This is a genomic window from Streptomyces sp. NPDC090083 (genome assembly GCF_044747445.1).
In the GTDB taxonomy this organism is placed as follows: Bacteria; Actinomycetota; Actinomycetes; order Streptomycetales; family Streptomycetaceae; genus Streptomyces.
The window spans coordinates 286,467-344,137 of the sequence record NZ_JBIVED010000010.1 but is presented as its reverse complement, the minus strand read 5'-3'; the positions used below and the strand labels follow the sequence as shown (position 1 = coordinate 344,137).

The 57,671-nt window shown below is 71.1% G+C and carries 47 protein-coding genes (2 of these 47 cut by a window edge); 11 read left to right on the top strand and 36 right to left on the bottom strand.

Annotated elements, in window-relative coordinates:
• The 8 genes from ACIPTO_RS31910 to rimP form a co-directional block, all read right to left on the bottom strand.
• On the bottom strand, positions 1–564 hold the start of the coding sequence (locus ACIPTO_RS31910) for a trypsin-like peptidase domain-containing protein (protein WP_401197883.1). It extends 2,988 nt beyond the left edge of the window; the window shows 564 of its 3,552 coding nt (coding positions 1–564); its start codon is at positions 562–564; its stop codon lies off the left edge, out of view.
• Positions 565–836: 272 nt separating this feature from the next.
• Positions 837–1,742, bottom strand: a complete 906-nt coding sequence (gene truB / locus ACIPTO_RS31905) for a tRNA pseudouridine(55) synthase TruB (protein WP_401197881.1) — start codon at positions 1,740–1,742, stop codon at positions 837–839.
• Positions 1,739–2,188, bottom strand: a complete 450-nt coding sequence (gene rbfA / locus ACIPTO_RS31900; RefSeq protein WP_366321099.1) for a 30S ribosome-binding factor RbfA — start codon at positions 2,186–2,188, stop codon at positions 1,739–1,741. The genes truB and rbfA overlap by 4 nt, the downstream gene beginning before the upstream one ends.
• A gap of 54 nt (positions 2,189–2,242) precedes the next feature.
• Entirely contained in the window at positions 2,243–2,536 is a 294-nt protein-coding gene (locus ACIPTO_RS31895) for a DUF503 domain-containing protein (RefSeq protein ID WP_366321097.1), read from the bottom strand.
• Between the two features lie 136 nt (positions 2,537–2,672).
• A complete protein-coding gene (infB, locus tag ACIPTO_RS31890; protein WP_401197878.1) occupies positions 2,673–5,822 on the bottom strand; it encodes a translation initiation factor IF-2 in 3,150 nt (1,049 codons plus the stop codon).
• A 146-nt stretch (positions 5,823–5,968) separates the two neighbouring features.
• On the bottom strand, positions 5,969–6,247 hold the full coding sequence (locus ACIPTO_RS31885) for a YlxR family protein (RefSeq protein WP_266773092.1): 279 nt from the start codon (positions 6,245–6,247) through the stop codon (positions 5,969–5,971).
• A gap of 90 nt (positions 6,248–6,337) precedes the next feature.
• Entirely contained in the window at positions 6,338–7,336 is a 999-nt protein-coding gene (nusA, locus tag ACIPTO_RS31880) for a transcription termination factor NusA (protein ID WP_266773091.1), read from the bottom strand.
• A gap of 2 nt (positions 7,337–7,338) precedes the next feature.
• Positions 7,339–7,899 (bottom strand): ribosome maturation factor RimP, encoded by a 561-nt coding sequence (gene rimP / locus ACIPTO_RS31875; RefSeq protein ID WP_366321092.1) that lies wholly within the window; start codon positions 7,897–7,899, stop codon positions 7,339–7,341.
• Positions 7,900–8,206: 307 nt separating this feature from the next.
• Between rimP and ACIPTO_RS31870 the strand changes: the two genes are divergently transcribed.
• From ACIPTO_RS31870 to ACIPTO_RS31860, 3 genes are read left to right on the top strand one after another with little or no spacing between them, the layout of a single operon-like run.
• Complete coding sequence (locus ACIPTO_RS31870) at positions 8,207–8,731, top strand: hypothetical protein (RefSeq protein WP_401197874.1); 525 nt, start codon at positions 8,207–8,209, stop codon at positions 8,729–8,731.
• A complete protein-coding gene (locus ACIPTO_RS31865; RefSeq protein ID WP_366321088.1) occupies positions 8,728–9,192 on the top strand; it encodes a ferritin-like domain-containing protein in 465 nt (154 codons plus the stop codon). Before ACIPTO_RS31870 ends, ACIPTO_RS31865 begins: the two co-directional genes overlap by 4 nt.
• 51 nt (positions 9,193–9,243) lie before the next feature.
• A complete protein-coding gene (locus tag ACIPTO_RS31860) occupies positions 9,244–10,134 on the top strand; it encodes an aminoglycoside phosphotransferase family protein (protein ID WP_401197872.1) in 891 nt (296 codons plus the stop codon).
• A gap of 77 nt (positions 10,135–10,211) precedes the next feature.
• On the opposite strand, the gene ACIPTO_RS31855 is transcribed toward ACIPTO_RS31860, so the two are convergent.
• From ACIPTO_RS31855 to ACIPTO_RS31840, 4 genes are read right to left on the bottom strand one after another with little or no spacing between them, the layout of a single operon-like run.
• Positions 10,212–10,427 carry a ferredoxin gene (locus tag ACIPTO_RS31855; RefSeq protein WP_401197869.1) on the bottom strand — a complete coding sequence of 72 codons (216 nt, stop codon included), beginning with the start codon at positions 10,425–10,427 and terminating at the stop codon, positions 10,212–10,214.
• Between the two features lie 2 nt (positions 10,428–10,429).
• Complete coding sequence (locus ACIPTO_RS31850) at positions 10,430–11,647, bottom strand: NADH-ubiquinone oxidoreductase-F iron-sulfur binding region domain-containing protein (RefSeq protein ID WP_401197867.1); 1,218 nt, start codon at positions 11,645–11,647, stop codon at positions 10,430–10,432.
• Positions 11,644–12,225, bottom strand: coding sequence for a ferric reductase-like transmembrane domain-containing protein (locus ACIPTO_RS31845; RefSeq protein ID WP_401197865.1), 582 nt, complete (start codon positions 12,223–12,225; stop codon positions 11,644–11,646). Before ACIPTO_RS31845 ends, ACIPTO_RS31850 begins: the two co-directional genes overlap by 4 nt.
• Positions 12,222–13,181, bottom strand: coding sequence for an FAD:protein FMN transferase (locus ACIPTO_RS31840; protein WP_401197862.1), 960 nt, complete (start codon positions 13,179–13,181; stop codon positions 12,222–12,224). The genes ACIPTO_RS31845 and ACIPTO_RS31840 overlap by 4 nt, the downstream gene beginning before the upstream one ends.
• 15 nt (positions 13,182–13,196) lie before the next feature.
• Here ACIPTO_RS31840 and ACIPTO_RS31835 point away from each other — a divergent pair, with 15 nt between their 5' ends.
• Entirely contained in the window at positions 13,197–13,613 is a 417-nt protein-coding gene (locus tag ACIPTO_RS31835) for a hypothetical protein (protein WP_401197860.1), read from the top strand.
• 84 nt (positions 13,614–13,697) lie between these two features.
• On the opposite strand, the gene ACIPTO_RS31830 is transcribed toward ACIPTO_RS31835, so the two are convergent.
• The 6 genes from ACIPTO_RS31830 to dxr all read right to left on the bottom strand — a co-directional run bounded on the left by ACIPTO_RS31830 (position 13,698) and on the right by dxr (position 21,165).
• Entirely contained in the window at positions 13,698–15,401 is a 1,704-nt protein-coding gene (locus ACIPTO_RS31830; RefSeq protein WP_366321076.1) for a proline--tRNA ligase, read from the bottom strand.
• Between the two features lie 73 nt (positions 15,402–15,474).
• Positions 15,475–16,038, bottom strand: coding sequence for a GNAT family N-acetyltransferase (locus tag ACIPTO_RS31825; RefSeq protein WP_366321074.1), 564 nt, complete (start codon positions 16,036–16,038; stop codon positions 15,475–15,477).
• 125 nt (positions 16,039–16,163) lie between these two features.
• The gene (locus ACIPTO_RS31820) at positions 16,164–17,012 is read right to left on the bottom strand and encodes a GNAT family N-acetyltransferase (protein WP_366321072.1); all 849 of its coding nucleotides are present in this window, start codon (positions 17,010–17,012) and stop codon (positions 16,164–16,166) included.
• Positions 17,013–17,260: 248 nt separating this feature from the next.
• On the bottom strand, positions 17,261–18,418 hold the full coding sequence (gene ispG / locus ACIPTO_RS31815) for a flavodoxin-dependent (E)-4-hydroxy-3-methylbut-2-enyl-diphosphate synthase (protein WP_366321070.1): 1,158 nt from the start codon (positions 18,416–18,418) through the stop codon (positions 17,261–17,263).
• A gap of 168 nt (positions 18,419–18,586) precedes the next feature.
• Complete coding sequence (locus ACIPTO_RS31810) at positions 18,587–19,879, bottom strand: site-2 protease family protein (RefSeq protein WP_366321172.1); 1,293 nt, start codon at positions 19,877–19,879, stop codon at positions 18,587–18,589.
• 8 nt (positions 19,880–19,887) lie between these two features.
• Positions 19,888–21,165, bottom strand: a complete 1,278-nt coding sequence (dxr, locus tag ACIPTO_RS31805; protein WP_366321068.1) for a 1-deoxy-D-xylulose-5-phosphate reductoisomerase — start codon at positions 21,163–21,165, stop codon at positions 19,888–19,890.
• A gap of 188 nt (positions 21,166–21,353) precedes the next feature.
• Here dxr and ACIPTO_RS31800 point away from each other — a divergent pair, with 188 nt between their 5' ends.
• Positions 21,354–21,803 carry a lamin tail domain-containing protein gene (locus ACIPTO_RS31800; protein ID WP_401197854.1) on the top strand — a complete coding sequence of 150 codons (450 nt, stop codon included), beginning with the start codon at positions 21,354–21,356 and terminating at the stop codon, positions 21,801–21,803.
• Between the two features lie 46 nt (positions 21,804–21,849).
• Here the strand turns inward: ACIPTO_RS31800 and ACIPTO_RS31795 are convergent, their stop codons facing one another.
• Positions 21,850–23,781, bottom strand: a complete 1,932-nt coding sequence (locus tag ACIPTO_RS31795) for an acyl-CoA dehydrogenase family protein (RefSeq protein ID WP_366321064.1) — start codon at positions 23,779–23,781, stop codon at positions 21,850–21,852.
• A 405-nt stretch (positions 23,782–24,186) separates the two neighbouring features.
• On the opposite strand from ACIPTO_RS31795, the gene ACIPTO_RS31790 reads away from it, so the two are divergent.
• The 3 genes from ACIPTO_RS31790 to ACIPTO_RS31780 all read left to right on the top strand — a co-directional run bounded on the left by ACIPTO_RS31790 (position 24,187) and on the right by ACIPTO_RS31780 (position 27,802).
• Complete coding sequence (locus ACIPTO_RS31790; RefSeq protein WP_366321062.1) at positions 24,187–25,200, top strand: LacI family DNA-binding transcriptional regulator; 1,014 nt, start codon at positions 24,187–24,189, stop codon at positions 25,198–25,200.
• A 63-nt stretch (positions 25,201–25,263) separates the two neighbouring features.
• The gene (locus ACIPTO_RS31785) at positions 25,264–27,312 is read left to right on the top strand and encodes a TIM-barrel domain-containing protein (protein WP_401197852.1); all 2,049 of its coding nucleotides are present in this window, start codon (positions 25,264–25,266) and stop codon (positions 27,310–27,312) included.
• Between the two features lie 103 nt (positions 27,313–27,415).
• Entirely contained in the window at positions 27,416–27,802 is a 387-nt protein-coding gene (locus ACIPTO_RS31780) for a hypothetical protein (protein WP_401197850.1), read from the top strand.
• A 16-nt stretch (positions 27,803–27,818) separates the two neighbouring features.
• Here the strand turns inward: ACIPTO_RS31780 and ACIPTO_RS31775 are convergent, their stop codons facing one another.
• The 6 genes from ACIPTO_RS31775 to ACIPTO_RS31750 form a co-directional block, all read right to left on the bottom strand.
• Positions 27,819–28,532 carry a GH12 family glycosyl hydrolase domain-containing protein gene (locus tag ACIPTO_RS31775; RefSeq protein ID WP_366321056.1) on the bottom strand — a complete coding sequence of 238 codons (714 nt, stop codon included), beginning with the start codon at positions 28,530–28,532 and terminating at the stop codon, positions 27,819–27,821.
• A gap of 40 nt (positions 28,533–28,572) precedes the next feature.
• The gene (locus tag ACIPTO_RS31770; RefSeq protein ID WP_401197847.1) at positions 28,573–30,828 is read right to left on the bottom strand and encodes a glycosyl hydrolase family 95 catalytic domain-containing protein; all 2,256 of its coding nucleotides are present in this window, start codon (positions 30,826–30,828) and stop codon (positions 28,573–28,575) included.
• Positions 30,825–32,798: a beta-galactosidase gene (locus tag ACIPTO_RS31765; protein WP_401197844.1), complete on the bottom strand. Its 1,974-nt coding sequence runs from the start codon at positions 32,796–32,798 to the stop codon at positions 30,825–30,827. The genes ACIPTO_RS31770 and ACIPTO_RS31765 overlap by 4 nt, the downstream gene beginning before the upstream one ends.
• Positions 32,799–32,952: 154 nt before the next feature.
• Positions 32,953–33,915: a carbohydrate ABC transporter permease gene (locus ACIPTO_RS31760; RefSeq protein ID WP_401197841.1), complete on the bottom strand. Its 963-nt coding sequence runs from the start codon at positions 33,913–33,915 to the stop codon at positions 32,953–32,955.
• Positions 33,912–34,946 (bottom strand): ABC transporter permease, encoded by a 1,035-nt coding sequence (locus tag ACIPTO_RS31755; protein WP_401197839.1) that lies wholly within the window; start codon positions 34,944–34,946, stop codon positions 33,912–33,914. Before ACIPTO_RS31755 ends, ACIPTO_RS31760 begins: the two co-directional genes overlap by 4 nt.
• A gap of 27 nt (positions 34,947–34,973) precedes the next feature.
• Entirely contained in the window at positions 34,974–36,665 is a 1,692-nt protein-coding gene (locus tag ACIPTO_RS31750) for an extracellular solute-binding protein (protein WP_401197836.1), read from the bottom strand.
• Positions 36,666–36,956: 291 nt separating this feature from the next.
• Here ACIPTO_RS31750 and ACIPTO_RS31745 point away from each other — a divergent pair, with 291 nt between their 5' ends.
• The gene (locus ACIPTO_RS31745) at positions 36,957–39,791 is read left to right on the top strand and encodes a glycoside hydrolase family 3 C-terminal domain-containing protein (protein WP_401197834.1); all 2,835 of its coding nucleotides are present in this window, start codon (positions 36,957–36,959) and stop codon (positions 39,789–39,791) included.
• Positions 39,792–39,941: 150 nt separating this feature from the next.
• Here the strand turns inward: ACIPTO_RS31745 and ACIPTO_RS31740 are convergent, their stop codons facing one another.
• From ACIPTO_RS31740 to ACIPTO_RS31730, 3 genes are all read right to left on the bottom strand, one after another.
• Positions 39,942–41,387: an aldehyde dehydrogenase family protein gene (locus ACIPTO_RS31740; RefSeq protein ID WP_366321170.1), complete on the bottom strand. Its 1,446-nt coding sequence runs from the start codon at positions 41,385–41,387 to the stop codon at positions 39,942–39,944.
• 152 nt (positions 41,388–41,539) lie between these two features.
• Positions 41,540–43,120, bottom strand: coding sequence for a PucR family transcriptional regulator (locus tag ACIPTO_RS31735; RefSeq protein WP_401197831.1), 1,581 nt, complete (start codon positions 43,118–43,120; stop codon positions 41,540–41,542).
• Between the two features lie 124 nt (positions 43,121–43,244).
• Entirely contained in the window at positions 43,245–45,650 is a 2,406-nt protein-coding gene (locus ACIPTO_RS31730) for an ATP/GTP-binding protein (RefSeq protein WP_401197829.1), read from the bottom strand.
• Between the two features lie 244 nt (positions 45,651–45,894).
• On the opposite strand from ACIPTO_RS31730, the gene gabT reads away from it, so the two are divergent.
• Together gabT and ACIPTO_RS31720 are read left to right on the top strand one after the other, a co-directional pair.
• Positions 45,895–47,229, top strand: a complete 1,335-nt coding sequence (gabT, locus tag ACIPTO_RS31725; RefSeq protein WP_401197827.1) for a 4-aminobutyrate--2-oxoglutarate transaminase — start codon at positions 45,895–45,897, stop codon at positions 47,227–47,229.
• 214 nt (positions 47,230–47,443) lie between these two features.
• The gene (locus ACIPTO_RS31720; RefSeq protein WP_401197825.1) at positions 47,444–48,283 is read left to right on the top strand and encodes a phosphatase PAP2 family protein; all 840 of its coding nucleotides are present in this window, start codon (positions 47,444–47,446) and stop codon (positions 48,281–48,283) included.
• On the opposite strand, the gene ACIPTO_RS31715 is transcribed toward ACIPTO_RS31720, so the two are convergent.
• From ACIPTO_RS31715 to ACIPTO_RS31680, 8 genes are all read right to left on the bottom strand, one after another.
• The gene (locus tag ACIPTO_RS31715; protein WP_401197823.1) at positions 48,271–50,070 is read right to left on the bottom strand and encodes a chitinase; all 1,800 of its coding nucleotides are present in this window, start codon (positions 50,068–50,070) and stop codon (positions 48,271–48,273) included. The two genes, ACIPTO_RS31720 and ACIPTO_RS31715, sit on opposite strands and share 13 nt — an antisense overlap.
• 116 nt (positions 50,071–50,186) lie before the next feature.
• Complete coding sequence (locus ACIPTO_RS31710; protein WP_401197820.1) at positions 50,187–50,642, bottom strand: hypothetical protein; 456 nt, start codon at positions 50,640–50,642, stop codon at positions 50,187–50,189.
• Between the two features lie 129 nt (positions 50,643–50,771).
• Entirely contained in the window at positions 50,772–52,190 is a 1,419-nt protein-coding gene (locus ACIPTO_RS31705) for an NAD(P)/FAD-dependent oxidoreductase (RefSeq protein WP_401197818.1), read from the bottom strand.
• 47 nt (positions 52,191–52,237) lie between these two features.
• Positions 52,238–53,038, bottom strand: coding sequence for an ABC transporter permease (locus ACIPTO_RS31700; RefSeq protein WP_401197816.1), 801 nt, complete (start codon positions 53,036–53,038; stop codon positions 52,238–52,240).
• Positions 53,039–53,965, bottom strand: a complete 927-nt coding sequence (locus tag ACIPTO_RS31695) for an ABC transporter permease (protein WP_366321028.1) — start codon at positions 53,963–53,965, stop codon at positions 53,039–53,041. It abuts the gene before it with no gap.
• Positions 53,965–55,125 carry an ABC transporter ATP-binding protein gene (locus tag ACIPTO_RS31690; RefSeq protein ID WP_366321026.1) on the bottom strand — a complete coding sequence of 387 codons (1,161 nt, stop codon included), beginning with the start codon at positions 55,123–55,125 and terminating at the stop codon, positions 53,965–53,967. Before ACIPTO_RS31690 ends, ACIPTO_RS31695 begins: the two co-directional genes overlap by 1 nt.
• A complete protein-coding gene (locus ACIPTO_RS31685; RefSeq protein ID WP_401197813.1) occupies positions 55,122–56,369 on the bottom strand; it encodes a PotD/PotF family extracellular solute-binding protein in 1,248 nt (415 codons plus the stop codon). The genes ACIPTO_RS31690 and ACIPTO_RS31685 overlap by 4 nt, the downstream gene beginning before the upstream one ends.
• Before the next feature lie 56 nt (positions 56,370–56,425).
• On the bottom strand, positions 56,426–57,671 hold the 3' portion of the coding sequence (locus ACIPTO_RS31680) for a gamma-aminobutyraldehyde dehydrogenase (RefSeq protein WP_366321022.1). The gene runs 290 nt beyond the window's last position; only the last 1,246 of its 1,536 coding nucleotides appear in the window; the start codon falls outside the window, past its right edge; the stop codon is at positions 56,426–56,428.

Here is a 57,671-nt window from a genome sequence, read left to right as displayed (position 1 = left end):
GCCCCCGGCCGCTCCCCCGCCCAGCCGCAGCGCGTCCCGGCCCGCCGTGCCGATCGCCAGCTCCAGGGCGTCGTCGAGGAGATGGAAGCGGTCGGTGGCCGTGTAGGTGACGGAGACCGCGCCGAGGACGCGGGCCTCGCGCCAACAGCCCGCGGCGACGCGCACGTAGGTACCGGTCCCGACGCGGTCCCGGACGGTGACGGGGAGCGGGGCGACGCCCAGGCCCTCCGTGCGGACGAGGGCGAGATCGAGGGCGGGCAGCGGGGTCACGGCGTCGGCGGTCACCAGGCAGGTGCGGTCGCCGGAGGCGTGCAGGAGGAGGCGGGGCAGTCCGTCGACCGCCTCGTGGCTGGTGACGACCGTGCCGTGGTGGTCGGCGACGAAGCCGGTGCCGCGCGGGCGTCCGGCGAGGTCGCGGATGCGCACCAGGGACACGTCGGCGGTGGTGGGGACGGTATCCGTCGCGTCGGCCGGTGCGGACGCGGCACCCCGCGCCGGCCTCTCCCCCCGCGTGCTCTCCCGCGTCCGACGGGCGCCGCCCGTCCGCGGGCCACGTCCCGCCATGGTCGGACCTCCCGCCGTACCCGTGCCCTGTGTTCGACGGTAGGCGTGGCGTGATCGGCGGGACAGATCGCGTGGTGAACGCGCCCCCTTCCGCTCCCTCGGTTCACTCCGAGCGCCTGCCCGGACGGGTGAATAGAGGCGGAGGGTTGGATACACCCTAGGGGTGGGGGAACCGAGGGGGACCGTGGAGCGGCGGGAACGCAGACCCCGTGACCGCCGCTCCACGGGCGGGACCTGAGACCCCGCCCGTGCTCCGGCTCCGGCGGGGACCGTCAGGCGAAGACCGCCAGGCTCTTCGCCTTGCCCTTGTGCTCCTCCACGAGCGCCAGGAAGCGGCCCCCGGGATCGAAGACGCCGACCGCGCCGACCCCCGCGTACTCCTCGGGGATCTCCAGCCGGACGCCGTTGAGCAGCAGCTTCGCCCGCCGGGCGTCCACCGACCAGCGCGGGAACGCGGCCTCGGCCGCCTCCGCGATCGGCATCACCGTCAGCTCCTCCTGGAGCTGCTCCAGGGTCTTCGCCGTGTCCAGCTTGTACGGGCCGACGCGGGTGCGGCGGAGGGCCGTGAGGTGGCCGCCGACGCCGAGGTCCTCGCCCAGGTCGCGGGCCAGGGCCCGGATGTAGGTGCCGGACGAGCAGACCACCGAGACCACCAGGTCCAGCACGGGGGTGCCGTCCTCGGCGACGGCGTCCCGGACGTCGTAGACCGTGAAGGAGGAGATGGTGACCGGGCGGGCGGGGATCTCGAAGTCCTCGCCGTCGCGGGCCCGTTTGTACGAGCGGACGCCGTCGATCTTGATGGCGCTGACCTTGGACGGGACCTGCATGATCGCGCCGCGGAGCTTGGCGATCCCGGCGTCGACGGCGTCCTGGGTGACCTTCGAGGCGTCTGACGACCCCGTGATCTCGCCCTCGGCGTCGTCGGTCAGGGTGCTCTGCCCCAGGCGGATCGTGCCCAGGTACTCCTTCTCCGTGAGGGCGAGGTGCCCGAGGAGCTTGGTCGCCTTCTCCACTCCCAGGACGAGGACGCCCGTGGCCATGGGATCGAGCGTTCCCGCGTGGCCGACGCGGCGGGTGCGGGCGATGCCTCGCATCTTGGCGACGACGTCGTGCGAGGTGAAGCCCGACGGCTTGTCCACGATGACAAGGCCGTCGGGCGTCCGGGTTTTCTCGGTCATTCGGCGGTGTCGTCCTCGTCGTCCTCGCCGGGCTTCTTGTACGGGTCGGCGTCGCCCGCGTAGGTGGCGCCGGCCGAGACCTCGCGGACCTTCTCGTCGGACTGCCGGGCCTTGTCGAGGAGGTCCTCGATGGTCCTGGCGGTGTCCGGGAGGGCGTCCGCGACGAAGGTGAGGGTCGGGGTGAACTTCACGCCGGCCGCCGCGCCCACGGCGGAGCGCAGGACGCCCCGGGCGCTCTCGAGTCCCGCCGCCGCCTCGGCCCGCGTCTCGTCGTCGCCGTAGACCGTGTAGAAGACGGTCGCCTCCCGGAGGTCACCCGTGACGCGGGTGTCCGTGATGGTGACGTGGGTGCCGAGCCGGGGGTCCTTGATGCCGCGCTGCAGCTTCTGGGCCACCACCTCTCGGATGAGGTCCGCCAGCCTCTTGGCACGCGCGTTGTCGGCCACTGGTCCGTCTCCTTAGTAACTACGTCGTGCTGCAACTACGTCTTGCCGCTTGCTTCAGTCTTCGTCGCTGTGGAGTCTGCGTCGAACGGAGAGCAGTTCCACCTCGGGCCGCGCGGCGACGAGTCGCTCGCAGCGGTCCAGTACGTCGGTGAGGTGTCCCGTGTCCCCGGAGACCACCGCGAGCCCGATCTCGGCCCTGCGATGGAGGTCCTGACTGCCCGTCTCGGCCGCGCTCACCGCGAACTTGCGCTGGAGTTCGGCCACGATCGGACGGACGAGAGAGCGTTTCTCCTTCAGCGAGTGGACGTCGCCGAGGAGCAGATCGAAGGACAGAGTCCCCACATACATGCGTGTCCGGATGTCCCGCCGGTTCGGGGTACGGGCGCCGGTCTCGGACGCCGATACAGGAACCGTACACGCAACGGCCGGGGCCGATCGACGGAAATACTCTCCGCCGACCGGCCCCGATCGCGTGCTGTGACGATCAGCCGCGAGGCTTCTCGCGCATCTCGTACGTCGCGATGACGTCGTCGACCTTGATGTCGTTGAAGTTGCCGAGGTTGATACCGCCCTCGAACCCTTCGCGGATCTCGGTGACGTCGTCCTTGAAGCGACGCAGACCGGAGATGGTGAGGCTCTCCGCGATGACCTTGCCGTCGCGGACGAGGCGCGCCTTGGTGTTGCGCTTGACCTCGCCCGAGCGGACCAGGACACCGGCGATGTTGCCCAGCTTGGACGACTTGAAGACCTCGCGGATCTCCGCCGTGCCGAGCTCGACCTCCTCGTACTCCGGCTTGAGCATGCCCTTGAGCGCTGCCTCGATCTCCTCGATGGCCTGGTAGATCACCGAGTAGTACCGGACGTCGACGCCCTCGCGCTCCGCCATCTGCGCCGCGCGGCCCGCAGCGCGGACGTTGAAGCCGATGACGATCGCGTCGGAGCCGGTCGCCAGGTCGATGTCCGACTCGGTGACCGCACCCACGCCGCGGTGCAGGACGCGGATGTCGACCTCGTCGCCGACGTCGAGCTGGAGCAGCGAGGACTCGAGAGCCTCCACCGAACCGGACGCGTCGCCCTTGATGATGAGGTTGAGTTCCTGCACCAGACCGGCCTTGAGGGCCTCGTCCAGGTTCTCCAGGGAGAACCGGACTCCGCGCCGGGCGAAGTTGGCGTTGCGCTCGCGCGCCGCGCGCTTCTCGGCGATCTGACGTGCCGTGCGGTCCTCGTCGACGACGAGGAAGTTGTCGCCGGCGCCCGGGACGTTGGTGAGACCGAGGACGAGGACCGGGGTCGAGGGACCCGCCTCCTCCACGTTGTCGCCCTTGTCGTCGAGCATCGCGCGGACACGGCCGTAGGCGTCGCCGACCACCATGGTGTCGCCGACCCGCAGGGTGCCTCGCTGGACCAGGACGGTCGCGACGGCGCCGCGGCCGCGGTCGAGGTGGGACTCGATCGCGATGCCCTGCGCGTCCTGCTCCGGGTTGGCCCGCAGGTCGAGCGAGGCGTCCGCGGTGAGGACCACGGCCTCCAGCAGGGCGTCGATGTTCAGACCCTGCTTGGCGGAGATGTCGACGAACATGGTGTCGCCGCCGTACTCCTCGGCCACCAGACCGAACTCGGTGAGCTGACCGCGCACCTTGGTCGGGTCGGCGCCCTCGACGTCGATCTTGTTGACCGCGACCACGATCGGCACGTCGGCCGCCTTGGCGTGGTTCAACGCCTCGATCGTCTGGGGCATCACACCGTCGTTGGCCGCCACCACGAGGATCGCGATGTCGGTCGACTTGGCACCACGGGCACGCATGGCGGTGAACGCCTCGTGACCCGGGGTGTCGATGAAGGTGATCTTGCGCTCTTCGTCGTTGACCTCGGTCGTGACCTGGTACGCGCCGATGTGCTGCGTGATACCGCCGGCCTCGCCCGCGACGACGTTCGTCTTGCGGATGGTGTCGAGGAGTCGGGTCTTACCGTGGTCGACGTGACCCATGACGGTCACGACCGGCGGACGCGCGACGAGGAACTCCTCGCCACCCTCGTCCTCGCCGAACTCGATGTCGAAGGACTCGAGCAGCTCGCGGTCCTCCTCCTCGGGGCTGACGATCTCGAGGACGAAGTTCATCTCGTCCGCGAGGAGCTTCAGCGTCTCGTCGGAGACGGACTGCGTGGCAGTGACCATCTCGCCGAGGTTCATCATCACGCCGACGAGCGACGCCGGGTTGGCGTTGATCTTCTCGGCGAAGTCGGTGAGCGAGGCACCGCGCGACAGACGGACGGACTGTCCGTTGCCACGAGGCAGCATCACACCGCCGACCGACGGGGCCTGCATGGCCTCGTACTCCTGGCGCCTCTGCCGCTTCGACTTGCGACCGCGACGCGCGGGACCACCGGGACGGCCGAAGGCGCCCTGTGTGCCACCGCGGCCACCCGGACCACCGGGACGGCCACCGAAGCCGGGACGGCCACCGCCGCCACCGGCGGGAGCACCCGGACGGCCGGCGAAACCGCCGCCACCGCCACCGGGACCCGCGGGACGGCCGGCGAAACCGCCACCGCCGCCACCCGGACGACCGGCGAAGCCGCCGCCGGGACGACCGCCGCCGCCACCCGGACCACCCGGACGACCGCCGCCGCCACCGGGACCACGGCCACCGGGGCCGCCACCGGGACGGGGGCTGCCGGCAGCGGGACGCTGCGGCATCATGCCGGGGTTCGGACGGTTGCCGCCGGGGCCGCCACCGGGACGCGGAGCGCCGCCCTGCGGGCGGGGCATGCCGCCCGGGGTCGGACGCGCGCCGCCCGGAGCGCCGGGACGGGGACCGCCCGCGGCACCCTGGGGACGGGGACCGCCCTGACCGGCACCCTGCGGACGCGGGGCGCCGCCGGGAGCACCGCCCGGACGGTCCTGGCCGCCGGGACGCGGGGCGCCGGGACGCGGCGCACCGGGGCGCGCCATGCCGGTGGAGCCGCCGGAGGTGAACGGGTTGTTGCCCGGACGGGGACCGGCCGGACGAGCACCGGGACGCGCGCCCTGGCCACCCGGACGGGGTGCGCCGGGACGGTCGCCGCGCTCGGGACGGTCGCCACGACCCTGACCGCCCTGGCCGGGACCGGCCGGACGGGCGCCGCCCGGACGGGGGGCCTGGCCTGCCGGACGCGGGGCGCCGGGACGCGGGGCCGAGCCGCCGTTGGAGGCAGGGGCGGCGGGCGCCGCCGGAGCCGCCGGAGGGGCGGTGAACTCGGGCGTGGTGGGCGCCGGCGAGGCCGGGGCCGGACGCGGCGCGGGGCGCGGGCCCGGACGGGGACCACCGGTGGAGGCCGGAGCGGCGGGAGCCGCGGGGGCGCTCTCGGCGACGGCCGGCTTCGGGGCCGACGGGCGCGGGGCGGCCGGACCCGGACGGGCGGCCTGCGCGGGAGAGGGGGCCGCCGGACGAGCCGGGGCAGCCTTGCGGGCGGGGGCGGGCTTGCCGCCTCCGCTGCCCTGCTGGAGGGCGTCTGTCAGCTTGCGTACAACGGGCGCCTCGATCGTCGAGGACGCCGAACGGACGAATTCACCGAGTTCTTGGAGCTTGGCCATGACGACCTTGCTCTCCACCCCGAACTCCTTGGCGAGTTCGTATACCCGGACCTTAGCCACTTCGCTCCTTTTAGGTCCGGGTGCGTCCGGACCGTCGCTACTTCATGGGCGTACTCATCGCGTGCTCATCGAGTGCTCATCGCAATCTCGACCTACTTCCAACTCGCGGAATACCGGGCCGCACGGAGGTTCCGTACGACTCGCTCTTACGGTGTTGCCTGCTCGACGTAGAGGCGCAACGCCTTTGTGTCGAGCGCTCCCTGGGCACGCAGCGCCCGTGGGAACGCCCGGCGGCGGACCGCCAGGTCCAGACAGACCAGGGCGGGATGCAGATATGCACCCCGGCCGGGCAGCGTACCGCGATCATCGGGGACGCATTCGCCCTCGATCGCCACGGTGCGCAGCAAGTCCTTCTTGGCCGCTCGCTCCCGACACCCCACACAGGTGCGCTCAGGGCATGCGCGGGCTCGCGTCCGGCCAGACACTGTTAAGTCTACCTCCCCGCACCGACCTCACCCTTTGGGGGCAAGAATCGAACGGCTGTTGTCGTGATCTGAGCCACGAGAGGCCGAGATCTATTCCCCGGGCTGGTCGGACGGCTGTTCGGTGTCGGGGCGGATGTCGATCCGCCAGCCGGTCAGACGGGCGGCGAGCCGGGCATTCTGCCCTTCCTTGCCGATCGCGAGCGACAGCTGGTAGTCCGGCACTGTCACGCGCGCGGAGCGGGCCGCGAGGTCGACCACCTCGACGCGGGAGACCCGGGCCGGGGACAGCGCGTTGGCCACCATGTCGGCCGGGTCGTCCGACCAGTCGACGATGTCGATCTTCTCGCCGTTCAGCTCGCCCATCACCGCGCGCACCCGGCCGCCCATGGGGCCGATGCAGGCGCCCTTTGCGTTCAGACCGCTGCGGGTCGAGCGGACGGCGATCTTCGTGCGGTGGCCGGCCTCGCGCGCGATGGCGGCGATCTCCACCGACCCGTCGGCGATCTCCGGCACCTCCATGGCGAACAGCTTCTTCACCAGGTTGGGATGCGTGCGGGACAGCGTCACGGACGGGCCGCGCACGCCCTTCGCCACCCGGACGACGTACGACCTCAGGCGCATGCCGTGCGGGTACGTCTCGCCGGGGACCTGCTCCTGCACCGGGAGGATGGCCTCCAGCTTGCCGATGTCGACGAGCACGTTCTTCGGGTCGCGGCCCTGCTGGACCACTCCGGTGACGATGTCGCCCTCGCGGCCCGCGTACTCGCCGAGCGTCGCGTCGTCCTCGGCGTCGCGCAGCCGCTGCAGGATGACCTGCTTGGCGGTGGTGGCGGCGATCCGGCCGAAGTCGGACGGGGTGTCGTCGAACTCGCGCGCCTCCTGCCCCTCCTCCAGGTCCTCGGGGTCCTCCTTCGCCCACACCGTCACGTGGCCGGTCTCCCGGTTGAGCTCCACGCGCGCGTGGCGGCGGCTTCCTTCGGTGCGGTGGTAGGCGATGAGGAGGGCCGACTCGATCGCCTCGACCAACAGGCTGAAGGAGATCTCCTTCTCCCGCACCAAGCCCCGCAGGGCACTCATGTCGATGTCCACGGCTACGCCTCCTCTGCGTTCTCTTCGTTGTCTTCGTTGTCGCCGATGCCGCCGGCACCGTCGGTGTCCTGGACGTCGTCGCTCTTGTTCTTGCGGTTGAACTCGACCTGGACGCGGGCCTTGACGACATCGGCGAGGGCGAGCCGCTTGGCGGTGGGCTTGCGCCCCTTCACGCCGGGCACCTCGACGTCGATGCCGTCCTCGTCCACCGCGATGATCCGGGCGACCAGCTCACCGCTGTCGGCCAGCTGGAACTTGACCAGCCGGTCGGTGGCGCGTACGTAGTGGCGGTGTTCGGTGAGCTCGCGCTCGGCACCGGGGGTCCCGACTTCGAGGGTGTACTCCCCCGCACCCATCGCGTCGGTCTCGTCGAGCTTCGCCGAGAGCGCGCGGCTGACATCCGCGACCCGGTCCAGATCGGCACCCGAGTCGGAGTCGACGACCACGCGCAGCACCCGCTTGCGTCCGACCGAGTCCACCGCGACCTCTTCGAGGTCGAGTCCCTGGGAGCTGACGAGCGGTTCCAGCAGTTCTCGCAGCCTCTCGCTCTGGGTCGTGCTCATCCGGGTGACTCCTCGGCCGCGTGTGCTGTTGTGGGTAGGGCGCGTGTCTGCACAAAGGGTATCCGGTCGCGGGGTGTGTTGCCGTCCACCTGTGCCTCCGGCGGTGGAGCGGGGCGCTGTTGGGCACGGGTGGGTGCGGTGGTGGGGCGCGCACCGGTCGGGGTGGGCCGGTCGCGCGGTTCCCCGCGCCCGTCGGGCCGGTGCACGAGCCGGTGACATGAGTCGGGGGTGTGCGCGGGTACCGTGATCACGGGCCGCGCCGCCCTTCTCGCCTTTTCGTTCGTACGAGCCCCCGAGGACGTCTGCCGTGCCGTTCCCCTCATCTCCGCGCACCCTCGCCGGGCCGCGCAGAAGGAGCCTGCTCGTCTCGGCCGCCGGGGCCGCCCTCCTCGCGGGCTGTTCCTCCGGTGCCGACGACTCCGGGACCACGGGCGGCAGCGCGTCCGCGGCCGAACACGCCCGCGCGCGTGCGGCCTCCGACAGCGAGACCCTCGTGCGCCACTACGACACGGTCCTCGCCGCCTACCCGGCCCTCGCGCCCCGCCTGGACCCGCTGCGCGCGGAGGTCGTCCGGCACACGACGGCCTTCGGCGGCACCCGCTCGACCCCGTCGGCCACGGCGAGCGCCTCGCCGTCGCCGACCCCGTCCGCTCCGGCCGCCGCCGCGACCGAGGGCGACGCCCTCGCCGGACTCGCGGCGGCCGAGCGCGCTCTCGCCGACCGGCGGGCCAAGGCGCTGCTCGACCTGCCCGGTGAACTGGCCCGTCTGCTGGCCTCGGTGGCCGCCGCCGGAGCCGTCCACGCGTATCTGCTGACGGAGGGTGCCAAGTGAGCGAGGAGAAGGCCGCGGAACTGACCGCGGTGCAGGCGGCCCTGGCCGCGGAACACGCGGCGGTGTACGGCTACGGCGTCGTCGGCGGCCGCATCCGCGAGGGCCGCCGCCAGGAGGCGAAGACGGCCTACGACGCCCACCGGGCCCGGCGCGACGCGCTGGTCCGTGAGGTGCGGGACCTGGGCGGCACGCCGGTGGCCGCGTCCGCCGGGTACGCGCTGCCGTTCCCGGTGCCGGACTCGGCGTCGGCCGTGCGGCTCGCCGCGGAGCTGGAGGACCGGGTGGCCGGGGTCTACTCCGACCTCGTAAGGGCGGCGACGGGCGGCCTGCGGGGCACGGCCGCGGAGGCGCTGCGCGAAGCGGCGGTCCGCGCGGTGCGCTGGCGCGGCGGGAGCGTACCCTTCCCTGGTCTCGCCGAGCGGGCCGCGACACCCACGGCCACGGCGACACCCACGGCGTGATCCGCACGGGGACGCAGGACGGCAGTACCGCAGGAAGGGAACGACTCGCGCATGGCTTTCGAACCGCCGCAGCGTCTGGTGAGGGCGCTCGGTGAGACGGCACCGAGCGGTGACGACTGGTTGGAGAAGCTGCCCGAGGTGGCCCGACAGGCCGTCGATCTACGCGAGTTGACGGTCGAGCGCGTGCAGGTGCCCGGTGGGCGGAGCAGTCTGGTCGTGCTGGTACGGCGGGCCGACGGCACCCCTGCGGTGTTGAAACTGGCCCCTGGCCGGGCTCGTCCCGAGAGCGAGCGGGCCGCGCTCGCGCGGTGGGGCGGGCTGGGTGCGGTGCAGCTCGTCGAGCCGTTCGCGGCCGAGGGTGTGCTGGTGCTGGAGCGGTTGCATCCGGATGTGTCGGTGCGGTCGCTGCCGGAGGCCAAGGCGTTGCTGGAGGCCGCGGGAACGTTGCGGCGGCTGTGGGTCGAGCCGCCCGGTGACCACGCGTTCGAGACCGTGACGGAGCGGACGGGACGGCAGGCCGTCGCCATGCGGGGTGCGGAGGGCGATGTCTCCGCGCTCGTCTCCGCCGCGCTGGACGCCCGCGAGGAGCTGTTGGCCGCGCCGCCCGAGGTGCGGTTGCTGCACGGGACGTTCCGGCAGAGCAAGGTGCTGGCGGCCGAGCGGATGCCGTGGCTCGCGGTGGGGCCGGATCCCGTGGTGGGTGAGTGTGCGTTCGATCTCGCCCGGCTGGTGCGGGACCGGGTGGAGGATCTGATCGCCACGCCGTCAGGTGCCGCGACGACCCGGCGGCGGGTCAAGCGGCTTGCCGAGTCCTTGGAGGTGGATCAGGAGCGGTTGCGGGGGTGGACGTTGTTCCGGGCCGTGGAGTCCGGGGTGCGGGCCCTGCGCGTGGGGCGGCCCCGGGATGCCGAGTTGCTGCTGGAGTTCGCCGGGTGGCTTTAGGCAGTCTTCCGGGTGCGGGTGCGCTGTGGCTGGTCGCGCCCACGCGGCGGAGCCGCACATGTCACAGCCCCGCGCCCCTAGCGGGGCGCTTCGGTGGGGCGGAGCCTCAGGGCCAGCACGGGGCAGTCCGAGGCCGCTCTGCGGGCTCGCTTCAGGGCTCGCGGCGGGATGGGGGAACCGTCCGTCAGCGGGTAGCCCCACTCGTCCAACGTGATGTGGTCGGGGAGGAGTTCCGCGCAGAGGCCGTGGGCCCGGCAGGACGTCCAGTCGATGTCGAGGTGTCGGTGGTCCATGGTCAGTGGGCCTCGTTCGGGATCGGGAGCAGGGGGGTGGTGTCGGTCGCCGTGCACACACCCCGCGCGTGGGCGTCGAGTTCGGGGGCGAACACGGTCAGCGCGCTGCGCACCAGGCGGGTCGTGCCGTCGGGGTGGTGGCAGGCGCCCCGGCCCTCCACCAGGCCCGACCAACGGGCCACGTCCTGGCGGGTGTTGCCCTGCGGGCCGGGGGTGGCCAGGGCCTGGAAGGCGGAGGCGATGCGCGGGAGGCCGTTGAGGCAGGGGCCGCACTGGCCGGCCGACTGGAGGGCCAGGTAGCGCAGGACGCGGGCGGTTTCGGCGACTCCGCAGCGGCCGGCCGGGAGCGCGGCCAGCACGCCTGCTCCCAAGTCGCTTGCGTCCAGGGCGCGTCGGGAGGCTTCGGCGGCCGTGATCCAGGTGCCGTGGTAGCCGCCGACCAACACCGCGGAGGCTGCCTCCAGAGGGAGCAGTCGGTTCAGCGGGAGGCCGAACGGGGCTTCCACGACCCGGACTTCGCGGCCCGGCGCGTGCAGGGTGCAGAGCGCGCTGCCGGGCTGGGCGGGGGTGCCGGCGCTGCGGAACCAGTCGGCGCCGTAGCGGGCGACCAGGGCGAGGTGGGCCAGGGTCTCCACGTTCTGGACGAGGGTGGGTGCCTTGCGCACCCCGCGTTCGCGGACCGGTGGGTGCTGGTGGCGGGGCAGCGGGGCGCTGCCGGAGACGTACTGCGCGAGCGCCGAGGCCTGGCCGGACAGGAAGCGTCTGGGCAGGCGGACGATCCGGACGGGCAGCGGGTCGTGGCGCCGGGCCAGGGCCGATTCCAGGTAGGAGGCGCCGTCCTCCACCGCCAGGTGAGCTTCCCCGGCGCCTACCGCCCTGGCCGCCAACTGCAGCCCGTCCAGGACGAGATGGGGTGACAGGCGCAGGAGGGTCCTGTCCTTCCGGCTGGCCGGTTCGCCTTCCGCGCCGTTCGCCACGACCACCGGCGCACGGCCCGTACGACGGCCCGCGTCGGCCACCGCGACCAGCTTGCGGTACGTCGGGAACGCGGCGCCTCCGCGGCCGGTGAGGCCGGACTCGGCGACCGTTCTCAGGACGCCGTCGGGATCTCCGTACGACAGGGGGCCGTAGCGGAGTTCGTGGGTGGAGAGGTCGGCCGCGGTACCGCCGGGGGCGAGGAGGCGGGGGGACATGTGGACGTCGGTGGAGGTGGCGGTCATGAGCGGGCTCCTTCGGCGGTGCGGAGCAGAGCGGCGGGGGTGCGGCGGGAGGCGCGGGCGGAGTGGGCCAGGCGGATGCCGAAGGCGGCGACCACGGCGGCCACGCAGGACACGGTCAGCCAGGTCATCCAGTCGGTGCCGGTGTCCGTGCCGATGCCGATGCCGTGGATCAGGGCGACCGGCCAGGAGGCGTACGCGAGCCAGTGCAGCGCCCGCCAGGTGCGGTGTCCGATGTGGTCCCTCAGGAAGCTGGTGACCAGGACCGCGAGCATCAGGTCGAGGGCGACCGTGCCGAGGCCGAGCCAGAGGGGTTCGTAGGCGGAGACGAACGGGACGACCGCGTCCAGGACGGTGATGTCCACATAGCCGTCGATCACCGCCATGGCGATGTGCACGGCCAGGAACGCCGTCGCGGAGAGGGAGAGGCCGCGGTGCAGGGCGACCGTGCCGAAGCGGGGCAGGCCGGGGAGGCGGGTGCGCAGGCGGACCGCGATGCCGAGCAGGACCACGACCGTGAACAGGACGAGGCAGACGGCTCCGGTGGCGCGGTTGGCGTACCAGAGGATCTCGGAGTTCACGCGGCGACCGCCCGGTGGGTGGGCCAGCCCGGGGTCGTGACGACCGTGCCGTCCTGGGCGACCAGGCGGGCGGGGAGGCCCAGGCGGGTCAGCCAGCGTTCCGCGCCCGCTCCCTTGACCAGGGACGCGGTGCTCGCCGCGTTCGCGTCGGCGCTCGTCGCGGCGGCGACCGCGACCGTGCGCCAGGGGCTGCGGACGGGGAGGCCGGTGCGCGGGTCGACGATGTGGTGCAGTTCGTAGCCGTTGCGGCGCCAGCGGCGGGCGGCGGTTCCCGAGGTGGCGAGGCCGCCGGAGCGCAGGGCGACCGTGGCGTACGTACCGTGCGCGGGCGTCTCGTCGACGGAACCGGTGACGTCCTGGACGCGGATGTTCCAGCCGCCGGCCGGGGGCTCCCCCGCGACGGCCGTGTCGCCGCCCAGGCTCACCAGGACGCCGCAGCCCGCGACTTGGGCGAGCATCGCCGCCGCCTTGTCGGCCGCCCATGCCTTGGCGGTGGCGCCGAGGTCCAGGCGGACGCCGGCCGGGACGGTGACCGTGCCCGTCGCCGGGTCCAGGTCGATCGCGCGCCAGCTCGGGGCGCGCTTCACGGTGAGGCGGACCGGGCGGTCGTCCTCGCGGACGAGGGTGAAGTCGCGGTCGTAGCCGAGGGAGTTCATGGCCGAGCCGACCGTCGGGTCGACCGCGCCGTCCGTCGCCTCCGCGGCGCGCAGGGCGACCGCCAACGCCTCGGCGAGCAGCGGGCTGACGGTGACCGGACGGCCCGACGCGGCTTCCAGGGCGGTCAGTTCGGAGTCGGTACGGAACCGGCTGCAGGCGGCGTCGACCTCGGCGAGGTGCCGGGCGAGGAGGAGGTTGCAGGAGTCCAGGAGGGCCGGGTCGGTGACGACCAGCCGGACGCCGGTCCCGAGGGCGCGCCAGTCGGCGGCGGCCGTCGTGCGCAGGGTCGCTGTGCTCATCACGACGCTCCCGACGTGGAGTCGGTGGAGCCGCCGGACGAGGACGTGACACCGGACGACGACTGGAGGTCCGACGAGGACGAAGACGAAGACGACGAAGAAGATGAGGACGACGAGGACGACGTGGTGCTCGAACCGTCCGATGTGGACGCGGTGGTGGAGGACGCGGACGGCGAGGGGGACGACGACGTGGTCGTGCCCGTGCTGCTCGCCGCCGTGTCCGCCTCCGCGTCCGACCGCACCGTGCCGACCAGGGCGAACACCCCGGCCGCCGCCGCCAGCGTGACCGCTGCCGTGACGGCCGCGATGCGCCGCTTGCCTCTGCGGACCGCCGTAGCGGCCCCACGCTCCTTGACTGTCATGACCGTTCCCCTCCGCAGTGACGCTCTGTCACGTCCTACGGTCGGGGACCAGCCTGAGAGAAGTCTGTGAGGCGGCCATACGCCCCACAAGAACTCTCTGAGAGGAATCTTAAATTGCTTGAGGCTTCAACAAGCTATGTCTGGTGGCCGCCGCTCACGCGGTGAGGCGGGCGAGCGCCTCGTCGACGGTCAGCTCCTCGCGCTCGCCGGTCCTGCGGTCCTTCAGCTCCAGGACGCCCTCGGCGGAGCGGCGGCCCGCGACCAGGATCTTCGGTACGCCGATCAGCTCCGAGTCGGTGAACTTCACGCCCGGGGAGACCCCGGCGCGGTCGTCGACCAGGACGCGCAGGCCGGCCGCGCGCAGCTTCTCCGAGACGTCCAGGGCGAGTTCGGTCTGCAGGGCCTTGCCCGCCGCGACGACGTGCACGTCGGCCGGGGCGACCTCGGCGGGCCAGCACAGGCCCTTGTCGTCGGCGGTCTGCTCGGCGAGGGCGGCGACCGCGCGGGAGACGCCGATGCCGTAGGAGCCCATGGTCACGCGGACCGGCTTGCCGTGCTGGCCGAGGACGTCGAGCTTGAGGGCGTCGGCGTACTTGCGGCCGAGCTGGAAGATGTGGCCGATCTCGATGGCGCGGTCGAGCTTGAGGCCGGTGCCGCAGCGGGGGCAGGGGTCGCCCTCCTGGACGACCACGACGTCGACGTACGTGTCGACCTCGAAGTCACGGCCCGCCACGACGTTCTTCGCGTGCGTGCCCTCCTTGTTGGCGCCCGTGATCCAGCCGGTGCCGGGGGCCACGCGCGGGTCGGCGATGTAGGTGACCTTCTCGCCCAGGCCCTGCGGGCCGACGTAGCCGCGTACGAGGTCGGGACGGCCGGTGAAGTCCTCGGCCGTCACCAACTCCACGGCGGCGGGGGCGAAATGGGCCTCGACCTTGTCGAGGTCGACCTCGCGGTCGCCGGGGACGCCCACGGCCACGATCTCGCCGTCGACCTTCACGAGGAGGTTCTTCAGCGTGGCGGAGGCCTCGACGCCGAGGTGGGCGGCGAGGGTCTCGATGGTGGGGGTGTCGGGGGTGGGGATCTCTTCGAGCGCGGGCACGCCGGCCGCGTCCACGGGCTTCGACTCGTACGTGATCGCTTCGGTGTTGGCGGCGAAGTCGCAGTTCGGGCAGTCCGCGAAGGTGTCCTCGCCGGCCTCGGCGGGGGCCAGGAACTCCTCCGACTTGGAGCCGCCCATCGCGCCCGCGGTGGCGGCGCAGATGCGGTAGTCGAGGCCGAGGCGCGCGAACACCTTCTGGTAGGCCTCGCGGTGCAGGGCGTAGGAGTGGGCGAGGCCCTCGTCCTCCGTGTCGAAGGAGTACGAGTCCTTCATCAGGAACTCACGGCCGCGCAGCACACCGGCCCGCGGGCGGGCCTCGTCGCGGTACTTGTTCTGGATCTGGTAGAGGATGACCGGCAGGTCCTTGTAGGAGGACGCCTGGTCCTTCACGAGCAGCGTGAAGATCTCCTCGTGGGTCGGGCCGAGGAGGTAGTCGCCGCCCTTGCGGTCCTTGAGGCGGAACAGCTCGGGGCCGTACTCCTCCCAGCGGCCGGTCGCCTCGTACGGCTCGCGGGGCAGGATCGCGGGGAGCAGCACCTCCTGGGCGCCGATCGCGTCCATCTCCTCGCGCACGATCCGCTCGACGTTCGAGAGCACCTTCTTGCCCAGGGGCAGCCACGACCAGATCCCGGCGGCGGTACGGCGGACGTACCCGGCCCGCACGAGCAGCTTGTGGCTGAGGACCTCGGCGTCCGCCGGGTCGTCGCGCAGCGTCTTCGCCATCAACTGGGACATGCGCTGGACCGGTGCGTTCGCCATGGTTCCTGTACTCCTGCCGGGAAAGGGTGATGGCTAGGAGGTTAGCCGGGCGTGCTGTGCCGGTGGAAATCGGTTAGCGGCGGCGAAGCGGCAGGGGGGCGCCCATCACGGCGTACGGCTTCGGGGCGCTCGGGAAGAGGACCTGGCGGGCGAGGTCCTCGTAGCCGAGGGAGCGGTAGAGGCCGCGGGCGGGGCTGTCGGTGTCGATCGCGGAGAGGATCGAGCGGGGTTCGGTGGCGGTGTCCGTGATGGTGGTGATCAGGGAACGGCCGGCGCCGCGGTTCTGGTAGTGCGGGTGGACGTGCAGCTCGGTGATCACGAAGGAGTGGTCGAGCCAGTCGTCGTGCTCGCGGGCGCGGAGGTAGGGCTCCACGACCGTGGACCACCAGTGGGTGCGGCTGTTGGGCATGCCGTAGACGAAGCCGACGAGGCGCTCCGCCGAGGTGGCGCCGAAGGCTCGTGCACCCGGGTAGGTCATGTGGCGCAGGACGATCTGCCTGCGTACGGCCACCTCGTCCGCGCCCAGGCCGAAGGCGATGGCCTGTACGGCGAGAGCTTCGTCGACGTGGGCCGAGAGGTCCAGGGGGGCGATCACGACGTCTGCGGGGTGGCGGTGGCCGTGACCGGGAAATCGCATGGGGGGAGAGTACAGGGGGGTGGTGGTCGTGTTGCGGGCGCGGGCCGTCCGTGGCTGGTCGCGCCCCTGCGGCGGAGCCGCACATGTCACAGCCCCGCGCGCCCGGGGGGACGCCCTTGATCGGGTCAGAACAGGACGCTCATGAACGCGCCGACCTCTTGGAAGCCGACCCTCAAGTACGCCCTTCGCGCCGGGGTGTTGAAGTCGTTCACGTAGAGGCTGACCACGGGGGCCACGTCCGCCAGGGCGTAACGCAGCACCGCCGCCATCGCGGGAGCCGCCACGCCTCTGCCCCGGTGTTCGGGGGCCACCCAGACGCCCTGGATCTGGCAGGCCTGGGAGGTCGCCGCGCCGATCTCCGCCTTGAAGACGACCTTGCCCTGCTCGTCGAGACGCGCGAACGACCGTCCCGAGCCCACGAGTTCGGCCACACGGGCCTGGTAGAGGAGGCCCCCGTCGCCGGCCAGCGGGGAGACGCCGACCTCCTCGGTGAACATCGCCACGCACGCCGGCATGATCGTGTCCATCTCGTCCTTGCGGATACGGCGGACGTACGGGTCGGCGGCGATGTCCGCGGGCATGCGGTCGGCGACCATGAGGGGCTGGCGGGCGCGGACCTCGCGGGCGGGGCCCCAGCTGGGTTCGAGGAGCCGCCAGAGCTGGGCGGTCGGCTCGGCCGGGCCGACGATCGAGGAGCAGCGGCGGCCCGCCCTGCGGGCGCGGTCGGCGAAGGCGCGGACGGCTCTGGGGGTCGCGCAGATCGGGACGAGGTTGGCGCCCGCGTAGCAGAGGGACGTCAGCATGCCGTCCTCGTACCAGCCCCACATCTCGCCGCCGAGCCGCCAGGGGTCGAGGCCGGCGACCTGTACCCGCGAGGTCACGAAGGCGTTCGTGACCGGCTCGCGGTCGAGCACGGCGAGCGCGGCGTCCAGGTCGCTCGGTTCGAGCACCCGAGAGGTGGTCTGGGTCAACACGTGCGGGGCCTCACCCTGAGGGTCTGCTGATCTCCGCACTGTACCCGCGGAAGCTGAGCGGTGCCGCCCCGTGCCGTGTGCTTTTCCGTGGAGGTGGGGACGGTGGACGTCCGGGGGCTGCCGCCCCCAGGCCCCCGCTGCCGGCCTGAACGGCCCCGCCCTCGGACGCCGGACGGGCTGATGCCGTCGACCGGTGCTGAGAAGCGAGGCCCAGGAGCCGAGCCGACGGGCAAAGCCCACAAGCCTTTTCAGCCCGCGACCGCCACCGTCGGCTCGCCCGAGGCCACCCCGTCCGCCTCCATCTGCTCGGCGATCTTCATCGCCTCTTCGATGAGGGTCTCCACGATCTTCGACTCGGGCACGGTCTTGATGACCTCGCCCTTGACGAAGATCTGGCCCTTGCCGTTGCCGGAGGCGACGCCGAGATCGGCTTCGCGGGCCTCACCGGGGCCGTTGACGACGCAGCCCATGACCGCGACGCGGAGCGGGACCTCCATGCCCTCCAGGCCTGCCGTGACCTCCTCGGCGAGCTTGTAGACGTCGACCTGGGCGCGGCCGCAGGAGGGGCAGGAGACGATCTCCAGGCGGCGGGGCTTGAGGTTCAGGGACTCCAGGATCTGGTTGCCGACCTTGACCTCCTCGACCGGCGGGGCCGAGAGGGAGACGCGGATCGTGTCGCCGATGCCCTGCGAGAGCAGCGCGCCGAACGCCACGGCCGACTTGATCGTGCCCTGGAAGGCCGGGCCCGCCTCGGTGACGCCGAGGTGGAGCGGGTAGTCGCACTGGGCGGCGAGCTGGCGGTACGCCTCGACCATGATCACCGGGTCGTTGTGCTTGACCGAGATCTTGATCTCCCGGAAGTCGTGCTCCTCGAAGAGCGACGCCTCCCACAGGGCGGACTCGGCCAGTGCCTCGGGCGTGGCCTTGCCGTACTTCTTCAGCAGCCGGGCGTCCAGCGAGCCCGCGTTCACACCGATGCGGATCGGCGTGCCGTGGTCCTTCGCGGCGCGCGCGATCTCCTTGACCTTGTCGTCGAACTGCTTGATGTTGCCGGGGTTGACCCGGACCGCCGCACAGCCGGCCTCGATCGCGGCGAAGACGTACTTCGGCTGGAAGTGGATGTCGGCGATCACCGGGATCTGCGACTTGCGGGCGATCGTCGCGAGCGCGTCGGCGTCGTCCTGCGTCGGGCAGGCCACGCGGACGATCTGGCAGCCGGACGCGGTCAGCTCGGCGATCTGCTGGAGGGTGGCGCCGATGTCCGACGTACGGGTGGTCGTCATGGACTGCACCGACACCGGCGCGTCGCCGCCGACCGCCACGGATCCGACCTGGATCTGCCGGCTCTTGCGGCGCTCGGCGAGCCGGGTCGGAACGGACGGAATGCCGAGAGAAATCGCAGTCATCTGCTGTGCAACCCCAAGTCGTGGATCAAGGCCCCGGTCCCGGAACAGCGGGCTCCAGGCTTCGAGATTACGTCAACCGCACGGGCCCGAGCACATCCCGAGGTTAAACCCACCCAATGGAGAGCGGCCCGGCACGAAAGATGCCGGGCCGCCACGAACCACGGGTGGCTAGGAGATTTTCACCGGGTTAACCACGTCCGCCACCAGGACGAGCAGGGTGAAGCAGACGAAGATCCCGGCCACCACGTAAGCGACCGGCATCAGCTTCGCCACGTCGAACGGGCCCGGGTCCGGCCGCTTGAGCACCTTCGCCAGGTTCCGCCGCAGCGCCTCCCACAGCGCGCCCGCGACATGCCCGCCGTCGAGCGGGAGCAGCGGGAGCATGTTGAAGAGGAACAGGGAGAGGTTGAAGCCCGCGACCAGCATGAGGGCCATGGCCAGCTGCTGGGTGGGCGGGATGTCGAGGGTGAAGATCTCGCCGCCGACGCGGGCCGCGCCGACCACGCCCATCGGGGAGTCGGCCTGGCGGGGCGCGCCGTCGAAGGCCGCGTTCCACAGGGCCGGGATCTTGCCGGGGAGGGCCGCGATGGAGTCGACGGCCTCGCCCATGCGGTCTCCCATCCAGGTGAGGGACTCACTGAAGTCCTGGCGGACGATGCCGGTGGCCGCGCTGAAGCCGAGGAAGCCGGCCGTGACGTACTGCCCCTGGACGATCTGGCCGCTGGAGTCCTTCTTGGCGACCTGGTTCGACGCGATCTTCGCGTGGAGGGTGAGGGCCTGGCCCTTGCGCTCGACGACGATCGGGACGGTCCTGCCGGGGGTGGCGCGGATCAGGTCGGAGAGCTTGTTCCAGTCCGTCGTCCTGACGCCGTTGAAACTGACGATCTTGTCGCCCGCCTTCAGGCCCGCCGCCGCCGCGGGGGACGCCGGGTCGGTCTTCTTGCAAGTGTCGCGGTTCTGGCTCTGCGCGATGACGCACTCGGAGACCGAGCTGACCGTGTTGGTCTGCTGCGAGATGCCGAAGCCCATCAGGACGGTGAGGAAGAGCGCGACGGCGAGGATGAGGTTCATGAAGGGGCCCGCGAACATCACGATGACCCGTTTCCAGGGCTTGCGTGTGTAAAACAGGCGGGACTCGTCGCCGGGCTCCAGCTCCTCGAAGGCGGCCGAGCGGGCGTCCTCGATCATGCTGCGCCAGGGCGAGGTGGACCGGGACTCGATCCTGCCGTCGGGTCCTGGCGGGAACATGCCGATCATGCGGATGTAGCCGCCGAACGGGATGGCCTTGAAGCCGTACTCGGTGTCGCCCCTGCGCTTGGACCAGATGGTCGGGCCGAAGCCGACCATGTACTGGGGCACGCGGATGCCGAAGAGCTTCGCGGTGGAGAGATGCCCCAGCTCGTGCCAGGCGATCGAGACCAGCAGGCCGACCGCGAAGACGACTATGCCGAGGATCATCATCAGGGCTGTCATGCACGCGCCTCCGCGTTCGCCGTGGTCGTCTGCGCTGTCAGTTCGCGGGCCCGGGCGCGCGCCCAGGTCTCCGCTTCGAGGACGTCCGGCACGGTCAGCGAAGTTCCCGTGGCCGGCGTCCCGTGTTCCTCGACCACCCGTGTCACCGTCTCCATGATTCCGTTGAACGGCAGCGCGCCCGCGCGGAACGCCTCCACGCACTCCTCGTTGGCCGCATTGAACACCGCCGGGGCCGTGCCCGCGAGCTGTCCCACGTGCCGGGCGAGGCCGACCGACGGGAACGCCTCGGTGTCGAGCGGGAAGAACTCCCACGTCGACGCCTTGCTCCAGTCGAACGCGGGCGCCGCGTCCGGGACCCGCTCGGGCCAGCCGAGCCCGATGGCGATCGGCCCGCGCATGTCGGGGGGCGTCGCCTGGGCGAGTGTCGAGCCGTCCGTGAATTCCACCATCGAGTGGACATACGACTGCGGGTGCACGACCACCTCAATGCGATCGAAGGGAATGTCGTACAGCAGGTGCGCCTCGATCACTTCGAGGCCCTTGTTCACCAGGGTCGCCGAGTTGATCGTGATCACGGGCCCCATCGCCCAGGTGGGGTGCGCGAGCGCCTCCTCCACGGTCACGCGCGCCAGGTCCGCCTTCGTACGACCGCGGAAGGGGCCGCCGGACGCGGTGACGACGAGCTTGCGGACGTCGGCGCGGGTGCCGGCCGCGAGGGCCTGGAAGAGCGCCGCGTGCTCGGAGTCCACCGGGATGATCTGGCCGGGCTTGGCGAGCGCCTTCACCAGCGGGCCGCCGACGATGAGCGACTCCTTGTTGGCGAGCGCGAGGACGCGGCCCGCCTCCAGGGCGGCGAGGGTGGGCGCGAGGCCGATGGATCCGGTGATGCCGTTCAGCACGGTGTGGCAGTCGGAGGCGGCGAGCCGGGTGGCCGCGTCGGGTCCGGCCAGGATCTCCGGGAGGGGTTCCCCCGTGCCGTAGCGCGCGGCGAGCGCTTCGCGCAGTGCCGGTACGGCGTCCTCGCGGGCGACCCCCACCGTCCGCACCCTCAGCCGGTACGCCTGCTCGGCGAGGAGGCCGACCCGGCCGCCGTTCGCGGAGAGGGCGGTGACCTCGAAGCGGTCCGGGTTGCGCAGCACCAGGTCGATGGCCTGGGTGCCGATGGACCCGGTGGACCCGAGGATCACCAGGGCCCGGGGACCGTCGCCCACGACGGGGTCGTAGACGAGATGGGGGTCGGCGAGGGGTGCTGGACTGGCAGGACTGTCGGTCATCCCTCCATTGTTGCCGCAATGGAGGGACTGGTGGACAGCGGTTCCCTCGGGCGGGTGGCTTATCGGCTCTCGTCGGTGATTGAAGGGAAATCCCCCTTTGTGAATACGGCGTGAAGGTCGTGTGATAACACTTCAGTCCTGCGCCGGTGGACTGCCGGTGCGTGGACGACATCCTGGGGGGATTCTCCATGCGGAAACGCTCTGCCCTGCCCGCGCTCGCGGGCGCCGTGATCTTCACCGGCACCCTGCTGAGCACGCCGGCCGAGGCCGCCGGCGGGGTCACGATCCACCACGTCTGGTTCGACAGCCCGGGCTCGGACAACCGGTCGAACGCGAGCCTGAACGGCGAGTGGGTGCAGATCAAGAACACCAGCCGGTCGGCGATCTCCCTCAAGGGCTGGATCCTGAAGGACGTCTCCAACCACCGCTACACCTTCAAGAACATCAAGATCGGCGCCGGCAAGTACATCAAGGTGCACACCGGCAAGGGCACGGACACCGCGTCGAACACGTATCAGGGCCGGGGCGCCTACGTCTGGAACAACACCAGCGACACGGCGACGCTGACGAAGTCCAACGGGAGCAAGGTCGACACCTGTTCGTGGACGACACGGGATCCGAGCGACAAGTACTGCTGAACCGGGGCCGGGGCCTGTCCGGCGGACAGGACTTCGCGGACAGGACCTAGCCGACCGGGCGGTGCAGGTTGTCCGTCTTGGACGGGCCCGGGGTCGTGTCGGCGATCCAGGGTCCGTCGCCCGAGGGGTCGACGATGCCCTGCTCCAGCCACGCGTAGGCGCCGCCCATGACGCCCTTGACGACCTTGTGGTCGACGGCGTCGGTGTTGGTCCACAGCCGGCCGAAGAGTTCCTCGACGCGGATGCGGGACTGTGCGCAGAAGGCGTCGGCGAGTTGATAGGCCTCGCGGCCGTGATCGCCCTGGGTGCGCAGGAGTTCGGCCCGTACGCAGGCCGCGCTCATCGCGAAGAGCTCGGCGCCGATGTCGACGATCCGGCCCAGGAATCCCTGCTTGGTCTCCATCCGGCCCTGCCAGCGGGACATGGCGTAGAAGGTCGAGCGGGCCAGTTTGCGGGCGTTGCGCTCGACGTAGCGCAGGTGCCGGGAGAGATCGACGCCATGGCGGAAGTCGCCGTAGGAGCCCGGGAGTTGGCCGCTGCCCGCGACCAGTTTCGGGAGCCACTTGGCGTAGAAGACGCCCGCTCCCGCGCCCGCTTTCGCCTTGTCCTGGAGGGACTTGTCCGGGTCGATGAGGTCGCCGGCGACCTTGAGGTGGGCGTCGACGGCCTCGCGGGCGATGAGGAGGTGCATGATCTCGGTCGAGCCTTCGAAGATGCGGTTGATCCGGAGGTCGCGCAGGACCTGCTCGGCGGGGACCGCCCGCTCGCCGCGCGCCGCGAGGGACTCGGCCGTCTCGAAGCCCCGGCCGCCGCGGATCTGGACGAGTTCGTCCGCCATCAGCCAGCCCATCTCGGACGCGAAGAGCTTGGCGAGCGCGCCCTCGATGCGGATGTCGTTGCGGTCCTCGTCGGCCATCTGCGAGGACAGGTCGAGCACGGCCTCCAGGGCGAAGGTGGTGGCCGCGATGAAGGAGATCTTCGCGCCCACGGCCTCGTGGCCGGAGATCGGCCTGCCCCACTGCTCACGCGCCGCCGACCACTCGCGGGCGATCTTCAGGCACCACTTGCCGGCCGCGACGCAGGAGGCGGGCAGCGAGAGGCGGCCGGTGTTGAGGGTGGTGAGGGCGATCTTGAGGCCCGCGCCCTCGGGGCCGATGCGGTTCGCGACCGGGACCCGGACCTGGTGGAAGCGGGTGACGCCGTTCTCGATGCCGCGCAGGCCCATGAAGGCGTTGCGGTTCTCGACGGTGATGCCGGGCGAGTCGGTCTCGACGACGAAGGCCGTGATGCCGCCCTTGCCGTCCGCCGACTTCGGCACCCGGGCCATCACGACCAGCAGGTCGGCGATCACGCCGTTGGTGGTCCAGAGTTTCACCCCGTCGAGGACGTACGCGTCCCCGTCCCGCACCGCGCTGGTCGCGAGCCGCGCCGGGTCGGAGCCGACGTCCGGCTCGGTGAGCAGGAAGGCGCTGATGTCGGTGCGGGCGCAGCGGGGCAGGAACTCCGCCTTCTGCTCGTCGGTGCCGAACAGCTTGAGCGGCTGCGGTACGCCGATCGACTGGTGGGCGGAGAGCAGCACGCCGACGGCGGGGCAGGCGGAGCCCACCAGGGCCAGCGCCTTGTTGTAGTACACCTGGGTGAGGCCGAGGCCGCCGTACTTGGTGTCGATCTTCATGCCGAGGGCGCCGAGTTCCTTGAGGCCGGCGATGACCTCGTCGGGGATGCGTGCCTCGCGTTCGATGCGGGCCGCGTCGATCCGCGTCTCGCAGAAGACGCGCAGCTTCGCGAGGAACTCCTCGCCGCGGCGGGAGTCCTCGGCGGCCGGGAGGGGGTGGGGGTGGATCAGGTCGAGCCGGAAGCGGCCGAGGAACAGTTCCTTGGCGAAGCTGGGCTTGCGCCAGTCCTGTTCCCGGGCCGCCTCCGCCACCTGCCGGGCCTCTCGCTCGGTGACGACGGGTTTGCTGGATGGAGCGGACATGAGGTTCACCTCGCCGCGAAGAGGGCCCTCGGACCATGGCGGTTACCGACGGGTGCTACCCGTTCGTATGTACCCGATCCCCGGCGAGGCAGCCACCCTTCGCGCGTCCGTCCGGCCGATGTCGACGAAACGGGCCCGCGTGTCCAGTGGCCCTCGGCGCCGGCCGGAGCCGGTGCCGGAGCCGATGCCGATGCGGGCCCGACGCCGGGCTCGATGCCGATGCCGGATCCGGTGCCGGAGACGTAGCCTTCACCCACATCCGGGATCGGGTGCACCGAGAAAGTGTCGAAGCGCTTCGACAGCCTATGGACACCTACACCGCCTGAAGCTAATGTCGAACCACCCTCACTCGCCCTTGTCAGCAACGCGCACTGTCGAAGCGCTTCACAAAGCTTGGAGAGCTGGATGGTCACCCTCGCCGAGGTCGCCCAGCACGCCGGAGTCTCGGCGAGCACGGTGAGCTATGTCCTCAGCGGCAAGCGGTCCATCTCCGGAGCCACCCGGCAGCGGGTCGAGCAGAGCATCCGCGAGCTGGGCTACCACCCGAACGCGGGCGCCCGCGCCCTCGCCAGCAGCCGGTCGAACATCATCGCGCTGATGGTCCCGCTGCGCACGGACATGTACGTGCCGGTGATGATGGAGATCGCCATCGCCGTGGCGACCACCGCCCGCCTGCACGGCTACGACGTGCTGCTGCTCACCGGCGAGGAGGGTCCCGACGCGGTGCGCCGGGTCACCGGCAGCGGCCTCGCCGACGCGATGATCCTGATGGACGTCGAACTCGACGACGAACGCCTCCCCCTGCTGCGGGGCACCGACCAGCCCTCGGTGCTCATCGGCCTCCCCGCCGACACCACCGGACTGACCTGCGTCGACCTCGACTTCGCGGCGACCGGCGCGCTGTGCGTCGACCACCTCGCCAAGCTCGGCCACCACGACATCGCGGTCATCGGCGAGGCCCCCGCGGTCTACGAACGGCACACCGGCTTCGCCGAGCGCACCCTCGACGGACTCCGTTCCCGGGCAAGGGAGTTGGGCCTACGGGTGCTGCACCGGCCGTGCGAGGGCGGGTACGACGCGATGTCGCTGACCCTGGCCCGGATCTTCGACGAGCGCCCCGGCACCACGGGCTTCGTCGTGCAGAACGAGTCGGCGGTCGAGCCGCTGCTCGCGCTGCTGCGGCAGCAGGGCCGGGCCGTGCCGGAGGACGTGTCGGTGGTCGCGGTCTGCCCCGATCAGGTCGCCACCCAGGCCTCGGTGCGGCTGACGTCCGTCGCCATCCCCGCCCAGGAGATGGGCCGCTGTGCCGTGGAGCATCTGGTGGCCAAGCTGGACGGCCGCGGCAGCGACGACGTCGTGCTGATCGCACCGGAGTTGACGGTGCGGGCGAGCACGGGACCGGCACCTGCGGCTTCCTGACCGGTCACGCTCCACGTGTTTGTGCGGTTACCCCTGTTCCGCTGTCCTCCAGGAGCACTCCTCGTGAACCAGCATGCCGACATCCAGTCCGAGGTCAGTCTCGCGCAGTCCTCCCCCACCGTCGGAACGTTCCGCGAGCGGGACGGCGCGCTGGAGTGGAGCGGCCGTCAGGAGACCCTGCGGATCGAACCGTGGGGGCCGGACGCGGTCCGGGTCAGGGCCCGGCTCGGCGGCCCACTGCTCGACGGGCTTCCCGGCGCCCTGCTGGACGAGGCACCGCCCGCCGAGGCGAGCGTCAAGATCGAGGACGGCCAAGGCACCCTGACCGTCGGCGAGTTGACGGTCGAGGTCAACGCCGAGGGCCTGGTCCGTTTCCTGCGCACCGCCGACTCCGGCGAACTCCTCGCCGAGGAGCGCGCCCACTTCTGGTGGCCCGGCTCGCGCCTCTACACGGCGGTCGGCAACGGCCACCACCGCCTGGAGCAGCGCTTCGCCGCGTACGAGGACGAGAAGCTGTACGGCCTCGGGCAGCACCAGCACGGCTGGCTGGACCAGAAGGGCCTGGTCCTCGACCTGGTCCAGCGCAACGCCGAGGTCGCCATCCCGGTGCTCGTCTCCAGCCGCGGCTACACCCTGCTGTGGAACAACCCGGCGATCGGCCGTGTGGAGCTGGCCGGCAACGGCACACGCTGGGTGGCGGACTCGGCCCGGCAGCTCGACTACTGGATCACCGCGGGCGACCCGGCCGACGGCCAGCGCCGCTACAGCGCGGTGACGGGCCGTACGCCGATGCTTCCCGCGTGGGCGGCGGGCTTCTGGCAGTGCAAGCTGCGCTACCGCACCCAGGACGAACTCCTCGCCGTGGCGCGGGAGTACAAGCGCCGCGGACTCCCTCTCTCCGCGATCGTCTGCGACTTCTTCCACTGGACGCACCTGGGCGACTGGAAGTTCGACCCGGCCGAGTGGCCCGACCCGGCCTCGATGGTCCGCGAACTCGACGAACTGGGCGTGAAGTTGGTGGTGAGCGTCTGGCCGTCGGTGTCCCCCCTGAGCGAGAACCACGGCGTGCTGGAACAGCGCGGCCACCTCATCGGCACCCAGTACGGCCCGATGGCCCACGCCGACTGGCCCGACAAGGGGGTCGCCTCGACGGTCCAGGTGGCCTTCTACGACGCCACCAACCCCGAGGCCCGCGCGTTCCTGTGGTCGAAGATCCGCGACAACTACCTTGCCCCGTACGGCATCACGGCCTTCTGGCTGGACGCCTGCGAGCCCGAGCTGAAGCCCGGCTTCCAGGAGAACCTGCGCTACTGGGCGGGGCCGGGCCTTGAGGTCGGCAACATGTACCCGGCGGAGAACTCCCGCGCGTTCGCCGAGGGGCTGCGTGCCGAGGGCGTCGGCGACGACGGGATCATCACCCTCAACCGCTCGGCGTGGGCGGGCAGTCAGCGCCACGGCGCCGCGCTCTGGTCGGGTGACATCGGCACCGACTTCCCGACCCTGCGCCGCCAGATCGCGGCGGGCCTCAACACCGCGCTGTCGGGCATCCCTTGGTGGAACACCGACATCGGCGGCTTCCACGGCGGCGACCCGGACGACCCGGCGTACCAGGAGGTCATGGTCCGCTGGTTCCAGTTCGGCGCGCTGTCCCCGCTGATGCGCCTGCACGGCTTCCGCGACCCGGGCATGCCCCTGGGCCCCGACATGACCGGCGGCCCCAACGAGGTCTGGTCGTACGGCGATCGGGCCCTGCCGATCCTGGAGAAGTACCTGCGGCTGCGCGAACGTCTGCGGCCGTACGTGCTGGACGTGATGCGCGCCGCGCACGAGGAGGGGCTGCCGGTGATGCGCCCGCTGTTCCTCGCGTTCCCCGAGGACGCGGCGGCCTGGTCGGTCGACGACGCCTACCTCCTCGGCCCGGACCTGCTGGTCGCGCCGGTGCTGACGGCGGGCGCCACGGTCCGTACGGCGTACCTCCCGGCGGGCGCGTGGTGGACGGACGCGTGGACGGGCGAGACGTACGAGGGCGGCACGGCGGTCACGGTGGACGCCCCGCTGGACCGCATCCCGCTGTTCCTGCGGGACGGGGCGGCCCTGCCGGTCGCCGAGTAGCGGTCGGGGCGCCCGGTGGGGGTGGGCGCCCGTGACGGTTCCGTTGTGCGGAACTGTGGGCTCCGTCACAGCAGCACCGATCTTGTTCTGCTGGACTCCTCCGATGGTGTTACGCAAGCTCGCCCTCGCGGCGGGCCTCGCCGCGTTCGCCCTGTATCTCTGGGGTCTGCTGCACGTCCTGGGCGCGCTGATCCAGGCCGAGGACGGCGGCGCCGGCTCCTCGCCGATCCTGCCCTGCCGTACGGCCGACGGGGAGGAGGGCGGACCGGAGGACCCCCGGGCCGTCCATGTCGTGGACTACTCCGTGGACTTCGTTCCGCTCAGGTTCGTCTGCGAGACGACGGGTGGGGGCAGCTACATCGCCGGCGCCGTTCCCGGGTACGTCAATCCGGCGGTGTTCGGCCTCGTCCTGGCCGGCCTCGGCTGCTGGGTCGCCGCGCTCGTCGTGGCGCCGCCCGGCCCTCGCGGAGTGCGCGGACCGGGCGGCTGACCGGACTGGGGGCGGATCAACTACTGGTGACGCTCTCGCTGTTGGTGGTGAAGTCCAGCCCGCCGGACGAGGACGTGATCTCGAAGCCGAACTGCAGGTCCCCGATGGTCACGTTGCCGAACCAGCCCTTGGTGTCCTTGATCCACTTGAGGATCGGCAGGATGTCGACCGTCCCGGAAGAGGAGTTGGAGCTGCGCACGAACGAGAACACGTCGTTGGAGCCGTTGTTGCCCTTGTAGACGGTCCAGGTGGAGCCGCCCAGCGTGAGGCTGCCCTGCGAGGTGCCGAGCGGGCCGACCGCTCCGGTCTTGTTGACCCAGAGCATGATCTCGTAGGCGTAGTTGGTGTCCCAGATGTCGTACGACGTGTTGTACGCGCCGGACGACGGCACCGTGACGTTGTAGCTGCTCTTGAGCGAACCGAGCGAGGTGATCGACTTGCCGATCACCTTCTTGGCGTTCGGATAGGCCTTGATGCCACCGGTGTTGGGGTGGTTGGCGTTGACACCCCAGTTGGTGCCGGAGTTGGCCCAGATGCACTGGCTGCCGGCGCCGGAGCCCCAGATGTCGTTGTAGAGCGTGTAGCCGTTCAGGGTGGTGGAGCCCCACTGGTCGCAGGAGCTCCAGACGGCGGCGGACGCGGGGGCCGAGGCGAGCGCGACGGTGGCGCCGAGCGCGAGGGCGGGTGCGAGAAGGGCCGTGAGTACGCGGCCCGGCTTGCGTGTTGCCATGGTGTCCCTTCCATGGGTGGGGGGGGGAGAGTGCGAGTGCCTACCGCGCCCCCAGGGTGAGGACGCGGTCTTCTCCGGCGACGAGGTCGAGCGGCTCCGTGCCGGCGGAAGTCCGGAGTTCGACGCGGTGGGTACGGGACGGCCGGATCAGCGCCGTGGCGGAGTGGGGGGTCCAGCGCAGCTCGACCTCCGCCCCGAACCTCGTGCGCACGCCGGTGAGTTGACCGTGCGGATAGGCCGCGGGCAGCGCGGGCAGCAGGACCAGCCGGTCCGGGGTCGACTGCACGAGCGCCTCGACCAGCACACCGGGCAGGGTGTGCGCGGCGTCCGCGTTGTACACATCGCGGTTCGGGTAGTGCGCGCTCATCAGCGAGGCGTGGAAGAAGTCGCCGTCGAGCACCTGCCCGAGCGCGTGCGCGACCCGCTCGCCGTCCCGGAGCCGGGCGGCGACGAGCGCGTGATGCAGATGCCCGTGCGCGGAGTCGTTCTCGGCGCCCCGGAGTTCGAGCGCGCGGTGCGCGGCGGCGGCGAGCCGCGGGGTGTCGTACGGATTGATCTCGTCCAGCGGCCACACGCCGTAGAGGTGACTGAGGTGACGGTGGTCGTAGCTGTCGTCGAGGCCCGGCCAGGCCCATTCGGCCAGCGCCCCCTGGGAGTTGACCCGCTGCGGGGGCAGCCGGTCGGCGAGCGCGCGCCAGCGGCGGGCCTCCGGCGTACCCGGGTGGTAGGCGGCGGCCGTTTCGAGCGCGTGCCGGGCGGCGGACAGGTCCATCGCCGCGTTGAGCGCCCCCCAACTGGCGTTCGCGGGCCGGTTCTCGGGCGAGTACGAGGGGACGACGACGAGCGGGCCGTCGTCGTCGCCGTGCCGCGTGGTGAGGAAGTCCTCGTAGAACAGGGCGACTTCGGCGAGTGCGGCGGCGGTACGCGGATCACGGGCACCACGCGTCTCGTCGTGGTCGACGAGCGGCTTGAGCAGCCAGTCGGCCCCTGCGGTCCAGACGTGCAGCGGGTACTCACGGCTGAAGTGGTACGACAGCCCGGACTCGCCGTCGGTGTGCGCGGGCGCGACGATCCCCCGGGCCCCGAAGACGGCGCGGGCGTTCTCCCGCCAGTCGTCGAGCTGACGGTGGATCAAGGAGGCGAGGGCGTCGGTGACTTCGGGCAGGGCGGTGCTCGCGGCCGAGGCGGTCTGGAGGTTGAGGTTCGCGTCGTTGGTGAACGCCCCCGACCAGGCCGTGTCCCAGTCCCCGGTCCACAACCCGGTGAGCCGGGGCGGAAGAAGCCCGCTGGCGGAGAGGAGGTGGTACCGCCCGGCGGCGAAGAGCCGTTCGAGCAGTGCCGCGCTGCGGGTCCGCTTCAGCAACTCGCTGCCCGGGAGCGCGCGTTCGGTGTCCTCGGCGTGCAGGTCGAGGGCGACGCGCCCGTAGGCGGTGCGGTGCAGGGCGAGATGCCGCCCGAGGAGAGCGTCGTAGTCGTGGGAGTCCGACCGCCCGTCGAGCAACTCCCGCAGTCCACGCGCCTCTTCCACGACGTCCAGTTCGCCGGTGTGCCGTCGCACCCGGGTGAGGAGCAGGAGCCCGGTGGCGCCGGTGATCCGGACCCCCGCCGGGGCGAGGCGCGTGGTTCCTCCGGTGACGACGGCCAGGGTGACGCCGGTGTACGCGCGGTCGCTGTCGGGGTAGCGGGCGCGGAGGCTGAGCAGGGCGCCTTCGGGGGTGAGGAGGGTGCCGTGGCCGACGGCCAGACCTGTCGGAGCGCCCGGGAGCCGGTGGTCCTGGGCGAGGTCGAGGGTGAGGTCGGGGGCCGTGATGTGCTGGACGACGACGTCGTCGGCGCGGGAGACGAAGACGCGGCTGCGCCAGTCGGGAGCGGAGGCGGCGGCCGTCACCTCGCCGGTGGTGAAGTCGACGGAGCGCCGGTATGCGCGGGCCTGTGCGGCGGGCGCCCTGTCCAGCCGCAGCTGGAACGCCGGGTGGAAGGGCTGGACCCACTGGAGCGGCCGGTCGTCCGTGAAGCCTTCGGCGGCGGTGAGGTCACCGGCGAGCAACCGGGCCTGGAGCGCGGGGAGTTCGGCCGCCAGGTGTGGGGGCCGGGCGTGTTCCGCGCCGTTCGGGCGGACGAGGGTGTGGTGGGTGACGATCACACGGTCGTCGTTCGGAGCGCCGAACACGAGGACGCCGTGGTGGCCGTTGCCGCTGAGGAAGGCGTCCTCCCAGCGGGTGGCGGGGAGCGGCTCCCAGGTGGCGTGCGCGGGGCCGGGGGCCGGTGGGGTCGCCGGAGCGGGTTCGCTGGTCATGGGCGCAACACTGCCGCATCGAAACGGCCGAGCATGATCTCGCCCTCGACGGTCGTGTCGGTGAGCAGGTCCCGGTGGGCGCCCGGGAGACCGACGGTGACGGGTTCGCGGCCGTGGTTGAGGAGGAACAGGAGGTCCCCGCGCCGCACGGCCTCGACGCCCGGCGGGAGCCCGTCGAGCACCGGGCGCGCTCCCGCGTCGGCGGCGACCCGGGCGAGCAGGCCCCGCAGCGCGGCCGGTTCGGGGAGCGTCGAGACGTACCAGGCCCGGCCTTTGCGCAGGACCGCGGGCAGGCCGTCCAACTCCCCGCCCTGGTACGGAACCACCTCGTCTACGCCGTCGTCCTCCGGCTCGATCTCCTCGGACCACAGCGTTCCGCGGAACCCCTCGCACTCCACCGTCTCCCCCGCCTCCAGCGGCCACCACTCGTGCAGGGTGCGGATGCCGAAGAGGTCGCGGAGGCGGGCGTCCATGCCGCCGGGGCGCACCCGGTCGTCCTCGTCGGCGATGCCGGTGAGGAAGCCGGAGACCAGGGTGCCGCCGGCGCGGACGTGGGCGAGGAGGTTGTCGATCGCGGTGTCCGTGAGGAGGTAGAGCTGCGGGACCACGACCACCTTGTAGGCGGAGAGGTCGTGTTCGGGGTGGGCCAGGTCGGTGGTGTGGTGGGACTCCCACAGGGCGCGGTGCCAGGCGCGCAGGACGTCCGGGTAGTCGACCTCGGTGGAGGGACGGCCGTCCTGGGACCCCGCCCACCAGGCGTTCCAGTCGTGCAGGACCGCGATGTCCGAGCCGATGTGACGTCCTGTCACATGGGGGCCGATGCGGGCGAGTTCGGCACCGAGCCGCTTGACCTCCTGGAAGGTGCGGCCCCGCTCCCCCGCGTGGCTGAGCATGCCGGAGTGGAACTTCTCGGCCCCCTGGCGGGACTGGCGCCACTGGAAGTAGCAGACGGCGTCGGCGCCCCGGGCCACGGCCTGGAGGGACCAGAGGCGGTTGAGGCCGCGCGGCTTGGGATGGTTCACGCCGCGCCAGTTGACGGGTCCGGCCGCCTGTTCCATGAGCATCCAGGGGCCGCCGTGCGCCTGGGAGCGGGTCAGGTCCTGGACGAGGGCGGCACTCTGGGCGCCGAGCGGGTCGCGTGGATCGGGATAGAGGTCGACCGAGACGACGTCCTCCTCCTCGGACCAGCGCCAGCCGTCCTGTCCCGTCCACAGCGGCATGAAGTTGGTGGTGACCGGGAGGTGCGGGCTGTGCCGGCGGACGATGTCGCGCTCGGCGGTGCAGCACTCCAGGAGCATGTCGGAGGTGAAGCGCCGGAAGTCGAGCACCTGGGTGGGGTTGTTGAGGTAGTGGGCGTGGCGCGGGGGCAGGACGCCGTCCCAGGTGTCGTAGCCCTGGCTCCAGAAGGCCGTGCCCCAGGCCGAGTTGAGGGCGTCGAGCGTGCCGTACCTCGCGCGCAGCCAGCGGCGGAAGGCGACGGCGGCCTCATCGCCGTAGTCGAAGGTGCAGTACTCGTTGTTGATGTGCCACATCGCGAGGGCGGGATGGCTGCCGTAACGGGCGGCCAGGGCCTCGGTGATGGCGGCGGCGCGCTGCCGGTAGACGGTGCTGGAGTGCGCGAAGTGCTGGCGTCCGCCCCACCATTCGATCCGGCCGTCGGCGTCGCGGGGCAGGGTCTCCGGGTGCAGGCGGCCGAGCCACGGCGGTGGCGAGGAGGTGGGTGTGGCGAGGACGACGCCGATGCCGTTGCCGTGCATGAGGTCCATCAGCCGGTCCAGCCAGCCGAACTCCCTTGCTCCCGGCTCGGGTTCGAGTCTGGCCCAGGAGAAGACGCCGAGGGTGACGGAGTTGACGCCGGCGTCCTTCATCAGCCGGACGTCCTCGTGCCAGGTCTCCTCGGGCCACTGTTCGGGGTTGTAGTCGCCGCCGAAGAGGATGCGCCCGCGCGTGGCGTCGCCGAGGTGGGGCATCAGAGCCGTTCCCCGTACTGGATGCCGCGCCCGTTGGTGGCGAGGTGCAGCCGGTCCGCGTGCGCGGGGTCGACGGCGAGGGCCTCAGGCATGCGCATACCTCACTGTGTGAGAGGGGCAGGGAGACGTGCTGGTGGCAGGCGCGCACGACGCGTCAGCCCTTGACGGCGCCCGTGAGCATCCCCTTCTTGAAATGCCGCTGCACGAACGGCGACAGCACGGCCACCGGCAGCAGGGCCATCACCATGACCGCCATCTGCACGGCGAGCCCGGACAACTCGCCGGTCTTGATCGCCTGGCCGAGCCCCACCGGGGCCTCCTGCTTCTGCACCAGCTGGATCATGACGTTCTGCAGCGGCATCATGTCCTGGTCGTTGAGATACAGGGACGCGTTGAACCAGGCGCTCCAGTACCCGACGGCGTAGAACAGCGTGATCACGGCCAGCACCGCCCGCGACAACGGCATGACGATCACCCACAGGATCCGGACGTCACCGGCGCCGTCGATCCGCGCGCTGTCGATGAGTTCCTGCGAGATCCCCATGAAGAACCCGCGCAGCACCAGGATGTTGAACACGCTGAGCGCGCTGGGCAGGATCAACGCGAGATAGCTGTCGGTCAGGCCGAGCGACTGCACCAGCAGGTACGTCGGGATGAGCCCCGCGCTGAAGAACATCGTCGCCAGCAGCAGCATCAGGATCCACCGGTGCCCGAGCGATCCGATCCGCGAGAGCCCGTAGGCGCAGAGGACGGACACCGCCATGGAGAACGCCGTGCCGACGACGGTGATGAGAACGCTGATGACCGCCGCGCGGGTGACCTGGCCGCCGCCGAGGAGTTCCCGGTAGGCGACGAAGGTGATGCCTTTGGGCACCATGACGAGCCCGCCGGCCTGGTCGATGGTCCTGCGGGAGGAGAGGCTGGTGACGAGGACGATCCAGAGCGGGAAGAGGATGGCGAGACAGGCGAGCGTGAGGACGAGTCCCTTGCCCGCGAGACCGGCCCTGCCGGGTTCCTCCTCCCAGACGGGCCGCGGCGGCGCGGCCCAACGCCCGGGCGGTCGTGCGGACTTGGCGGACCCGGAGTGCTCGACGGGTGGGTCGACGACGGCGGTCACTTCTTGTACACCCCCTGCTCGCCCATGAGGTGGGCCACTTTGTTCGCGGCGAGGACCAGACCGAGGCTGATCACGCCCTTGACGAGTCCGGCGGCGGCCGCGTAGCCGAAGTCCTGGTTGCGGACGCCGTTCCACCAGACGAAGGTGTCGAGGACCTCCGCCGCTCCCGGTCCCACGGCGTCGCGCTGGAGCAGGATCTGCTCGAAGCCGACGGTGAGCGCGTCGCCCACCCGCAGGACCAGCAGCAGTGCGATCACCGGCCGCAGGGCGGGCAGCGTGACGTGCCACATGCGGCGCCAGCGCCCCGCGCCGTCCATCGCGGCGGCCTCGTACAGGTCGGGGCTGACGGAGGAGAGCGCGGCGAGGAAGACGATGATCCCCCAGCCCGCGTCCTTCCACACGCTCTGTGCGGTGATGAGGAACTTGAAGGTGTCCGGGTCGGTCATGACGTCGAGGCCGTCGAAGCCGTGTTGCCGCAGGAGTTGCGAGAACAGGCCCGCCCCGCCCAGGAGTTGCTGGAAGACGGCGATGACCAGCACCCAGGAGAAGAAGTGCGGGAGGTACAGGATCGCCTGGGAGAGCGCCCGGACCCGGGGCCTGACCACGCTGTTGATGAGCAGCGCGAGCAGGATCGGGATCGGGAAGAAGAGGACGAGCTGGAGGAAGAACAGGACCAGCGTGTTCTGTACGGCGCTCCAGAACGCGGAGTCCGCGAAGATCTGCTGGAAGTTCTCCAGGCCGACCCAGGGGCTGTGCAGCATCGAGACGATGCCGTTGTCGCTGACGTAGGGGTCGTAGTCCTCGAAGGCGACGATGTTGCCCAGGATCGGCAGGTAGTTGAAGACCAGGATGAGCAGGACGGCCGGCAGGGTCATCAGGAGCAGGACGCGGTCGCGCCGGAGCCTGATCCGCCAACTCACCCTCGCCGCGGGGCGGTTTCCTCGCGGGCCGGTGGCGTTACGGGACGCCACCGGGGTCCTTCCCGTCGTGTCGGCCTCGGTCCTGCTCCGAGGCACCGTGCTGTGGGACACGGCCGTTCTCCTTGCCTCGGTGCCCGGTCAGCTTGCCGCGGAGCCGTTGTCGTCGAGCAACTTCTGGTACCAGGCGCGGAGTTGGTCGCCGCCCTTGCTCTTCCAGTCGGAGACGGCCTGCTGCATGTCGCTGATCTTCTTGCGGCCGCGGGTGATGTCGTCCTCCAACTGCTCGAAGTCGTTCGAGAGGTTGGTGTAGCGGCTCGGCTCGGTGATCTGCTGGCCGTAGAACGTCGACTTCTTCGTGAAGGCGCCCATCCGCTGCTGCCACTCGACCTGTGCCTTCGCGACCTCGGGGAAGTCGGGGTGGGCGATGGTCGCGGCGGGGCTGGCGACCATGACGTAGGCGTTGATGACCTCGTTGTTGCCCTGGTCGGTCTTGGTGGGCACACCGTCCTTGACGGTGTAATGGGTGCCCTCCACGCCGTAGTTGGTGAGCATGTACTCCTTGGTGCCGTACGGCGCGGCGGTGACGTTGGCGACGGCCAGCGCGTCGCGGACGACCGACTCGGACGCCTTCTTGCTGATGAAGGCGAAGATGCCCGCCGGTTCACCGGCCCAGAGCGTCGGGGCGCCGCCCGCGTGGCCGAAGATGTCCATGCCCCAGATCTTGTAGTCCGGGTTCTGCGTGGCCTGTTCGGCGGTGCGGCTCCACCACTGCGAGATGTCCTGGTTGTAGATGAGGAACTCGCCCGCGGCGAACTTGGGGCCCGGGTCGGTGGCCGCGCTCTTGCCCAACTTGGCGTCGGGGTGCACGTATCCGGCGGCGAACAGCTTGCGGGTCCACTCCAGCGCCTCCAGGTACTCGGGGGTCTCGATGCGGTTGATCAGCTTGCCGTCGACGAGGTTCCAGCCGAGCGCCTTCTCGCTGCCGGAGAGGACACCCCAGGCGTTGAACGCGGTCCACTTCATGTCCAGGCAGGCCCAGCGCTTGGCCCTGGCATTGGTGATCTCCTTGGCCAGGGCCATGAACTCGTCGGCGGAGGTGGGGACTTCGTACCCCTCCTTGTCGAAGATGTCCTTGCGGTAGAGCGGCACGATGTTGGCGACGTACGAGGACGGCATCGGCAGTCCGCGCAGCTTGCCGCCGAAGACGCAGCGCTGCCAGGCGTCGGACGGGATCGCCGCGAGGTTCGGGTAGTCCTTGGCCTTGTCGCCGGAGAGGTAGGGGCCGAGGTCGGCGAACTTGCCGATGATGGCGCTGGGTATCTTGCCGCCCATGTTCCAGCTGGGGACGACCACGACGTCCGGGATGTCGCTGGAGGCGAGCACCGCGCCGAGCTTCTGGTCGTAGGTGTTGCCGTCCTGGTTCTGCCATGCGACGTCGACGCCGATCAGGGCGTTCATCGCCTTGTAGTAGGCGTTGTCGTTCTTCGGCGGGGAGCCCCAGAACGGCGACATGATGCTGACCTTGCCGCCCTTGCCGAGCTTCTCGGGCACCGACGTCTTCAGCGTGCCGAGGTCGAGCTTGCTGGTGAAGCCGACCGCCGAGCCGTTCTTGGAGGCGATGTCCGGGGTCACCACGTTGCCGGCGACGAACGCCGGCAGCAGCTTCTTGACGCCCTTGCCCTCCGAACTGCCCCCGCCCGACCCGCTGTCCGAGGCGCCGCAGGCGGAGAGCAGCGGCACCCCTCCCGCCACCGCTGCGGCGACGACCGCCGTGGAGGCGAGGAAGCTTCTCCGGCTCGGAGCGGAGGCGGCGGAGGCGTTCGGCGTCATTGCGTCAACCCTTCATGGCGCACCAGGAGACCCGGCGGTGGAGCCGTCGGCTGCGGTGTCGTGAATGGAACAGAGCACTTAGTCGAAGCGCTTCGATGTTGCTGCGAGGTTAAGTGAACACCCAGGGGTGCACAAGGGTCGCTCCCAAGATTCCTCGGCATGGCCTGAGGTGACCTGTTCGCATGCGCTGCTTGAAATATCAGTGAAGGTCCCTTGACACCCGGCGTCCGTCGAATCAGCATCGAAGCGCTTCGAAAGCGCCTCTCCGCTCCATCGCAAGGGGAACCCCACGTGACCGCACAAACGCCGCCTACGCCGCCTTTCCGCGATCCGCGACTGCCGTTCGCGAAGCGCATCGACGACCTGCTGGCGCGGCTCACCCCCGACGAGAAGGTCGGCTTCCTGCACCAGTACGCGCCCGCCGTGGAGCGCCTCGGCGTCGCCGCGTTCCGCACCGGCCAGGAGGCCCTGCACGGCGTCGCATGGATGGGCCCGGCGACGGTCTTCCCGCAGGCGGTGGGCCTGGGCGCGACCTGGAACGAGGATCTCGTGCGGCGGGTCGGCGACGCGGTGTCCCGGGAGGTCCGGGCGATGCGGGCCCGCGACGACCGCGTCGGCCTGAACGTGTGGTCCCCGACGGTGAACCTGCTGCGCCACCCGCTGTGGGGCCGTAACGAGGAGGGCTACTCGGAGGACCCGGGGCTGACCTCGGCGATCGCCACCGCGTACACGCGCGGCCTGCGCGGCGACCATCCGGCGTACTGGCGCACGGCGCCCGTCCTCAAGCACTGGCTCGCCCACAACAACGAGACGGGGCGCGCCGTCTCGTCGTCCTCGGTGCGCCCTCGCGTCCTGCACGAGTACGACCTGCGCGCCTTCCGCGGGACCGTCGAGGCCGGTGCGGTGGCGGGCGTGATGCCCGCGTACAACCTGGTCAACGGCCGTCCCAACCACGTGTCGCCCTACCTGCGCGAGCAGTTGCGCACCTGGACCGACGAGGACCTGCTGGTCTGCTCGGACGCGGGCGCGCCCACGAACCTCGTCGACTCGGAGCACTACTTCGACACCCACGAGGAGGCGACGGCGGCCTCGCTGCTGTCCGGTGTGGACAGCTTCACCGATCACGGCACGGACGGTTCGACGATCGTGGCGCGGGTCCAAGGGGCTCTGGACCAGGGCCTGTTGACCGAGGCGGACGTCGACACGGCGGTCCGCCGTCAGCTCTCGGTGCGGTTCCGGCTCGGCGAGTTCGACCCGGAGCACGACCCGCACACCGGCACCGAGGACTTCGACACCCCGGCGCACCGGGCGCTCGCCCAGGAGGCCGCCGAACAGGCGGTGGTGCTCCTCAAGAACGACGGCCTGCTGCCCCTCGCCCACGACACCCGCCTGGCCGTGGTCGGACTGCTCGCGGACGAGTGCAAACTCGACTGGTACAGCGGCACGTTGATCCACCGGTCCACACCGCTGGAGGGGCTGTACGAGCGGTTCGGCGCCGAGCGCGTCGAGTTCGCGGAGGGCGTGGACCGGGTCCTCCTGCGGACCCTCCGGGGCACCTTCCTGCACGTCCCGCCCGCCGACGTGGCCGACGAAGTGCGCGGCGCCGAGGGCGCGTTGGACCCGGCCCTGCTCGCCGGCCGCACCGACCTGCCGCCGCTCACCACCGACCCGGACGGCACCGAACTCGCCCTCGTCGACTGGGGCGAGGGCGTCCTCACCCTCCGCGCGCCCGACGGGCGCTACCTCTCGGTCGCCGACGACGGCTACGTCCGCGCCTCCGCCGACCAGCCCGGCGGCTGGGTCGTCCAGGAGACGTTCCGCCTGGAACCCCACGAGAACGGTCACCTCCTGCTGCACATCGGCACGGGTCGCCACGTCTCTGTCGCCGCCGACGGAGTGAAGGTTGCCGAGGAGGGCGCGGACGTCTTCGAGGTGGTGGTCGCCGAGCGCGGCGAGGACGCGGTGGCCCGGGTCGCGGCGGCCGCCGACGTGGTGCTCGTGGTCGCGGGCAACGACCCGCACATCAACGGCCGCGAGACCGAGGACCGTACGACCATCCGCCTCCCCGCCCACCAGGAACGCCTGCTGCGCGCGGCCCGCGCCGCGAACCCGGGCACGGTCCTGGCCCTGGTCTCCGCGTACCCGTACGCGGTCGACCCGGCCGGCCTCCCGGCGATCCTGTGGACCGCCCACGGCGGGCAGGCGGCGGGCACCGCGCTGGCCCGTGTCCTCGCCGGCGACGTCTCCCCCGCCGGCCGCCTTCCCCAGACCTGGTACGCGGCCGACGCGGACCTGCCCGGCCTCCTCGACTACGACGTGATCGGCGGCCGGCAGACGTACCTCTACTTCGAGGGCACCCCGCTCTTCCCTTTCGGCCACGGCCTGTCCTACGCGTCCTTCGCGTACGGCGACCCGACGGCACGGGTCGAACCGGGCGCGCTGCACGTGGAGTTCACGGTCACCAACACGGGCGACACGACGGCGGACGAGGTCGCGCAGCTGTACACGCGTGCCGTCGACCCCTCGGTGCCGCGTCCGCGCCGCGAACGCGTGGCGCACCGGCGGGTGAGCCTCGCGCCGGGCGAGCGGGCCGAGCTGGACTTCGAAGTCCCGCTGTCCGCCTTCGAGTTCTGGGATGTGGCACGGGGGTCGTGGCGCCTGGAGCCGGGCTCGTACGAGCTGCTGATCGGCGCCTCCAGCGAGGACGTCCGGCTGCGGACGACGGTGTCGCTCGACGGCGAGCCCGCCGCGCCCCGCGCCCTCCTCCGGCAGGGCCTGTCCGCGGCCGACTTCGACGAGCAGTCGGGCGGCGAGATCGTCGACCGGACGAGGGCGGCGGGCGATGCGGTGACCCCGGTGCGCGGTGGTACGGCCGAACTGACCTACCGGCACTGCGACTTCGGCACGGGCGTCACCGAGGTGAGGGTGGAGGTGGCGGGCGAGGGCGTGGTGGAACTGTCGCTGGACGGTGGCCCGGTGCTCGCCGAACTCGCCCTGCCCGCACCGGCGTCGGGCCCGTACGACTACACGACGCTCGGTGCCGGGATCGTCGTGGAGGGCGTGCACGACGTGCATCTGAGGCTGCGCGGGCCGTTGCGGCTCGCGCGGGTCGGCTTCTCCGGCTGAGGGTCCGGAGGGGTCGGCACGGAGAAGGGGCCCGGCTCCGGAAGGCATCGGTGCCGGGCCCCTTCAGGGAGGCTATATGAAAATGGATACCATTAGCTAGAGCCGCCGGGTGAGAGAACGGTCGACGGGACCGCTCTCGCCCCGGGACGGTCAGAGCGCGAGGCCCGTGAGGACCAGCACGCGCTCGTAGGTGTAGTCGTCCATCGCGAACTTCACGCCCTCGCGGCCGACGCCGGACTGCTTGGCACCGCCGTAGGGCATCTGGTCGGCGCGGTAGGACGGGACGTCGCCGATCACGACACCGCCGACCTCAAGGGCGCGGTGGGCGCGGAAGGCGACCTGCACGTCGTGGGTGAACACCCCTGCCTGGAGACCGTACTTGGAGTCGTTGGCGGCGGCGAAGGCGGCGGCCTCGCCGTCCACCTTCGTGACGGTCAGCACCGGTCCGAAGACCTCCTCGCAGGAGATCGTCGTGTCGGCCGGCACGTCGGTGAGCACGGTCGGGGCGTACGAGGCGCCGTCGCGCTCGCCGCCCGTGAGGAGCGTGGCGCCCGCCGCGACGGCCTCCTGGACCCACGCCTCGACGCGCTGCGCGGCGGCCTCGCTGACCAGCGGGCCGACGTCGGTCTTGTCGTCGCCCGGGTCACCGGTGACCTGGGCTTCGACGGCGGCGACGATGCGCGGGAGCAGCCGGTCGTAGACGGCGGCGTCGGCGATGACCCGCTGCACGGAGATGCAGGACTGGCCGCCCTGGTAGTTCGAGAAGGTGGCGATGCGGGTCGCGGCCCAGTCGAGGTCGGCGTCGGAGGAGTAGTCCCCGAGGACCACGGCCGCGCCGTTGCCGCCCAGCTCCAGGGTGCAGTGCTTGCGCGGCACCGAGTCCATGATCGCGTAGCCGACCTTCTCCGAACCGGTGAAGGAGATCACCGGCAGCCGCTCGTCCTGGACGAGGGCGGGCATGTGGTCGTTGGCGACCGGGAGGATGCTCCACGACCCGGCGGGCAGCTCGGTCTCGGCGAGCAGGTCGCCGATGATCAGGCCCGAGAGCGGGGTGGCCGGGGCCGGCTTGAGGATGATCGGGGCGCCGGCCGCTATCGCGGGGGCGATCTTGTGGGCGCAGAGGTTCAGCGGGAAGTTGAAGGGGGCGATGCCGAGCACGACACCCTTCGGGAAGCGCCGGGTGAGGGCGAGCCGGCCCTGGCCGCCGGCGTCGGTGTCGAGGCGCTGGGCCTCGCCGCCGTTGAACCGCCGGGCCTCCTCCGCCGCGAACCGGAACACGGACACGGCACGGCCGACCTCACCGCGGGCCCACTTGATCGGCTTGCCGTTCTCGGCGGAGATGAGCTGCGCGATCTCCTCGGTGCGCTCGACGAGACGCCGGCTGACGTGGTCGAGGGCGGCGGCGCGGACATGGGCGGGGGTGGCGGCGAACTCGTCCCGTACGGCGTACGCGGCGGCCACCGCCTCCTCGACCTGGGCGTCGGTCGGCAGGCTGACCTTGCCGACGAGGCGTCCGTCCCAGGGGGAGGTGACGTCGAAGGTGTCGTCGCCGGTGGCCTGGCGGCCGGCGAGCCAGAAGGCGTGGGTGACTGCCACAGTTTCGTTGGGCATTGCGTGGGCCGGCCCTTCCGCGTTGGGGGTGCGTGTACTCGGTGCTTCTCGGTCCACCGTAGGGGCGGGAAAGCGCGGGTGCGTTTGTCCGGGCCGTAGCAGTGCCGGGCGGGGACACTCCAGTTCGGCAGATGCCGTCACTCGGCGGCGGCGGTCGCCTTCAGCGCGAGCCACAGCTCCATCCGTACGTCCGGGTCGTCCAGGGACCGCCCGAGGATCTCCTCGACGCGCCGCATCCGGTAGCGCAGCGTGTGCCGGTGCACCCCGAGATCGGCTGCCGCCGCGTCCCACTGCCCGTGCCGGGACAGCCACGCCCGCAGCGAGGCCACGAGATCCCCGCGCCCGGTGGCGTCGTGCTCGGAGAGCGGCCGCAGCAGCCCGTCGGCGAACGCCCGCACCGCGTCGTCCGCCAGCAGCGGCAGCACGGACCCGGCGGCCAGCTGCTCGTGCTCGACCAGCACCCGCCCCCGCCGCCGGGCCACGGACAGCGCCTGCTCGGCCTGCTTGTACGCGGCCGCCGCGGCGATGGGTCCCGCGGGCGCCGACAGCCCGACGACCAGGTCGTCCTCGTCGCCGGCGCGCTCCCCGGTGGCCGAGGAGGCCCGCTCGGCCTCCAGGGTCGCCGCGTGCTCCCCGCACGCCTCGACCGCGGCGCCCTCGTCGACGGCCAGCACCACCAGCCGTTCCGGCCCTTCCGGTACGACGAGCACGGCCTCGCCGGAACGGGCCGCCGCCGACTCGACGGCCTCGGCGAGCGCGTCCAGGGCGGCGCCGTCGGCCGACTCGCCCACGACGATCCGGAACGGCGCGTCCAGCAGCCCGCCGAACAGATCACCGGCGACCGCGCGCGCGTGGTCCGGCTGCCCGGCCAGCAGCATCCGCAGCACGGCCGCGCCGATCCGCTCCTGGGCGGCCTGGAGGGAGCGGGAACGCTCGGTGGTGAGGGTCAGCAGCGCGATCGCGGAGTGCACCGCGTACCGCTCCGCCGTACCGAGCGCCGCCGCCGTCCCCACCGCGAGTGCAGCGCGGGGGCGGCGGCCGGTGCCCAGGGTGTGGAGTTCGACGCGGTCCTCGTTGTCCGGTCCGCCCACCACCGACGAGGCCGGGGCGGGCCGGTCCCTGAGCCGCTCCACGTCCGCCGTGAGCCGGGCGGCGCGGCGGCCCGCCCACTCCGGTGCGGTGGCCACAACGGCGCCCGACGCGTCGTAGAGCGCGGCCCAGCCGTCCACCTGTGCGGCGAGTGCGGTGAGGAGACCCTCGGGGCCGTCGGTGAGGGCCTGCCTGGTCAGTTCGCGCTGGGCGGCGAAGCCGGCGGTGACGGAGCGGTACTGGTCGGCGGCGATCGCCGCGGAGACGGCCTTGCTGATCGCGATGAAGGGGGTGCGGCGGGGGACCTCCAGGAGCGGCAGCCCCTCCTCCTGCGCGGTGGCGACGAGCGCCTCGGGGATCTCGTCGTAGTTGACCCCGACGGCGAACCCGAGCCCTACGACCCCCGCGCCCACCAGCCGCCTCACATACCGCCGCATGGCCTTCGGATCCTCGGCGTCCAGCTTCAGCGCGGTGATCAGCAGCAGCTCGCCGCCCTCCATGTACGGCACCGGATCCGCCAGCTCACTGGCATGCACCCACCGCACGGGCACGTCCAGGTGGTCCTCACCAGCGCGCACGGTGAGCTTGAGCGCGGAGTGGTGGACGAGGGAGGCGAGGGTGGGGGGCATGGTGCCTTCAGATGGAGGAAGAACCGGCGAGCGTGCGGGGCTTTTGGCCGTGGCGTATGAAGCGCCTTAAGGAATTCTGCCTCACTGTATGGGCGGGGCTTACCGGTATGTCCAAGTGTGCTGGTCAGGCGGTGGGGGTGCGGAGGTCCACCAGGGACGGCGGAGTGTGCTTCCCCTCGACCGTCGTGAGCGACAGCACCGCGTGCCCCGGCGGCACCTCGTGGGCGAGCTGGGACGCGGACCACCGCTCCCGCTCGACCTGCCGGACGGTCACGGCCTCCGTGGTCACCGCCCGGCCCGTCACCAGCTTCCGCAGGGCGTGGATGGCCCGGGTCATCGGCTGGTCCGCGAAGACGGTGTGCTGAGCCACGTCCCGGGTCTCCACCCACTCCGTGCCCCAGGCGTGCGCGAAGCGGCTGCCGTCCCAGGTCGTGACGCCCGAGAAGGCCATCCGGCAGCCGACCGCCCCGTGCAGCGGTCCGTGCAGTGCCTCGGGCACGTCGCCGAGCGTGCGCAGGGCGAGAAGCACACCCGCGTTCTGGGAGCGCAGACGCTGCATGCGCCGTACCGAGTCGGTGGTCACCGAACCGGTGGCGTCGTCGAGGACGAGGCAGGCGAAGTGACGGCGGGCGGGGTCGTGCACGACATGGTCGAACTGGGCCAGGAGCAGCCGGGTGATCAGCCGGGACGCTTCCTCATGCCCGTGGGCGGGTACGTCGATGCGGACCCGCAGCGGGTGGTGGGCGACGGCGCGCAGCGAGAACGGCCGGACGGCCGTGTCCCCGGTGCCGAAGAAGTCGGCGAACACGGGCCTGTCCAGCAGCGCGAGCCGGTCGGCGAGGACCGTGCCAGGATCGGCCGCACTGCCGCTCTGCCGGGCCCGGGCGTCGAGATCGCGGCGCAGACCGGCGTGCTCCGGCGCCGCCAGTGCCTGGCGCAGGGCGTCGAGCACCGGGGGTTCACCTTCCAGGAGTTCCCGCAGCACGGGCAGGGCCGGGAAGGCGCCGTGCACCGCCCGGTAGGGCCCGAGCACCTGGGCGAGCGCGGTGGTGGCCCGCTGGGCGCCGACGGTGTCGAGGTCCCCGACCAGCCCCTCGGCGAGAAACGCGGCGGCCGCGTCGGGGTCGGTGGTGTCCGCGTAGGGATCGAGGTCGTAGACGGAGGCCGGGTCCCCGATCCGCACCACGACGTCGTACGCCGAGTCCGGGCCGAGCGGGGTGCCCGCCGCGCAGACCGCCACGACGGCGCACTGTCCGGTCAGCGCCCGCAGGGCGAGGGACTCGACGACCGGGGCGACCACGTGCCTGGTCTTGCCGGAGCCGGACGGCCCCACGACGAGGAGCGAGGTGCCGAGCGCCTCGGGGCCGAGGGCCGCGCCCGCACCGCGGTAGGCCGACGGCGTGCGGTCCCCGGCCGCCCACTGTCCGATGCGCACCTGCCCGTCCAGCAGGTCGTGCCGCGCGGCACGGCCGGGCAGGTCCCGGGCCCCGGACGGGTGGACCCAGGCCGCGGCCCCCTTGCGCAGCACGGTGTCGCTGAAGGCGGCCACCTGCGCTTCCCTGCGGGCGGTCTCCCACGCGTGTCCGACCCGGGCGCAGTCCACGTCGTTCATCCGGCCCGTGAGCACTTCGGCGGTGAGCAGTTCCGCCGCCTCGTACTGACCGGCCTCGCGCAGCTGGGGCCACTGGGCGGGCAGCACGGCGGCGGGCGCCGGCCGGACCTCGCCCTCGCCGGTGCGGCCGCGCGCGGCGAGCCGTTCCTTCGCCAGCCCCCACCAGCCGCCGAGCCGGGCGAAGGGCCACAGGACCAGTGCGGTGATGAGCGCGTACAGCGTGTCGGTGAAGAGCACCGATTTGAAGATGTCGGGTCCCGCGGTCAGGAAGACGAGGGAGAACACCGGGTCCTGGACCGGCAGGGGCCTCCAGCCGATACCGGGGAACGCGGAGGGAAAGACGAAGCTGAGTGCGATGAGACCGCCGACGAGCGCCAGCAGGGCACGTGCGGGCTGGGGTCGACCGCCGACGAGATGGCGGGCCGCCTCCAGCCAGCCGCCCAGCCTGACGACGGCGTAGACGAGCAGGGCGAAGAAGACACCGTCGTAGACGTTGATGGCGTCCCCGCCCTCGCTCCCCTTGGGGGACACGGTTCCCGCCCACCACCAGTCGCTCGGGGTGAACAGCTTGAGCAGGGCCCACTGGTACGGGACGGCACCGTGGCGCCAGAACGACCACACGATCAGCGCCACGACCAGGGGGACCAGCATCCCGAGGATCGCGACCGGGGAGAGCCGCGTCGACGCGCGGTCGGGCTTGGGCGGGCGGTATCCGTAGCGCCAGATGCCGGGCGCGGTGGACGGCCGGGGTTCGTTCAGCCACTCGGCGACGGCCGGGGCGAACCCTGGCGCCTGTTCGGGCGCATGCACCGGCCGAGGCGGCACCCCCCGCTGGCCGGGCATGTCCGCCGGTCCCGCCGGACGCGGCACAGGGTTGGCCTGTGTGTGGTGCGCGTCCCGCGTTCCGTCGCTGTCCATCGTCCTCGTCCTCGCCCCTTGACCAGCCGTTCCGTGCACCGTCAGCGAGTCAATCTAACGCGCCAGGAAGGGGAGTTCACCGTTTACGTGGCCGGGCGCGCACCGAACCCCGGGATCCCGGCACTGTCCATGGCGGACAACCGGCGGCGCCGACACCGCCCACATGGAGCATGCCCACCCCCGGTCACCCGTCCTAGCCTGCGAGAAGAGAAGAAAAGCGTCCGCACCACCCCAGGAGCCCCTCATGACCGCACTTCCGCAGGAGCGCCGCGTCGTCACCGCCATCCCCGGCCCGAAGTCGCAGGAGCTGCAGGCCCGCCGTACCGCCGCGGTCGCGGCCGGTGTGGGCTCCGTGCTGCCCGTGTTCACCGCCCGCGCGGGCGGCGGGATCATCGAGGACGTCGACGGGAACCGGCTGATCGACTTCGGTTCCGGTATCGCCGTGACCAGCGTCGGCGCGTCCGCCGAGGCCGTCGTCCGGCGTGCGTCCGCGCAGCTCGCCGACTTCACCCACACCTGTTTCATGGTCACGCCCTACGAGGGGTACGTCGAGGTCGCGGAGGCGCTCGCCGAGCTGACCCCGGGCGACCACGCCAAGAAGTCCGCGCTGTTCAACTCGGGCGCCGAGGCCGTAGAGAACGCCGTGAAGATCGCCCGGGCGTACACCAAGCGGCAGGCCGTCGTGGTGTTCGACCACGGCTACCACGGCCGGACCAACCTGACGATGGCGCTGACCGCGAAGAACATGCCGTACAAGAACGGCTTCGGGCCGTTCGCGCCCGAGGTGTACCGCGTGCCGGTGGCCTACGGCTACCGCTGGCCGACCGGTCCCGACAACGCCGGTGCCGAGGCCTCCGCGCAGGCCATCGACATGATCACCAAGCAGATCGGCGCGGACAACGTCGCCGCGATCATCATCGAGCCGGTCCTCGGCGAGGGCGGCTTCATCGAGCCGGCGAAGGGCTTCCTGCCGGCGCTGAGCAAGTTCGCCGCCGACAACGGGATCGTCTTCGTCGCGGACGAGATCCAGTCCGGGTTCTGCCGTACGGGCCAGTGGTTCGCGTGCGAGGACGAGGGTGTCGTCCCGGACCTGATCACCACCGCGAAGGGCATCGCGGGCGGCCTGCCGCTCGCCGCCGTCACCGGTCGCGCCGAGATCATGGACGCCGCGCACTCCGGTGGCCTGGGCGGTACGTACGGCGGCAACCCGGTCGCCTGCGCCGGTGCGCTCGGCGCCATCGAGACGATGAAGGAGCTGGACCTCAACGCCAGGGCGAAGACCATCGAGTCGGTGATGAAGAGCCGGCTCGGGGCCATGGCGGAGAAGTTCGACATCATCGGCCAGGTCCGCGGGCGCGGCGCGATGATCGCGATCGAGCTGGTCAAGGACCGTACGACCAAGGAGCCGAACCCGGAGGCGACCGCCGCGCTCGCCAAGGCCTGCCACCAGGAAGGGCTGCTGGTCCTGACCTGTGGCACCTACGGCAACGTGCTGCGCTTCCTGCCCCCGCTGGTCATCGGCGAGGACCTGCTGAGCGAGGGACTCGACATCATCGAGCAGGCGTTCGCACGCATCTGAGCCACTCCCCACGGCTCCCGCGACGGACGTGACTCTCGCACAGGAGTCACGTCCCTCGCGTCCTGGCCGACAGGGCCGCACCGGCGCTGTCGTCCGCGGTGATTCCGGGGCCGGGGAGGCGGGCGTCGGGCCGTGTGAAGAAGGTGTGCGGGGTGCATGACGGGACGCGATTCCGCCTGTCGTACCCGCCGCCCCTGCCGTAGGTTCTACCCAGATGAGAGATACACCCCGCCCACAGGGGACTGTGGGCGACTTCAGGCCGGGGCCTCCCCAGCTTCGACCTGGTCGTGCCCTCGCGCACACAACCGGGGCCTCCGGCTCCGAATCTCCTCACCGATCGGACAGTCGCCCGCCCCAAACCCCCCGGGGCGGCCGGCCAACCGATCCGGACGGCCACCCCGGAACCACCCCCCCTGTTCCGGGGTGGCCGACCTCCTTCTTCTGGCTGCTTCTCGCCCTTCCCGCGCTGCTGTTCGCGGTGATCACCTGGCAGGTCGCGGCCGACGGCCCCCTTCTGGACCTGGACGCCCGCCTCAGCCGTGCCCTCGTCCACCCGGACCGCGTCTCCGAACTCCTCGCCGACCTCGGCAACATCCAGGTCGCGGTCCCGGTCCTCGTCGTGGTTCTGGCCTACATCGGCCTGCGCGGCCGTGCCAGTGGTATGGACCGGTGGTGGCGGCCACCGCTCGCCGCGGCCGTACTGATGGCCCTGGTCCCGGCGATCGTCGTCCCCCTCAAGGAACTGATCGCCCGCGGCGGCACCCCGGCGGTCCCGCCCGGCACCGGCTACTACCCCTCGGGCCACACGGCCACCGCGATGATCGCGTACGGCTCCGCGACGCTGCTCCTCCTGCCCTGGCTGCGGACGGTGGCCGCCCGCCGTGGACTGGTCGTCGCCTGCGCCCTGTCGGTCGCCTGCGTCAGCTTCGGCCTGGTCCGCCGGGGCTACCACTGGCCACTGGACGTCGTGGCCAGCTGGTGCCTCGGTACGGTGCTGCTCGCGTCGCTGCGGCTCCTCCTCGGCCGCTTCCGTGCCGGCCCTCAGCCGAAGTAGCCGTCGAAGGTCTTCTGGAACTCCCAGTTCGAGTACCGGTCCCAGTTGACCGACCAGGTCATCAGGCCGCGCAGGGCGGGCCAGGTGCCATGAGTCGCGTACGAGCCGCAACTCACCTTCCTGGTCAGGCAGTCCAGGGTCTTGGTGACCTCGGCCGGGGCGACGTAACCGTTGCCCGCGTTGACGGACGCCGGCATGCCGATGGCGATCTGGTCGGGGCGCAGCGCCGGGAACACGTTGTTCGTGTCGCCCGCCACCGGGAAGCCCGTGAGCAGCATGTCCGTCATCGCGATGTGGAAGTCGGCGCCGCCCATGGTGTGGTACTGGTTGTCGAGCCCCATGATCGGCCCCGAGTTGTAGTCCTGGACGTGCAGCAGCGTGAGGTCGTCGCGCAGGGCGTAGATGACGGGCAGGTACGCACCGCACCTCGGGTCCTGGCCGCCGAACTTGCCGGTGCCGTAGAACTGGTAGCCCATCTGCACGAAGAACGTCTCCGGTGCCATGCTCAGCACGAACTTCGCGCCGTACTTGGCCTTCAGGGTCTTCAGGGCCGAGATCAGGTTGACCACCACGGGGGTCGTGGGGCTCTTGAAGTTGGTGTCGTTCGTGTCCAGGGAGAGCGAGTGGCCCTCGAAGTCGATGTCGAGGCCGTCGAGGCCGTAGGTGTCGATGATGTTCGAGACCGAGGAGACGAAGGTGTCGCGGGCGGCCGTGGTGGTCAGCTGGACCTGGCCGTTGGCGCCGCCGATCGAGATCAGCACCTTCTTTCCCGCCGCCTGTTTGGCCTTGACGGCCGCCTTGAAGTCGGCGTCGCTCTCGACGTTCGGGCATTCGCTGACCGGGCAGCGGTTGAAGCGGATGTCGCCCGAGGTGGCGGAGGTGGGTTCGCCGAAGGCCAGGTCGATGACGTCCCAGCTGTCGGGTACGTCGGCGAGGCGCGTGTAGCCGGAGCCGTTGGCGAAACTCGCGTGCAGGTAGCCGACCAAGGCGTGGGTGGGCAGGCCGGTGCCGGGGCCCGAGCCGGTGGACGTCTTGGCGGTGACCGCCGTCGACTTCGCGGACTCGCCCGCGTCGTTCACCGCGCTGACCTGGAAGCTGTACGACGTCGCGGCCGACAGACCGCTCACGGTGGCCGACGTGCCGCTCGCCGTCTGGACCTTGGCCCCGTCGCGGTAGATCGCGTAGCCGGTCGCGCCGGTGACGGCGGACCAGGACAGGGCGACGGAGGAGGACGTGACGGTGCCCGCGGCCAGACCGGTCGGGGTGGCGGGCGGCTGGCCCACGGTGCCTGCCGGGCCGGTGAGGGAGATGTCGTCGGCGTTGTAGGCGCCGGTGCCGTACCAGCCGTGGGTGTAGATGGTGACCTTGGTGGTGGACGGGCCGGTGCGGAAGCCGGTCGTCAGCTGCTGCCAGTCGGGGGCCGACTGGGTCCAGGTGGAGACGTCGGTGGTGCCGGTGCCGCTCGCGCCGAGGTAGACGTAGCTGCCGCGCACGTAACCGGCGAGCGAGTACTGGGAGTTGGGCTGTACGGTCACCGTCTGCGCGCACTGGGCGTAGTCGTTGCCGGCCGGGGTGGCCTGCAATGCCGAACTGCCGCCGTGCACGGGCGACTTGACCGCCGTACCGCTGTTCGCGGAACAGGTCCAACTGTCGAGGCCCGCTTCGAAGCCTCCGTTCTTCGCCAGGTCCGCGTCGGCCGCACGGGCGGCCGACGAGAGCGCGGTGATGCCGGACACGGCCAGGGCCGCGGCCGCGAACACGGCGAGGACAGGTCTGGTGCGATCCACAAGTGCCTCCGGGCATGGGGGAGATGGAGGGGTGGAGCGCGCCCAATTTGGTCCAGACCAATTGCCGTTGTCAAGATGTCCGGTGTCCGGACCTCTGTCGTCGGGTCAGCTGTCGGCTATCCGTCCTCCCCTTCCGTGGCCAGTCCCGCCGCCGCCTCGTGCATGGCGAGTTCGAGGAGTGCGGGGTCGGTGAGGGTGCCGGAGCCGTCCGGCGGGACCAGCCAGCGGACTCCCCCGGTCGACCGGCCGGGGTAGGGCACGACGATCCAGGTGCCGAGCCCCGCCGTACGGATACCGGTGCCGAGCCAGCGGGCCGCGGTGCCCGGCGGCACCAGGAAACCCATCCGCGCGTCGCCGAAGTCGACGAGTACCGGGCCCGGTTGATCGATGACCCGGGTGAGCACATCGAGCGTGGGATAGCCGAGCTCACCCGGCAGGATGAGGACGTCCCAGGCCTTGCCGGCGGGCAGCAGCGCGACCCCGAGGGGATTGCGCTCCCATTCCCAGCGGCAGGCCTCCGGATCCGGAGCCACCGCTGCCAGCCACTCGACGGCCGTCTTCGCGCCAGTCATGAGGAGACCTCCCTTTCTCATGTCGACGCTGGTCGCGTCACAGGAGAGAGGGAGGCCGGCGGCGGGCATTACGCGAGTCCGGGCACCCCGAAGGAGTGAACCCGATCACACCCGCCGATCAAGGACGGGTCAGCTGTCGAAGCCGAGCCCGAGCCGGTCCATCGCCTTCAGCCAGAGGTTGCGCCGCCCGCCGTGCGCATCGGCGTGCGCCAGCGACCACTTGGTGAGGGCGATGCCGGTCCACGCGAAGGGCTCGGGCGGGAAGGGCAGCGGCTTCTTGCGAACCATCTCCAGTTCCGTGCGCTCGGTCCGCTCCCCCGCGAGCAGGTCCAGCATCACGTCCGCGCCGAAGCGGGTCGCGCCGACGCCGAGGCCGGTGAAGCCCGCCGCGTAGGCGACCCTGCCCCGGTGGGCGGTGCCGAAGAACGCCGAGAAGCGCGAGCAGGTGTCGATCGCGCCGCCCCACGCGTGGCTGAAGCCCAGCCCCTCCAGCTGCGGGAAGCAGGTGAAGAAGTGCTCCGCGAGCTTGGCGTACGTCTCCGGCCGGTCGTCGTACTCGGCGCGGACCCGGCCGCCGTAGGGGTAGATGGCGTCGTACCCGCCCCACAGAACGCGGTTGTCGGCGGAGAGCCGGAAGTAGTGGAACTGGTTCGCCGAATCGCCCAGGCCCTGGCGGTTCTTCCAGCCGATCGACGCCAGCTGGTCGGCGGAGAGCGGCTCGGTCATCAGGGCGTAGTCGTAGACCGGGACGGTGTACGGGCGGACGCGCTTGACCAGGTTCGGGAAGACGTTGGTGCCGAGCGCGACCCGGCGGGCGCGGACCGAGCCGTACGGAGTGCGTACGGCCATGCCGGCGCCGTGCGGCCTCAGTTCGAGGGCGGGGGTGTGTTCGTAGACGCGGACGCCGAGTTGGCGGCAGGCGCGCTTCAACCCCCAGGCCAGTTTGGCCGGGTTGAGCATCGCGACGCCCCGGCTGTCGTACAGGCCGGCCAGGAAGGTCGGGGAGGCGACCTGTTCGCGGACCGCGTCGGCGTCCAGGAACTCGGTGCCCTCGGCGAGGCCCTGGCTCTCCAACTCGCCGTACCAGTCGTGGAGTTCCTCGGCCTGGTGCGGTTCGGTGGCGACGTCGATCTCGCCGGTGCGCTCGAACTCGCAGTCCAGGGAGTAGCGGGCGACCGCGCTCTCGATCGCGTCGAGGTTGCGGGCGCCCAGCTCCTCCAGCCGGTGGATCTCGTCGGGCCAGCGGGTCAGGCCGTTGGAGAGTCCGTGGGTGAGCGAGGCGGCGCAGAAGCCGCCGTTGCGGCCCGAGGCGGCCCAGCCCACCTCGCGGCCCTCCACCAGCACCACGTCCCGCTGCGGGTCGCGCTCCTTCGCGATGAGCGCGGTCCACAGTCCGCTGTAACCGCCGCCGACGACCAGCAGATCGCAGGTCTCGCCGCCGGTGAGCGCGGGTTCGGGGTGGGGCCTGCCGGGGTCGTCCAGCCAGAACGGCACCGGCCGTGCTTCGGAAAGAGACTTTGTCCAACGTGTCATGGCGCTAGGGGCCATGATTTCAACTCCCTACAGGGTGCACAGGGTTGCTGCGAATTACGCGGTCACGCCTTCACCTTGTTGCGGCGGTTGGTGATCGCCATGGAAACGAGCACCAACAATACGGCGATGAGGAACATGGTCGTACCGATGACATTGATCTGAACGGGTGTGCCGCGCTGTGCCGAACCCCAGACGAACATGGGGAAGGTGACGGTCGAGCCCGCGTTGAAATTGGTGATGATGAAGTCGTCGAAGGACAGCGCGAAGGAGAGCAGCGCGCCCGCCGCGATTCCGGGGGCCGCGATGGGCAGGGTGACGCGCAGGAACGTCTGCACCGGGCCGGCGTAGAGGTCCTGGGCGGCCTGTTCCAGGCGCGGGTCCATCGACATCACACGGGCCTTGACGGCGGTGACGACGAAGCTCAGGCAGAACATGATGTGGGCGATCAGGATGGTGTAGAAGCCCAGTTGGGCGCCCATGTTGAGGAACAGGGTGAGCAGCGAGGCGGCCATGACGACCTCGGGCATCGCCATCGGCAGGAAGATCAGCGAGTTGATCGCGCCGCGCGCCCGGAATCGGTAGCGGACCAGCGCGAAGGCGATCATCGTGCCGAGCAGGGTGGCGCCGATGGTCGCCCAGACGGCGATCTGGAGGCTGATGGAGAGCGAGCCGCACATGTCGGCGACCCCGCAGGGCTTCTTCCAGGCGTCCAGCGAGAACTGCTGCCACTCGTAATTGAAGCGGCCCTTCGGTTTGTTGAAGGAGAACACCGTGACGATGACGTTCGGAAGGAGGAGATATCCGAGGGTCAACAGGCCCGCGATGACGACGAGATTGCGCTTGAACCAGCGTACGACGGCCATTTAAACCAGATCCTCCGTCCCGGACTTGCGAATGTAGATGGTCACCATGGCGAGAATGGCGGCCATGAGGATGAAGGAGAGTGCCGCCGCCGTCGGGTAGTCCAGAATGCGCAGGAACTGCGTCTGGATGACGTTTCCGATCATGCGGGTGTCGGTGGAGCCGAGGAGTTCGGCGTTGACGTAGTCACCGGCCGCCGGGATGAAGGTCAGCAGGGTGCCGGAGACGACGCCGGGCATCGACAGCGGGAAGGTGACCTTGCGGAAGGTGACGAACGGCTTGGCGTACAGGTCGCCGGCCGCCTCGTGCAGCCGTCCGTCGATGCGCTCCAGCGAGGTGTAGAGCGGAAGCACCATGAACGGCAGGAAGTTGTACGTCAGCCCGCACACCACCGCGAGCGGGGTGGCCAGCACACGGTCGCCCGAGGTCCAGCCGAGCCAGTTGGTGACGTCCAGGACGTGCAGCGTGTTGAGGACGCTGACGACCGGCCCGCTGTCCGCGAGGATCGTCTTCCAGGCGAGCGTGCGGATCAGGAAGCTGGTGAAGAACGGCGCGATCACCAGGATCATGATCAGGTTCCGCCAGCGTCCCGCGCGGAACGCGATGAGGTACGCCAGCGGATAGCCCAGCAGCAGACAGAGGACGGTCGCGGCGGCGGCGTAGCAGACCGAGCGCAGGAACTGCGGCCAGTACTCGGACAGCGCGTCCCAGTAGGTGGCGAAGTGCCAGGTGACCTTGTAGCCGTCCTCCAGAGAACCCGTCTGGATCGACGTGGAGCCCTGGTAGATCATCGGCAGCGCGAAGAAGACGATCAGCCAGAGGATGCCGGGCAGCAGCAGCCAGTACGGCGTGAAGCGGCCCCTCCTCTTGCGCGGCGGCTTCTCCTCCGGCGCGGGCGCCAGCGGCGGCGCCTCGGTGACAGCGGCCATCAGGCGGCCTCCTCCTCGACGTCGACACCGGCGTCGATGTCCTGGGCCGCGTCCAGACCGAAGGTGTGGGCCGGGTTCCAGTGCAGGACGACCTCGGCGCCGGGCCGCAGCCGGGCGTCACGGTCGACGTTCTGGGCGTAGACCTCGAACTCGGGGCAGACCGGGCTGTCGATGACGTACTGGGTGGAGACGCCGATGAAGCTGGAGTCGGCGATCGTGCCGGTGATGCGGTTGCGGCCGGCCGGGATCTCGCCGGCGTCGTCGGCGTGCGTGAGGGTGATCTTCTCGGGGCGTACGCCGACCAGGACCTTGCCGCCGGTCGCGGTGGGGGCGGAACATCGCGACTCGGGCAGGACGAGCTTGCCGCCGCCCGCCCTGAGGATGATGTCCTCGCCGCTCTTGGAGTCGACCTCGGCCTCGATGAGGTTGGAGGTGCCGAGGAAGTTGGCGACGAACGTGGTCTGCGGGTTCTCGTACAGGTCGGCGGGCGAGCCGAGCTGCTCGACGCGGCCCGCGTTCATCACGGCGACCGTGTCGGCCATCGTCATGGCCTCCTCCTGGTCGTGCGTGACGTGCACGAAGGTGATGCCGACCTCGGTCTGGATGCGCTTGAGCTCCAGCTGCATCTGGCGGCGCAGCTTGAGGTCGAGGGCGCCGAGGGGCTCGTCGAGGAGGAGCACCTTGGGGTGGTTGATCAGGGCGCGGGCGACGGCGACGCGCTGCTGCTGGCCGCCGGAGAGCTGGTGCGGCTTCTTCCGTGCCTGCTCGCCGAGCTGGACCAGTTCGAGCATGTCCTCGACCTGCTTCTTCACCGACTTGATGCCGCGCCGGCGCAGACCGAAGGCGACGTTCTCGAAGATGTCGAGGTGCGGGAAGAGGGCGTACGACTGGAAGACGGTGTTCACCGGCCGCTTGTACGGCGGGAGGTGGCCGACCTCCTGGTCGCCGAGGAACACGGTGCCGGAGGAAGGTTCCTCCAGGCCCGCGATCATGCGCAGGGTGGTGGTCTTGCCGCAGCCGGAGGCGCCGAGCAGGGCGAAGAAGGAGCCCTGGGGCACGGTCAGGTCGAGCGGGTGCACGGCGGTGAAGGAGCCGTAGGTCTTGCTGATACCGGAGAGGCGGACATCGCCGCTGGTGTCGGTGGTGTTCATCGTCGTCACGCCCCTGTGAGCTTTGCGAACTTCTGCTGGTATGCCGTCTCTTCCTTCGAGCTCAGTGAGCGGAAGGCGTGGGACTTCGCCGCCATGGCCTTGTCGGGAAGGATCAGCGGGTTGCTCGCCGCCGACTTGTCGATCTTGGCGAGGTAGGGCTTCACGTCCGCGACCGGGCTGACGTAGTTCACGTAGGCGGCGAGTTCGGCGGCCGGCTCGGGCTCGTAGTAGTAGTCGATGAGCCGCTCGGCGTTCGTCTTGTGGCGCGCCTTGTTGGGGATCAGCATGTTGTCGGTCGACGTCATGTAGCCGGCGTCGGGGATGACGTAGCCGACGTCGGGGTTGTCCGCCTGGAGCTGGACGATGTCGCCGCCCCAGGCGACGCACGCGGCGAAGTCGCCCTTGGTGAGGTCGGACGTGTAGTCGTTGCCGGTGAAGCGGCGGATCTGGCCCTGGTCGACGGCCTTCTGGAGGCGGGCGATGACCGCGTCGTAGTCGTCGGTGGTGAACTTCGCCGGGTCCTTGCCCATGTCGAGCATGGTCATGCCGACGCTGTCACGCATCTCGGTGAGGAAGCCGACGCGGCCCTTGAGCTTCGGGTTGTCGAGGAGGTCGGAGATCGACTTCACCTCGATGCCGTCGAGCGCCTTCTTGTTGTATGCGATGACCGTGGAGATGCCCTGCCACACGTACGAGTACGCCCGGCCCGGATCCCAGTCGGGGCTGCGGAACTGGTCCGACAGGTTGGCGTAGGCGTGCGGGAGGTTCGACGCGTCCAGCTTCTGGACGTAGCCGAGGCGGATCATCCGGGCGGCCAGCCAGTCGGTGAGGACGATCAGGTCACGGCCGGTGGACTGGCCGGCGGCGAGCTGCGGCTGGATCTTGCCGAAGAACTCGTCGTTGTCGTTGATGTCCTCGGTGTACTTGACCTTGATGCCGGTCCGCTTGGTGAACGCCTCCAGCGTCGGACGGTGGTTGCCGCTCTCGTCCGTGTCGATGTACTCGGGCCAGTTGGAGAAGTCGATCTCCTGCTCCGTGGCCGAGTGGTCGTCGGCGGACACGCCGCCCTGCGTCTTGCCTGCCGCGGGAATCCCGCAGCCGCTCAGGGCGCCGAGTCCGCCGACCGCGAGCGCGCCGCCCGCGGAGGCGCGCAGCACCGAACGGCGGGTCATCGCGGACCGGCTCTTGCGGAAACTGCGCCGCACGGCGGCCATTTCGGCCGGGGTCAGGCGGTCGGGCTCGTACTGCTTCATGCGCGTGCTGCCCTTTCGGGAGGAGACGGCCGCGGCTCGGGCGGCCGTCAGTTCTGCTATCGGTCCCCGAAGATCGTGCGGTGCCAGTCCTTGCGGGCCACCGCCGTGTTGTCGAACATGACGTGCTTGATCTGGGTGTACTCCTCGAACGAGTAGGCGGACATGTCCTTGCCGAAGCCGGACGCCTTGTATCCGCCGTGAGGCATCTCGCTGATGATCGGGATGTGGTCGTTGATCCACACGCAGCCGGCCTTGATCTCGCGGGTCGCGCGATGGGCGCGGTAGACGCCCTGACTCCACGCGGAGGCGGCGAGGCCGTACGGGGTGTCGTTGGCGAGCGCGATGCCTTCGTCGTCGCTGTCGAAGGGAAGCACGACGAGCACCGGCCCGAACAGCTCCGACTGCACGATCTCGCTGTCCTGGGCGGCGTCCGCGACCAGGGTGGGGCGATAGTACGCGCCGTTCTTGAGATCTCCCTGAGGAGCCTCGCCGCCGGTCACCACGCGCGCGTAGCCACGCGCCCGGTCGACGAAACCGGCGACGCGGTCGCGCTGCGCGTGCGAGATCAGCGGCCCGAGGTCGGTGCCGGGGGCGAAGGGGTCGCCGACCCGGACGCTCGCCATGAGGGCGGCCGTCTTCTGGACGAACGCGTCGTAGAGGGGCCGCTGCACGTACGCGCGCGTGGCGGCCGTGCAGTCCTGCCCGGTGTTGATGAGCGAACCGGCGACGGCTCCGTTGACGGCGGCGTCGAGATCGGCGTCGTCGAAGACCACGAAGGGCGCCTTGCCGCCCAGCTCCAGGTGGATGCGCTTGACGGTGGCGGTCGCGATCTCCGCGACGCGCTTGCCGACGGCGGTGGACCCGGTGAAGGACGTCATGGCCACGTCGGGGTGGCCGACGAGGTGCTCACCGGCCTCCTTGCCCGTGCCGGTGACGATGTTGACGACACCGTCCGGGATGCCTGCCTCGGTGGCCGCCTGGGCGAACATCAGCGAGGTGAGCGGGGTCAGCTCGGCGGGCTTCAGCACGATCGTGTTGCCCGCGGCGATCGCCGGGAGGATCTTCCAGGCGGCCATCTGGAGGGGATAGTTCCAGGGCGCGATGGAGCCGACGACACCGATGGGTTCCCGGCGTACGTACGACGTGTGGTCGCCGGAGTACTCCCCCGCCGACTGTCCCTGCAGATGCCGTGCGGCACCGGCGAAGAAGGCCGTGTTGTCGATCGTCCCGGGGACGTCGAACTCACGGGTCAGCTTGAGGGGCTTGCCGCACTGGAGTGACTCGGCGCGGGCGAAGTCGTCG

Coding starts and splice junctions, on each gene's coding strand:
- truB (WP_401197881.1), bottom strand. CDS start 1,742: ATGACCGAGAAAACCCGGACGCCCGACGGCCTTGTCATCGTGGACAAG.
- ACIPTO_RS31895 (WP_366321097.1), bottom strand. CDS start 2,536: ATGTATGTGGGGACTCTGTCCTTCGATCTGCTCCTCGGCGACGTCCAC.
- rimP (WP_366321092.1), bottom strand. CDS start 7,899: ATGAGCACGACCCAGAGCGAGAGGCTGCGAGAACTGCTGGAACCGCTC.
- ACIPTO_RS31860 (WP_401197872.1), top strand. CDS start 9,244: ATGGCTTTCGAACCGCCGCAGCGTCTGGTGAGGGCGCTCGGTGAGACG.
- ACIPTO_RS31855 (WP_401197869.1), bottom strand. CDS start 10,427: ATGGACCACCGACACCTCGACATCGACTGGACGTCCTGCCGGGCCCAC.
- ACIPTO_RS31850 (WP_401197867.1), bottom strand. CDS start 11,647: ATGACCGCCACCTCCACCGACGTCCACATGTCCCCCCGCCTCCTCGCC.
- ACIPTO_RS31840 (WP_401197862.1), bottom strand. CDS start 13,181: ATGAGCACAGCGACCCTGCGCACGACGGCCGCCGCCGACTGGCGCGCC.
- ACIPTO_RS31830 (WP_366321076.1), bottom strand. CDS start 15,401: ATGGCGAACGCACCGGTCCAGCGCATGTCCCAGTTGATGGCGAAGACG.
- ACIPTO_RS31825 (WP_366321074.1), bottom strand. CDS start 16,038: ATGCGATTTCCCGGTCACGGCCACCGCCACCCCGCAGACGTCGTGATC.
- ispG (WP_366321070.1), bottom strand. CDS start 18,418: ATGACTGCGATTTCTCTCGGCATTCCGTCCGTTCCGACCCGGCTCGCC.
- ACIPTO_RS31810 (WP_366321172.1), bottom strand. CDS start 19,879: ATGATGATCCTCGGCATAGTCGTCTTCGCGGTCGGCCTGCTGGTCTCG.
- dxr (WP_366321068.1), bottom strand. CDS start 21,165: ATGACCGACAGTCCTGCCAGTCCAGCACCCCTCGCCGACCCCCATCTC.
- ACIPTO_RS31800 (WP_401197854.1), top strand. CDS start 21,354: ATGCGGAAACGCTCTGCCCTGCCCGCGCTCGCGGGCGCCGTGATCTTC.
- ACIPTO_RS31795 (WP_366321064.1), bottom strand. CDS start 23,781: ATGTCCGCTCCATCCAGCAAACCCGTCGTCACCGAGCGAGAGGCCCGG.
- ACIPTO_RS31790 (WP_366321062.1), top strand. CDS start 24,187: ATGGTCACCCTCGCCGAGGTCGCCCAGCACGCCGGAGTCTCGGCGAGC.
- ACIPTO_RS31780 (WP_401197850.1), top strand. CDS start 27,416: ATGGTGTTACGCAAGCTCGCCCTCGCGGCGGGCCTCGCCGCGTTCGCC.
- ACIPTO_RS31775 (WP_366321056.1), bottom strand. CDS start 28,532: ATGGCAACACGCAAGCCGGGCCGCGTACTCACGGCCCTTCTCGCACCC.
- ACIPTO_RS31770 (WP_401197847.1), bottom strand. CDS start 30,828: ATGACCAGCGAACCCGCTCCGGCGACCCCACCGGCCCCCGGCCCCGCG.
- ACIPTO_RS31765 (WP_401197844.1), bottom strand. CDS start 32,798: ATGCCCCACCTCGGCGACGCCACGCGCGGGCGCATCCTCTTCGGCGGC.
- ACIPTO_RS31750 (WP_401197836.1), bottom strand. CDS start 36,665: ATGACGCCGAACGCCTCCGCCGCCTCCGCTCCGAGCCGGAGAAGCTTC.
- ACIPTO_RS31735 (WP_401197831.1), bottom strand. CDS start 43,120: ATGCCCCCCACCCTCGCCTCCCTCGTCCACCACTCCGCGCTCAAGCTC.
- ACIPTO_RS31730 (WP_401197829.1), bottom strand. CDS start 45,650: ATGGACAGCGACGGAACGCGGGACGCGCACCACACACAGGCCAACCCT.
- gabT (WP_401197827.1), top strand. CDS start 45,895: ATGACCGCACTTCCGCAGGAGCGCCGCGTCGTCACCGCCATCCCCGGC.
- ACIPTO_RS31720 (WP_401197825.1), top strand. CDS start 47,444: ATGAGAGATACACCCCGCCCACAGGGGACTGTGGGCGACTTCAGGCCG.
- ACIPTO_RS31710 (WP_401197820.1), bottom strand. CDS start 50,642: ATGACTGGCGCGAAGACGGCCGTCGAGTGGCTGGCAGCGGTGGCTCCG.
- ACIPTO_RS31705 (WP_401197818.1), bottom strand. CDS start 52,190: ATGGCCCCTAGCGCCATGACACGTTGGACAAAGTCTCTTTCCGAAGCA.
- ACIPTO_RS31700 (WP_401197816.1), bottom strand. CDS start 53,038: ATGGCCGTCGTACGCTGGTTCAAGCGCAATCTCGTCGTCATCGCGGGC.
- ACIPTO_RS31695 (WP_366321028.1), bottom strand. CDS start 53,965: ATGGCCGCTGTCACCGAGGCGCCGCCGCTGGCGCCCGCGCCGGAGGAG.
- ACIPTO_RS31685 (WP_401197813.1), bottom strand. CDS start 56,369: ATGAAGCAGTACGAGCCCGACCGCCTGACCCCGGCCGAAATGGCCGCC.